Below are 57,671 nucleotides of genomic sequence, written 5' to 3'. Positions count from 1 at the left end.
GTCGTTCAGGTCGCCGTGCACCCGGATCAGCGCCTGACCGGCTTGTGGTGCTGGGTAAGGCTTCATTGCGCGCGTACCGTGTGTGTTCGTTTCCGCCAGAGTGCGATCAAGATCATAACCAGACCGACAACCTGCGCCACGCGCACGCCGCCGCCGACGACCAGCGAGTCGATGCGCAACGCTTCCAGCAGGAGCAGTGCGCTGCCCTGCAACACCAGGTACACGGTTGCAAGCGTGCCCGGTTGCGCGGAGAGACGGGCGATCCATGCCAGCGCTCCCCATGTCGCCAGGGCTGCCAGAAGATAGTAGAGCGCGACAGGATGCCGGAGCGCGCCGAAGAGTGGCACTGCCCACGGCAGGGCGGCCGGCGCGCCGAGGGCTTCGCCGCTGAGCAGCAGACCGAGCGATGCGATGGCCTGTGCCGGGGGCAGCGCCAGGGCTGCGGCGTCTGCCAGTGGCGTTGCAGTATCGTCCATGCGTCGCAGCCGCAGGTACGCATACCCGGCGAGGGCGCCGCCGATCAGCGCGCCGGGCCACGCCAGGTCTCCCAGGCGGATCGCCAGAAACAGCCCCGGCGACCGACCGTACATATCCCAGTTGAATAGACCATACCACAATCGTGCACCGACGGCTGCGCCTGCCAGCGCGAAGGGCGCACAACGACTGGCGCGATGCTCGAGCGCTTCGCCGCCGCGCCGACGCGCGACACGCTCGAATTGCGCATGCCCGACGAAGATGGCAATCACCAGCAGCAGCGCGCCACTGCCAAGGTTGAGCGGTCCCAGTTCAATAATTGGAAGCATATTTACGGATTTTCAGCAACCAGTTGCTCGACCGTGCCCTCAATCATACCACGCGACATCGGTCCGCGGTAAACGGCGCGAATGATCCCCCGGCGATCGACGAAGAAACTGGAGGGGAGCGCCCGCGCCTGATAGGCGACGCTGACGCGAGCATCACTGTCGAGCAATGCTGGAAACGTCAGGCGCTGGTCGTGCATGTACTGCACAACGGTTGCGCTATCTTCCTGTTGATTGACCGCCAGCACAGTGAAGCCTTGATCGCGGAAACGTTCGTAGGCTTGCTGTATCGCGGGCATTTCAGCGCGACATGGGGGGCACCACGTCGCCCAGAGATTGATCAGGACGACCTGACCGCGCAGGTCGCTGAGCGCAATCTGCGATCCGTCGACGGCGGTCAGTGCGAACTCAGGCGCCGGATGACCGACGAGCGGGGCGGGTTGCGCGGCTGTCAGTTCGGAGACGAGAGGCATTGCGACAGCGCCGGAGGTCGCACGTGTCATCCAGATGAATGCACTGCCGAGCAGCAGCGTTGCGACCAACGCCAGATCCCAGATATTGCGAGAGAATGTCACAGAAATGCTCCATCTTCCGCATTGCTTGCGTATCGCAGGCATCGCGTGCTACAATACCACACAGTATAGCGTCATGATACGCCTTTTTAGATGCCCGTTCCATCTGTTATCACGATCGATGGTCCTGCTGGCGCAGGGAAGAGTACGCTTGGCGAGTTGCTTGCTAGGCGATTGGGGTACCTCTTCTTTGATACAGGGGTTATGTATCGCGCGCTGGCGTGGGCGGTTCTGCGCAGCGCCATCGATCCGGAGGACGGCAAGGCAGTTGCAGCGCTGGCGCACAATCTCGATATTCAGGTGTTGCCCCCCGGCGACGCGACCGATGGGAGACCATACACCGTGCTGGTCGATGGCGTCGATGTCACCTGGGAATTGCGGCATCCCAATGTCGAGCGCATCGTATCGATCACGGCGCGTCACCCGGCTGCGCGTGACATTATGCGCGCACAGCAGCGCGCTATTGGTTGCCGCGGGCGGGTAGTAATGGTCGGGCGCGACATTGGGAGCGTCGTTATGCCGGATGCGCCGCTCAAAATCTACCTGGACGCATCGCTCGACGAGCGCGCCCGCCGCCGCACCCACGAGATTCAGCGTCGCAGCGGCAGCGCCGATCTCCAGCATGTCCTCAACGACATTATCCGTCGTGATAGCCTGGATCGCCACGTGAGCGCACCAGCCGCCGATGCCTGTGTCATTTTCAGTGATGGGTTGTCGCCCGAACAGGTGGTCGCTCTCGTTATTGACCGCATTGATGATGGCGTAGGCGACTCGCAGGATACAAGCGCGTATGAGCGAGCCAAAAATCCCGATTCCGCTCGAACTTGAGCCGGATGAGAAAGTTATCCTGGTCGGAAAGCGGCACTGGATCGAGTTGCTGCAATCCGGTTTCGTCTTCCTGGTCATCGGTGTCATTACTGCGGCGATCGCGCTGTTTCGCGCAGCCGGCGGCGCGTTGTTGATCATGCGCGAAGGGGTCGCCCGTCCGCTGACCGATCCCGTCAATATTGCGCTCTTCACGCTGCTGCTCATTCTCGTGGCGCTCTGGGCGCGCGGCGAGTCGAAGAAGCAACGGCGCAAGGATACTCCGTGGCGCAACCCGGATGCCTTGTACCTGTTAGCGATCTTCGTGCTCGGGCTGGCGATCTGGTTTCGTTCTGTCGGCGGCGAATTGATCGTCATCGATCCGACCTACTCGCGCGCCGGTGATGTGATCAATATTGTGCTGAGCGTGACAACGTTGCTGATGCTGGCTGCGGTGGCCTACCTCTACAATGACTGGCGCAATGATGTGCTGATCGTTACCAACAGGCGCGTGATTTATGATGAAGAAACCATGTTCATTCGCCACGTGCGGCAGCAAATCCTCATCGATGACATTCAGCAGGTCAATGTGCGCGCCGATACATATCAGGCGACGTTGTTCGGGTATGGCAAAATCATTATTCGTTCGTTCAGCCCGCGCACGCTCGAGTTCGACTTTGCCGCAAAGCCGCGGGATATTGAAAAAGCGATCATGGATCAGGTGCGCAACCTGCGCCGCCGCCAGGAGCCTGATCTGCTGCGCGCTCTGATCGAGGATCAGGTGTACGGCAATAAGCAGCCGCAGATCTCATCGCCCTCGGTTCAGGTGCGCACGCAGCGCTTTCCCATTCCGGCGCTTTACCCGCCGAACCCTGAGATCTTTCCTGATCGCATCGTCTGGCGCCCGTCCTGGGTGTATGTCCTGGTCCAGTTGTTTCGCCCGTTAAGCGGGTTTGCGCTGACGATGTTCGTGCTTGCCGTGCTGGTGCAGTTCAATCTGATCGATGACGTGGCAGTGACGTTGCTCGTTTTTGCGGCGCTCCTGTCGTTTGGCGCCTGGGGCTGGTGGATCCGTGAGGCGCTGATCCTCGACAGCTACATTCTGACCCGTACCGACATTATCGATATTGATCGTCGCCCGTTGGGACCAGAGAATTCGCGCCGCGCGCAACTCTCCGCCATTCAGAACATTTCGTTCGATGTCAGTTTTGTCGAACGACTCCTGGGGCTTGGCACCGTTGTCATCGAGACCGGCGGCGCAGCCGGAGGAAAGTTCACCTTCGATCACGTGCCGGATCCGCGTGGCGTTCAGGCGACAATCAATGATTACCTTACCGACTTTCGCAAACACGAGAAAGAGCGTCAGTTGCGGGACACGCTGACATTGCTGAAACAGTACGATCTCGTCCAGCGTGAGCATGGAGAGAAGATGGACCGCGCCAGTTTCGAGAAGGCGGTCGAAGAGTTGATTGGGCGCTCCCTCAGTAAGCAGTCGCCGGAGAATAACCGGTCAATGTCGCCCAATGGCGTCGCAGACGCCAGGACCGAAGTCGAGACTCATCTGCGGCGAATGGCGCGCCTGGCGCGTCGGCGTGCGGCGATCCGCGCGTTGCGTGAACGCATGCGTCGCCATAACCACGAACAACCTTCGTAATCGCTTCGAGAAGGATACACAATGGTGCGTCTGCCCGCTGTCTTGGTCGCTCTGATCTGCATCGCGCTGGCAGGACCGGTCGCTGCGCAGGAACAGGGCTTTGGCGTGACGCTGACGCTGCGCCCGGGATATGATGGGGCGTATCGTCTGGGTGAATGGTTCCCCGTAGTGGTCGAGATTGCCAACGATGGGCGCGATCTGATCGGTGTGCTCGAGTGGAGTTTTCCCGGTGCGCCAGGTCAACCGGTGTTCCGGCGCGCGATCGATCTGCCACGCGGATCGCGAAAGCGCATCTCGCTCGATGTGTTCAATCAAGGGTTTGCGCGCAACGGCACGGTCCGTCTGATCGAGAATGGCAATGTCGTGCTCGAGCAGAGCATCGGCATCGAGGCGATCGAAATAGATCGTTTCCTGGTGGTCGTGGTAGGGTCCGATCCGACTGTGCTGACCAGTCTGAGCGCTATGTCGATCGGTGGCGCCAGCGGGACTGTGGTGCGCCACATGTCGCCGGACGATCTTCCTTCGCATGCGCTTGTTCTGCGCGGCGTCAATGCGCTGTTCCTTCACGATGTGGACACTGCCGCTCTTTCACCGGAACAGCGCGCTGCGCTCCGCGATTGGGTCGCCTTTGGCGGGCAACTCGTCGTTGGCGGCGGGATCAATGGCGAGCGTTCGGCAGCCGGTCTGACTGACATACTGCCGGTCGAAACGACGCGCACCATCGAGCAGGGCGCTCTGTCACCGCTCGAGCAGTTTGTCGGTTCACCCCCAACGCCGCCAACCGGTCCGGTGCTGGTGGTGCGCCCGCGTCCTGGCGCGGAGGCATTGCCTCCCGATACGCCGCTGATCTACCGCAGCCGTATCGGTAATGGCATCGTGGCGTTCAGCGCCTTCGATCTGGCGCTGCTGCGCGGTTGGGCGGATGAACCGAATCTCTGGTCGCGGGTCATCCAACCCGTGCCGCTGTTCATTCCGGGGTTCGATGCGCGGGTGAACCGGATCAGCCTGATGCAGGATGCGCTCCAGCTTCCGGCGATCCGGCTGCCGTCGGCAACAGCGCTGGCAGCGTTCCTGATCGTGTATATTCTGGTGGTGGGACCGGTGAACTATCTGGCGCTGCGTCGGTTGCGCCGACTCGAGTGGGCCTGGGTGAGTATTCCGCTGACTGTGGTTGTGTTTACGGTCGGCGTCTTTCTGGTCGGTTTCGGATTGCGCGGCGGGCAGGAGCGACTGCTTCAGTTGTCCATCATGCAGGGCGTAGAGGGTGAGCCGCGTGGCATAGCAACGGCATACCTGGCGCTGTTCTCGCCGATCCGGGGCAGTTATACGTTGCGTTTCCCTGCCGATCATCTGGTGAGCGAAACGCGCGGCTTCGATGACTTCACCTCCCGTTCCATCGTGGCAATGAGCGATGATACGGGCGTTACCGTCCCCGATCTGTTGATCGATGTCGCCTCGGTGCGCACCTTGATTGTTGAAGCGCCGACGACTGCGCCTGTGCGGGTCCAGAGCGTCATTCAATTCGACGGTGATACCCCCGCAGGCGATGTGCGCAATGTTGGTTCAGTGGCGCTCGAACAGGCGATTGTCGTTCATCAGGGAAAATTCCAGGAACTTGGCAATCTCGCGCCTGGCGTCAGCGCCGCCTTCGATTTTAACCGCCCGCGGGGCAGTTTTCCGTTTGGCGTGCCTGTCAGTGATGATCGCATGTTCATTCGACGCCAGGTATTGTTTCGCCTGTTCAATTCCTCCTCTCGCATCGCGCCGGTATCGAACCAATTACCGCTCGACGATAGCGGCGTCTATGTGATTGGCTGGAGCGGATCATCCACTCTGCCGGTCGAGATGAATGGGCGGACGGCAACACAGGAGGGATTGACCCTCTTTGTCATCCGTCTGCGCACACCGTCGTGATTGCTGCATGGCTTCACTCGTAGACAGGGTACGCGCAACGATCCGTCGCCACTGCATGATTGCGCCGGATGCCCCGGTGGTCGTCGCCGTCTCCGGCGGACCGGACTCGCTCTGTCTGCTGGATGTGCTTGCGCGCCTGCGCGTCGATCTGAGGTGCGACCTGCACGTCGTTCATCTCGATCATCGGTTACGCGGCGCAGAAGCGATGGCAGAAGCGACATTCGTGGCGGAAACTGCGGCGCGTCTGCACCTGCCCTGTACCGTCGAAGCGGTCGATGTGCACGCGCTGGCACACGAGCGCCGACTCAATCTGCATGCAGCCGGGCGCCTGGCGCGCTACCGCTTGCTGGCGCGTGTGGCGCTGACGATTGGCGCACAGGCGGTTGCCACTGCACATCACGCCGATGACCAGGCGGAAACGGTGCTGCTGCACCTGGTGCGTGGCGCAGGCGTTGAAGGTCTGCGCGGCATACGTCCGGTCGTGGCCTGGGAAGAATGGAGCACTATCGCTGCCGATCCGTCCCTCTCTTCGCAGGCGGGCGATCTTCGTCCACGCCTCATTCGTCCGCTGCTCGACATAACGCGCGCCGAGATCGAGGCGTACTGCGCCGAATGCGGTCTCACGCCGCGTCGCGATCCCTCGAATGAGGACCGGCGCTACCTGCGGACACGGGTGCGCCAGGATGTTCTTCCGATGCTGACGGCGCTCAACCCGCAGATCGTGGCAGCGCTTGGTCGCACGGCGGCGGATTGCGCCGAGATCACGGATTTCGTCGATCAGGAACTGGATCGCGTGTGGCAGTCGCTGGCGGTTGTGCAGGCGAACTGTGTCGCGTTCAGTGGTCGTCGCTGGTGGGACTTGCACTCTGCATTGCAACACGCAGCGCTGCGTCGCGCGTACACGCTGGTCGGCGGGAGCGATACGCTCGGGCGCGACGATGTGGTGCGCGCCTGCGCGGCTGTTGGGCGCAGGGTGGGAAAACGCATCGAACTGCCCGGCGGCGTCACGCTGGTGACCGGCTACGACGGCGGATTTGCTATCATACGCGGCGAAGCGCTGCCGGAAGAGGGCGTTCGTCTTCCAGTTTCAGAAGCCATCCTGACGGTTCCCGGTCGCGTTGAACTGCACGATGGTCGCGTGCTCTGCGCCGATTATCGCCCGGCGGCGGCGCCGGTGAGCCGCTGGGAAGTCTTTCTCGACGCAGCAGCCTGCCCTCCGTCGCTGATTGTGCGCTGGCGCCGTCCCGGCGACCGCATGCGACCGGAGGGCGGGCGTGGTACTCGCCGCTTGCAGGACATCATGGTCGATGCGCGTGTGCCGCGTATGTTGCGCGACACATGGCCCATTGTGGCGTGCGGCGAACGGATCGTCTGGCTGCCCGGCATCGGCGCAGCAGAGGGGGTCAGCGTCAATGCCGGACAACCGGCGCTTCACCTGTGGATCGAAGGGAGGACCGGCGTGAACGGAGCGACAGGCATTGCCAGGGAGCATTCCATGCACGATGATATGGCAAAAATCTTGATTACGGCAGAGCAGATTCAGGAACGGGTGCGCGCACTCGGTGCGCAGATTACCGCAGACTATCGTCCGTTCGGTGATCTGTTACTGGTAGGGGTGCTGAAAGGGTGCGCTATGTTCATGGTCGATCTAGCGCGCGCCATCGATATGCCGCTGGCGATGGACTTCATCGCTACCTCAAGCTACGGAAAAACGACCGAGTCGAGCGGCGTGGTGCGCATGTTGAAAGATCTGGATACCGATATTGCCGGGCGACACGTGTTGATCGTCGAGGACATCATCGACAGCGGGCTGACGCTGGCATATCTCCGCAGTCATCTGCTGCGGCGCAACCCGGCGAGTCTGCGCATCTGCGCGTTGCTCAATAAGCCGGAACGCCGTCGCGCCGACATTCCGATCGACTACCTGGGATTTGACATTCCGAATGAGTTCGTGGTCGGCTACGGTCTCGATTTCGCTGAAAAGTACCGCAATCTGCCGTACATCGGCGTGCTGCACGAACGTATCTACCATACAACGGCGTAACTGTATCGCAAGGAGGCGACCCTCATGACACACCCGAACCCGCAAACGATGGGGCAGCAATTCGGCAGGCGTTCCTGGGCGGAACCATGGAAGATCAAGATGGTCGAGCCGCTGCGGGTCACCACCCGCGAGGAGCGCGAGCGCGCGCTGATGGAAGCCGGGTACAACACCTTTCTCCTCCGCTCCGAGGATGTGTACATCGATCTGCTGACCGACAGCGGCACCAACGCTATGAGCGACCGCCAGTGGGCGGCACTCATGCTCGGTGACGAGGCGTATGCCGGCAGTCGCAACTTCTACCGGCTCGAGGCGACCATTCAGCAGTATTACGGCTACCGTTACATTGTGCCGACCCATCAGGGGCGTGGCGCCGAACACCTGATCAGCCGCGCCGCCATTCGCGCCGGGCAGTACGTTCCCGGCAATATGTACTTCACCACCACGCGCCTGCACCAGGAATTGGCAGGCGGCATCTTCGTCGATGTCATTATCGACGAAGCGCACGACCCGCAATCGCTGCATCCGTTCAAGGGGAATGTCGATCTCGACAAACTGGAGGCGCTGATCCGGCGCGAGGGCGCACAGAAGATCGCGTATGTCAGCCTGGCAGGCACCGTGAACATGGCGGGCGGGCAGCCGGTGAGCATGGCGAATGTGCGCGCATTGCGCAACCTGTGCGACCGGTACGGCGTGCGTATCTTCCTCGACGCGACGCGCATGGTCGAAAATGCGTTTTTCATCCAGGAGCGCGAGGAAGGGTATGCCAACAAGTCAATTGCCGACATTCTGAAAGAGTTTTGCTCCTACACCGACGGCGCCTGGATGAGCGCCAAGAAGGACGCGCTGGTCAATATCGGCGGTTGGCTGGCAGTCAACGATGCTGACCTGTTCGACGAACTGCGCAACCTGGTGGTGGTGTACGAAGGATTGCACACCTACGGTGGGCTGGCGGGGCGCGATATGGAAGCGATGGCAGTCGGCATCGAGGAGTCGGTGCAGGACGACTACATCCGCGCGCGGATCGGGCAGGTGCGTTATCTGGGCGAACTGCTTACCGACTGGAGTATCCCGATTGTGCAACCGATTGGCGGGCACGCAATTTTCCTCGATGCGCGCCGTTTCTACCCGCATATTCCACAGCGCGAATTTCCGGCGCAGACCCTGGCGGCGGAGTTGTACCTCGACTCGGGAATTCGGGCGATGGAACGAGGCATTGCCAGCGCTGGACGCGACCCAAAAACCGGTGACCACTACTACCCGAAACTCGAACTGACGCGCCTGACCATCCCGCGGCGGGTCTACACTCAGGCGCATATGGACGTGGTTGCAGAAGCCGTCAAAGCCGTGTATGACGCACGCGCACAGACGCGAGGGCTGCGCATGGTGTACGAGCCAAAATATCTGCGCTTCTTCCAGGCGCGCTTCGAGCGGGTGATGTGAGGTCTCTGCAGTGCGTCGCCGGTCACGAGCATTCGCCATGCTGCGGCGCGGGCGGCGCACCGGTCGAGGTCACTGCACGCGGCAGGCGTTTGTCTTCATGGAAGACAGCGGCATCCAACCCACGTGGGCAATGCAGCGCCCCCGAACGATGCGCCAGAACACGGCACTGCCCGCCGACCAGGTTGCCAAACGTCTGATGTGGGTCGTGGATTCAGCGATCCCGGCGCAGGTCGATGCCTTACCGCCAGGTATAGCCGCGCTCGATAGAGTGAACAACCAGATGTTGCACACTACTTGCCCGTGTTGACCGTCTTGCGGCGGACGTTGGCTGAGCCTGTCGAAGCCAACGTCCGCCGCTCCACGTCCTTGATTGTCTAGGTTTTGGTTGATCGCTCTATGAGGTAATGTCAGACGGGGCGCCGCCGACTTCTCCTCTTTTGGGGAACATATCTCTATTTGCCTTTACAAACTCCTTGTCGGGAGTGAATCTGAACAGGATGAACAAGAACGTATTATCCGGATCGGCGTTACTCCAGGCCGCCAGTGATATAGTATGTTTCTCATGAATGAATGGGTCCTCCATAATGATGGATGTACCGTCTCCTGAGCCGAATTTCTCTTGCAACTCACGGATAGATATACCACGATACACTATCGTTCCATCGTCGAGTCTGTCTGGGGACCTTGCATCACCTTTCGTGAAGTGTTGTATTTCAATGCTTACTTCTCCCGGTATGGCACTATAGTCTCGATTTTGATAATACATCCGTGGCCTACATCGCTAAAATAGCCGTATCGAACGACGTTATCACGAACGTACATTGTTTCTGTTGAATTGATAGATGGCGGAATTAGTCTTTACATCTCATATTCTGCGCTCTACGATGCCTTTAAGGGACTACACCATAGGCACACAGGCTCCACCTATTCCTTGAATAGTTGAGCAATAGTCAAACTCATAATAGTCGAAACACTTGTATGTGTAGATCTATTGCCTTAGACAGAAACGAGAAGCGGCCAGGATCAGCATCCCAGCCGCTTCTAGATTTATTCTTTCTGTTAGTCACTATACATGTGCAGAAGAGCGCTTCTCGAAGTGGATGTAAGGCGCGGAGCGCACGGCAGCGTAGACCATTCCCAGGATCATCCCGTAAACCATATTCTGGATCAGGAAGGAAGGCGCGTAGATTTCGAGCAACAACGGATTGACGATCGGCAGGACGATGAAATAGGCGATCAGCCAGATTGCCAGACCATACACAAAGCCGAACACAACCGGGGCGCCGTAATCGAGCGGCATCTTCCAGATGCGGCAGGAGAGCGTTCCGTACAGTGCGCCGAAAAACGCTGAGAACGACAGATGGATCAGGCTGCCAACAATCACCGGCGCCGCAACAAACCCTTCACCAGCAGTTGCGCCCAAACCCAGCACAAATGTCGAGATCAGTTTTGCCGCTTTCCACATATCGGCGCCCATCGCAATCGCCAAGATCGCCCCAACGACCGCCATTGTTACGCCGCCAACCAGACCCGCGACTGCGCCGCCGACTTCGATCTTTGTCAACAGTGGCGTTGCCGATGCGCGAACCACGTGCGATGCTGCTGAACGACTGACCCGCGACTGCGTGCTCATTGCGCTCCTCCTTGATGAATGCCTGTGCCAGACTTGACCGGTTAATGGTGTTGACTTACGGAGAATTGTTGCAGGGAGATTGCGTAAAAGTATAGCAGGTTGGGCAAAACCTGTGCATGTCCAGAAGTCGAGATCACGCCTCACCAATAAGAGGAGCATTCCCCTCCGTTCGGCGGGTTTGTGGCGCGCTTCACGTGAGAATTATCACGAATAGGGGCTATGGATGTTGAGATGGGGACTCCATGAGAACTGAGAACCGAGAACCAATGGCTAAAGAGAGGGTTGAAAATAAGCAAACGGTCAGGCTTGCCAACTGCCGCCTTCGCGCCTGAAACTCTCAACCCTCTCGCCTCTCGCCTCTCGCCTCTCGCCTCTCGCCTCTCGCCTCTCGCCTCCGCCCTTATCGTCCGGCGCCCGACGAGGAGCGCAGGATGCCATACACCAGCCCGGTCGTAAGCCCATACGTCAGGTTCTGGATCAGGAACGCCGGGGCATAGATCTCGAGCACGAGCGGATTGACCAGCGGCAGCACGACAAAGTAGGCAATCAGCCAGATCGCCAGGCCATACACAAAACCCAGCACCATTGGCGCGCCGTAGCCGAGCGGCATGTTCCAGATGCGCGTGGTCAATACGCCAAAGCCGACCCCGAATAATGCGGAGAGCGCCAGGTGGATCAGGCTGCCGATGATGACCGGACCGGCAAGGAAGCCCGGCGCTGTCGCTGTGTCAGGGTTTACCACGAATGTGGAGATCAATTTCGGCGCTTTCCAGAGGTCATCGCCGATGGCAAGCGCAAGCGCCGCGCCGATGATTGCCATCATCACCCCGCCGATCAACCCCGCAAGCACCCCGCTCAGTTCGACCTGCGCGCCAGATCGGGTTCCAGCGTCCAATCCGTTGACACTCGTCTCGATGTTCATGGGATACCTCCTTGTGATCGGCGCATCAAGCGATGCGCAACCGTATCGTCTGAATGTTCGTGCGACGTTTCGGAGGCGGTGCGGAGAGAAGGATGTATGTTGAATTATAGTAAATGCCGACAAACTATGTCAAGTTTGTTCAAAAAGGTACAAGCGGGAGTGAGAACCAAGAACCAAGAACCAAGAACCGAGAACCAAGAACCGAGAACCAAGAACCAAGAACCGAGACCCAAGAACCGAGAACCAAGAACCAAGAACCGAGAACCAAGAACAAAGAACTGAGAGCCAAGAACTGAGAACTGATATTAATGCGCGGTCATTCGTGCAATACTGCCGGGGCGCTGCGGGCGAAAGCCCTCGCTGAGGACGCAGTTCGACCGTGCTCACTGCACGCAGTTCGACCTTGCTCACTGCACGCGGTTCGACTGCGCTCACCGCACGCAGTTCGACCGTGCTCACCACACGCGGTTCGACGGCGCGCAGCGCACGCGGTTCGACGGCGCGCAGCGCACGCGGTTCGACGGCGCGCAGCGCACGCGGTTCGACGGCGCTCACCGCACGCAGTTCGACCGTGCTCACCACACGCGGTTCGACGGCGCTCACCGCACGCGGTTCGACGGCGCTCACCGCACGTGAAAGCCCCCCTGGGGCTGCTGATGCCAAGGCGCAGTCATGCATCCACGACTGCCAACGCACGCTGTGGCTCGTTACGCCTTGCGAACCGGGCGCTCGAACATCTTGTCTGACTGACCGCAAGTTCGTATGAGAACTGAGAGAGCAATCAACCGAACGCAGCACACTATTGCCCGTGTTAGTCGTCAGGGGGCTGGCGTTGGCGGACACGATTGCGAACCGTCGCTGCAAGGCGTGCAAGCAACAGCGCCCGTGTTGGTCGTGAGGGGCGGGCGTTGGCTGAGCCTGTCGAAGCCAACGCCCGCCGCTCCGCGTCCGTGATAGTCCAGGTTGATCGCTCCATAAGCGAAGATCAAGAGTCAGGATGTTCAACCCTCCCCTCTCCCCGCCTGCAAACGTTCAACCGCAACCGTTGCGCCTTCGTGTGAATCTCAAGGCGCAGGAGTGTTCGCAAAAGCGCAATGCCTGAAGGTTGGAAGCGGGATATAATATTGGCTGAATCCGAAAACGTGCTGGCGACGGCGCAGCGCAGGGGAAGCCATTGGGCTGCTATGAGCAAAGAACGTTTCATCGAGCGCCAGAAGCAGGTTCGCGAGGCTGCCGTTCGTCTGACTGCGGAAGCCGATGTCTGGTTGCGGATGATCGAGGATCGCAATCTGACGAGCCACGCCTATGACGAAGGGCTGGCATGTCGCATCTATCGCGGCATTGTTCAGAAATACGCTCCCCGGCTCGGCGCAATGGCGGCGACCATCCAGAATCTTTCGTGGGAGTGATCGATGACCGCAGCGATGTTGCGCGCGAAGGACCTGGCTGCGCTTCGACAGGCTCAGCGCTCCGCTCTGCGCGATGTTTTGCGCCGATATGTGGCGGTGCGGCAGGCGCGCATCTTTGGTTCGCGCGCCACCGGCGTCGCCCGCCGGGCATCCGATATTGATCTGGCGATTTCTGCGCCAGCTATCAGCGTTGGTGTGTGGCACGATCTGTGCGAGGCGCTCGAGAACGCGCCGATCATCTATGACCTGGACATCGTTCGGGAAGAAGACGCGCTCGATGAGCAGTTGCGCGAGGCGATACAGCGGGATGGAGTTGTGATCTATCAATCGAACGATGCGTAGCTGGCGGGGGGAACGTGTTGCGTTTTGATGCTTCTTTTGAAAACGAAAGAAGGTGCGTCTATGTTTCAGATCATCGATGGCATTCCTGTGTGGGGCGAACATGAAGAAGGTACGATCGAGCAGATCCGCCGCTGCGCCAGCGATCCCGAAGCGGTCAAGGCGGCGCTGATGGCGGATGGGCATCTGGGGTACAGCATGCCAATCGGCGGCATTGTCGCCTACCGCGACGCCGTCAGCCCCAGCGGGGTCGGGTACGACATTTCGTGCGGTATCAAGGGGGTGCGCACCAATCTGCGCGCCGATGACATTCGCAAAGATATCAGCCGGATTATGGATCAGGTGGCGCGCGAGGTGGTCTTCGGCGTCGGCGGGACGAGCGGCAAAGCCGCCAATCACCCGCTGTTCGACGACCCGACCTGGCGCGATATTCCCGAGGTCGGCAAACTGCGCCAGATGGCGCGTGAGCAGCTCGGCACCGTCGGCTCGGGCAATCACTGGGTCGATATTCTCGAAGACGAAGAAGGATGGGTGTGGGTCGCGGCGCACTTCGGCAGCCGCGGTCTCGGGCATCGCATTGCAAGCGGGTTCCTCAACCTGGCGCACGGGCGACCGTTCGACGCCCCGGCGCCGGGTGAGTCGATGCAGCAGCCGGCAACCGTCATCTCGCTGCGGCGCGACCTGGGACAGGCGTACTGGCAGGCGATGACGCTCGCCGGGCGCTATGCGTATGCCGGGCGCGACTTCGTGGTGCAGCAGGTGCTCGACATCCTTGGCGCTCAGGCGACCGAAGAGGTGCATAACCACCACAACTACGCCTGGAGAGAAAAAGTCAACGGCGAGGAGCTGATCGTCGTGCGCAAAGGCGCAACCCCCGCCTGGCCCGGTCAGCGTGGTTTTGTCGGCGGTTCGATGGGCGACATCAGCGTGGTGGTCGAAGGGGTGGAGAGTGACGAGTCGCGGCTTGGGCTGCACAGCACCATCCACGGCGCCGGACGGGTGATGAGCCGGATACAGGCTGCTGGCAAGCGGCGTTGGGTGAAGCGCAATGGACGGCGGGTGCAGGAGGTGGTCAAGCCGGGCAAGATTACCCGCGAGATGATGCTCGAATGGCTGCGCCGCGAGGGGATTGAACTGCGCGGCGGCGGCACGGACGAGAGTCCGCACGTCTATCGCCGCCTGCCGGAGGTGCTGAAACACCACGCCAACACGATCAGGATCGTGCATACGCTCAAGCCGATGGGGGTGGCAATGGCGGGCGAAGATGTGTTCGATCCGTACAAGGATTAGCTCGACCTGCGCTCTCTGCTGCCCTCTCGTTGAGGGGAGCGTTCTTCAGATGCAAGGCGCAGCGAACAACCGAAACCTGGACAATCAAGGATGTGGAGCGGCGAACGTTGGCTTCGACAGGCTCAGCCAACGTCCGCCGCTATGGGGAGGCGAAGGCATTGCCTTCGCCTCCCCGGTCGCACTTCACGCGCCGCTTTTTCGGATAGGCGCTAACGAGACTATGGCCATCCTGCGAGGCGCGCCAGGGTGGCGGTGAGGAACGTGACGATGAACGCCGTTCCCAGCGTAATTACCACGCTCATTGCCGCCCATTTGTAGGAGCGGGTCTCCTTGAAGATCGTGATGATCGTCGTCCCACACGGATTGTGGAGCAGTGAAAAGAGCATCAAGTTAATCGCCGTCAGCAACGTCCAGCCCTGCTGATCGACGAGCAGAGAGCGGATTGCGCTGTCGCTTCCGGGAGATTCGACCATCATGCCGGCGTTTGTGTAGATCATCATCATCGTCGGGACAACGATTTCGTTGGCTGGAATAGCAATAATATAGGCAAGCAGAATGGCGCCGTCGAGTCCGAGCAATCGCCCGAAGCCGTCCAGCCAGCGTGCAATGGCGATTGCCAGACTGCCGTCGCCGAACGATATGTTTGCCAGCAGCCAGATCACGGCGCCGGCGGGGGCGGCTGTTAGCATGGCGCGCCAGAGGACGAAGATCGTCCGGTCGATCAGCGAGGTGTAGAGGATGCGCAGCACATTGGGGCGGCGATAGGGCGGCAGTTCGAGCGTGAATGCCGACGCCTCGCCTCTCAGCACCGTTTTCGAGAGCACCCACGACATCAGGAAGGTGAACGCCACACCGATCAGCACGACCGTAACCACAGCGCTGGCGGCGATCAACGAAGCTGCTGCACCGCCAAAGCCGGCAGCAACGAACACCGTCGCCAGCATGATCAGGGTCGGGAACCGCCCGTTGCACGGCACGAAATTGTTGGTCAGGATAGCGACCAGCCGTTCGCGCGGCGAGTCGATCACCCGTGTTGCAATCACCCCGGCAGCGTTGCAGCCGAACCCCATCATCATCGTCAGCGACTGCTTGCCGTGCGCGCCAGCCTTTTTGAACAGCCAGTCCAGATTGAACGCGACGCGCGGCAGGTACCCCAGGTCTTCCAGCAGCGTGAATGCCGGAAAGAAGATCGCCATCGGCGGAAGCATCACCGACACCACCCACGCCAGGGAGCGATAGACGCCATCCCACACGAAACCGGTGATCCACCACGGAACCCCCCACGCGACGAACAATGCGCGCGCCCAATCGCCGAATCCGAAGAGCAGGGTGAAGAGCAGGTCCGAGATGACATTGGCGCCAGACACCGTCAGCCAGATGACGACGGTTAACAGGAGCAGCATGATCAGCAACCCGGAGACCGGCGCCGTGACCAGGCGATCAATGCGCTGATCCAGGTCGTACTGTCGGTTCTCAGGGGTCTTGACTGCGCGGCGCGCAATCTGTTCCGCCTCCGCGTACAGCGATTGGACGATTTCGTCGCGGAAACTCCACGGCAGGCGGTTGCGCAGCGCTTCGGCTCTGGCAAGGACCTCATCCGGCGTGGTCATCACTGCCTCCCCATAACTGCCATCGTGCCGCTCAGCCGGTCTGCCGTGGTGCGTTGACGCGCGAGAATGTCAGCCAATTCGCCGCTGCGGATCGCCCGCTGCACCCGCGCATCGCCTTCGAGCAGGCGGATCGCCAGCCAGCGCGCATTCGGAATGCCCGGCGCCAGTTGTTCGATCAGCGGCGTCAGTTCCTGAATTGCCTGTTGAAAGGCGGGCGTGCCTTCGACACGACGCGGATGCGTGGCAATGCGCCCCTCGATCACGTCGGCAACCGTCGCAAGCAGGGTGATGATTCCTTCTCCGCTGCGCGCCACAATCGGCACGGCGGGAACCCCCAGATCGCGGCTGAGGGTGCGAGTATCAACATCGATGCCCTTCCGACGCGCTTCATCGATCAGGTTTACTGCCACCACAACTTTGTCGGTGATCTCGAGCACTTGCAACACCAGGTTCAGGTTGCGCTCAAGGGCAGTGGCGTCGGTGACCACAATCGTGCAGTCGGGTTGCCCGAACAGCAAAAAATCGCGCGCCACTTCTTCATCCTGTGAGGTGGAGAGCAGCGAGTAGGCGCCGGGCAGATCGACCAGTTTATACTTTACACCGTTGAACTGATACCCCCCCTCGGCACGGGTGACCGTCTTGCCGGGCCAGTTGCCGGTATGCTGTTTTAATCCGGTCAGAGCATTGAAGAGCGTCGATTTGCCGGTGTTTGGATTGCCGGCAAGCGCCACGACGCGGTCGTACCGGTCCATTTTGATGCCCATCTGCTCCAGGCGGGCATACGCCGGGCAGGTGGCGCATAGGTCAGTCGTTGGTCTGGTCATCGAAACGAACCTCCTCATCAGATCAGGTCAGAATGCCGCACATCAGTTCAGGGATTGCGGCCGGACCAGGATGCGCGCCGCCTGATCCTGACGCAGGGCGATCAGCGTTCCGCGCACACGGTAGGCGCGCGGGTCGGCAAAGGCGTTCTGCAATTCGGGATACACCACAGCGCCGAGGGTCAACCCCAGGTCGAGCAAGCGCCGCCGGGTAAACCCCTGCAGCGCGTCATCAATCGCCACAATCTCCGCCGTCTGGCGTAACGGCAGATCGCTGAGCGGTATCGTATGGTTCCGCGCCGCCTCCGCTTCGGTCAACGGCGCCAGATTGACATTTGCTGCAACAGCAGGCGCCAGGCGATACTCATTTTCGCCGTCGCTCAGCGTCAGACGCTGCGGCGTGCGCTCCAGCACGCGAATCGTCTGCCCCAGATGCAGACCAGCCGCCAGGATCTGTTCGTAGGCAATGGCGGGTTCATCTTCCAAATGCACAATTCGCCCCGGTATGTCGAGAGGCCATGCAGTCAATGGCGTGCCCTCGGCGTCAGGCAGGATTCCCGCGCGGCTGGGAATGGGATCGCCGTGCGGGTCGCGCCGGGGATACCCCATGGCGGCTTCCAGTTCGTCGAGTTGATCGGCGGTCAGCGCGTGCTCGCGCCGTTGCGCTTCGGCGTGAACCTGCGCCAGCGGCATGCGCGCTTCGTCCGCCAGGTAGCGTTCCCACAGGCGATGGGCGCGCACTACATGTAATGCCCAGCGTTCGCCCTCTGCCGTCAGATGCAGTTCCATGCCGCGGGTTTCGAGCAGTCCCTGCTCCTCCATCTGCTCGATCAGGCGCATGACCGCTGTACGCGAAAGATTCAGCGCGCCGCCAAGCGACTCTGGCGTCGCGTGACGCCCCAGATGTTCACGGTTGAGCAGATGCTTGAGCGCATCTTCCAACCGTTCGCGCTCGCGGGCGGCGCGCCAGGTGCGGTAGTGCGCCAGTACGCCGATGCGGGGCAGAACGATCCACAATATGCACCCTGCCAGTAGCACGATCCAGAAGATCATGGCTTGTTCCGCCTCCATCATGCGCCTGCCCCGAGTGCGACGGTTGCGCATCATCCGGGGCAGGGAATCATCAATTTATTTTTAGGTCATCCTAAATCATATCATACTCCTGCATTATCTGTCTGTCAAGGGGGGAGGAAGAGCCGCACATGTGGAGGATTTGTCCCTCATCCTCACCCCCTTCTCCGACAAGGGGCGAAGGGGGGCGTGAGGGCACGGCGCCACTCGTGAGGTCGCAGCCTTCGCGTCTGTGAAGGGTGGGGCTAACCTCCGATGCAGACACGCCGGGGGAGAGGATCGTGTGAGCGCTCCTGGCGCGATCAACCTGACGCTTCATCGTTGGGCTGATTGCGCCCGGATGAGCGGGTCTGAGTCTGATAGAGTGAACAACCGGATGTTGCACACGCAGTGCTGGTGTTGACGAGCTTGCGGCAGACGTTGGCTGAGCCTGTCGAAGCCGACGTCCGCTGCTCCACGTTCTTATCCTAACTTGCGGTCAGTCAGACAAGATGTTCAAGCGCCTGGTGCGCAAGGTGTAACGCTCTACAACGCGCATCGGCAGTCGTGGGCGCATGACTGCGCATTGACATCAGCAGCCCCGGCGGGGCTTTCACTTGCAGTGAGCGCCGTCGAACCGCGTGCGGTGAGCACGGTCGAACCGCGTCCTCAGCGCGGGCTTTCGCCCGCAGCGTCCTGGCGCCCTGCCGCGCGCCCCGGTAGTCTGGTACGAATAATCGCACATTAGTATTAGATTGTCCAGGTTTTGGTTGATCGCTCTACGAGTCGTCCGGCGGCTGTTGGACACGGCAGTGTGTCAGGGGCAGGTCTGATCCCTGCCCTTCCGTCGTCCGTGGGCGGCGGGCGCCATGCAGCGGCGTCTGTCGCCACGATCTCGTCGCCATCACGGTGACCTCCACCGCCTCCAATCGAGAACTGTGGGGGATGGAATAGTTGCGTGGTAGAATGTTGAAGTTGAGTGTGCATTGGTCGCTCTGCCGGAAAAGCGAACGTGATGCTACCGCTTCAGGACCGGTGAACGGCAAGAGCACAGATCGCGGGACAAAGGTGAAATCGACGTAACAGGCAACGACAATGATTTCGCTTCACGACATCGTTCAGCATTTTGCTAAGGCTCTCAAAGACGCGGACTCAAAAAGTCCGCAATGGCGTAATTATCAGCCCGGCACTGCTCCTTTCCCGGAAGATGAAGCTATTAAGCTTATTGCTGAACGTATGGCTTTTCAGCAAACGTGCCGGATCGAGACAAATGTCCCGTATCCTGGAGGCAGCAAAAAAAAGAAGTGTGATATGTGCGTTCGCCGTTCCTCAAATTCCAATCAGTGGGATTGGGCGATTGAAATCAAGCTGCTGCGTTTTCTGGGAGACAACGGAAAACCAAACGACAATATCCTTACGCACATTCTCTCACCTTATGAGCAACACAGAAGCGCACTTACCGACTGCGCCAAGCTGGCGGGTTCTGGATTCGGCGCGCAACAATCGATTCTGATTTATGGCTTCGAGCGTAATGACTGGCCGCTCGAACCTGCCATTCAGACATTTGAGACGCTGGCGCGCGCTCGTTTTGCGATAGGGCAGAGATATGAGGCTCCTTTTGATGAGCTGGTCCATCCTGTGCACCAGAAAGGGAAAGTTTTTGGATGGCGCGTATTCTGAGCACTGCCTATGATCTCCAGCGACCTTGTCAATCGCGTTGAATCGCTGCGCGAGCAGATCCGCTATCACAACTACCGTTATTATGTGCTCGACGAGCCGGTGATCAGCGATGCCGAGTACGATGCGCTCATGCGCGAGTTGCGCGATCTGGAAGCGGCGCATCCCGAACTTGTCACGCCCGACTCGCCGACGCAACGGGTTGGCGCGCCGCCGTCCGAGCAGTTCGCCAAAGTTCAGCACGCTGTGCCGATGCTGTCGCTCGCCAATGCGTTCGATGAGGCGGGCATGCGCGCCTGGTACGACCGAACGCTGCGCCTGCTCGGCAGCGATGCGCCAGTGGCGTTCGTCGTCGAGCCGAAGATCGATGGGCTGGCAGTGACCCTCATTTACCGCGATGGCGTTCTGGTGCGCGGTGCGACGCGCGGCGACGGCGAAACCGGCGAGGATGTGACGGCGAACCTGTGCACCATTCCCAGTATTCCGCTGCATTTGCGTCTGTTCGCCGACGGCGCCGATGCAACAACGAACCTGCCTGCCATCCCGCCGTTGCTCGAAGTGCGTGGCGAGGTCTATATGCGCATTGCTGATTTCGTGCGCCTGAATGAGCAACTGGCTGCATCCGGCGAAAAGGTCGCAGCCAACCCGCGCAACGCCGCCGCCGGTTCGCTGCGTCAGAAAGACCCCGCAGTCACTGCCCGCCGTCCGTTGCGCTTCTTCGCCTATGGCGTCGGGCAGATCGAGGGGGTGGAGGTGCAAACGCAATGGGAGACGCTCCAGTATCTCCGCGCGCTTGGTTTTCCGGTCAACCGCGATGCACGGCGCTTCGAGCGCTTTGAGGAGGCGCTGGCATACTGCCGTGAGTGGATGACCCGCCGCGACGAACTGGAGTACGAGGTTGACGGCGTGGTGGTTAAGATCGACAGTTTTGCGCAACAGGCGGAACTCGGCGTCGTCGGGCGCGATCCGCGCTGGGCGATTGCCTTCAAGTTCCCGGCGCGCGAGGCGGTCTCGCGGTTGCTCGACATTGTGGTGAATGTCGGGCGTACCGGGGTGATTACGCCCAACGCCGTGATCGAACCGGTCAACATCGGCGGCGTGACGGTGCGCAGCGCAAGCCTGCACAACGCCGATTACATCGCCGAGCGCGACATTCGTATCGGCGACTATGTGATCGTCAAGCGCGCCGGAGATGTCATCCCGTACATCGTCGGTCCGGTCGTGGCGCGGCGCGATGGTAGCGAGCGCGTCTGGCAGATGCCGGCGACCTGCCCGGCATGCGGCACGCCGCTGGAACGTGCCGAGGGCGAAGTGGCGTACCGCTGCCCAAACTTCGGCATCTGCCCGGCGCAGATTACCCGGCGGATTGAACACTTCGTTTCGCGCAGCGCAATGGACATCGCGGGGGTCGGCGAGAAACAGGTGCAACTGTTCGTCGAACGCGGCTGGGTGAAGGATGTCGCCGACCTGTATCTGTTGACGCCGGAGCATTTCAACGGGATCGAAGGGTATGGTCCGAAACGGATCACCAATCTGCTGAACGCCATCGCCGAGTCGAAGGATCGTCCGCTCCACCGCCTGATCGTCGGGCTTGGCATCCGCTACGTCGGCGAAGTCGTGGCTCAGATCCTCGCCGACCGTTTCGGTTCGCTCGATGCGCTGGCAGCCGCCTCCGCCGATGAGATCGACGATCTGGAAGGCGTCGGACCCGCGATTGCCGCCAGCGTCGCCGCATATTTCGCGCGCCCGGAGAGCAAGGCGCTGATCGCCAAACTGAAGCGCGTCGGCGTGCGCACCGAGGCGCACGGTCCTGCCGTCGCGCCAAAGGGTGACTCGCTGGCGGGCAAGACCTTCGTCATCACCGGCACGCTCCCGTCGATGTCGCGCGAAGACGCCAGCGCCCTGATTGTGGCGCACGGCGGCAAGGTGAGCGGCAGCGTTTCCAAAAAGACCGATTATCTGGTCATTGGCAATGATCCAGGCGGAACGAAGTTCACAAAAGCGAAAGAACTGGGCATACCGATGCTCGATGAGGCTGGTTTGCTGGCGCTGATCGGGGCAGGCGAACGCAGCGCGCCCGCTGCTCCTGATGCCGACCACGACGCAGCGCCTGCGACATCCCGTGGTACAATGGCAGAGGCACAGCAGTTAGGGTTGAATCTTGAGTGACATGGAAGCGTTGTATGTCTGGTCATGTTCCTGATCCGATTGAACGCTTCTTCGACCCGCTCTCCTATGCGATGGTGCCGCTGGTCGACGGGCTTGCGCGCCATGCATTGCCGCGTTTCGGCGCTTTCGAGCAAACCCGCCGCATCAACGGCGTTCCGATCCACTACTATCTGATCCCCTGCCGTCACGCTGCGCCGCTGCCGGTGCTCTTCATCCACGGCATGGGCGACAATGCAGTGACCTGGAGCCTGGTCGCGCCGCTGGTCGCGCGCCGCCACGATGCGTTCATGATCGACCTGCCAGGGTACGGTCTCTCCGGGTTGCCGCCGGGCAAAAAAGCCGCGACGATCAGCGATATGACCGAGATTGTCGGCGCGTTCCTGACCGATGTTATTGCCCGCCCTGCGCTGCTGGTCGGCAACTCGATGGGGGGCTGGATCGCGGTGCGGGTGGCGGAGACGCGCCCGGACATGGTGCGCGGCATTGTGCTGATGAACGCCGGCGGCGCAATGCTCGACGGTCATCGTTCGTGGGAGCCATTCATCGAGTTGCTTTCGCCCGCAGATGCACATCAGGCGCGCCAGGTGGCGCGCATGGTCTTCGGCGCGCTGCCTCCGCCGCTGCGAGCGCTCAGTTCGCGGGGCATGGTGAACCTTTTTGCACGCCCGGTGGTGCGTGAGTTCATCAATGCCACCGATGAACCTGATTTTCTCAGCCCCGACGAACTGCACCAACTGCCGACGCCGACGGCGGTTCTGTGGGGGGAGTGTGACCGCTTCCTGCCGCCGGGGTCGTTCGAGTTTTTCCGCACGCATCTTCCTTCGCCACAGGTGCACATTCTCAAACGCTGCGGTCACCTGCCACAGCGCGAGCGTCCGGTTGCAACGGCGCGCTTCATCAAGCGCTTCGCACAGCAGATTGCGCTGAGTACGCCGCACGCCGCGCCGGTTTCGGCGACAGCGACAGCTAGCTAGCGGTTGAAACCGCGCCTTGGGGGCGCATGCGCGCCGGGCGTCGGCCTGCGCCGACGCTTCCCCACCCGCGAAGACGGGTGGCAAGCTGGAGTCCCATCAGGGACGATTTATGAAGATTGACTATATACCAATCGGCATACCCTGGCTGGCGGTTGAAACCGCGTCTTGGGGGCGCATGCGCGCCGGGCGTTGGCCTGCGCCGACGCTTCCCCACCCGCGAAGACGGGTGGCATGCTGGAGTCCCATCAGGGACGATGTCATCGCTGGCAGCTGCAGACGTCGCGTCCGGTCGATCTTGACTGCACCCCACATCGGCAGGATATTGACTCCACGAACATTGGCGATATATACTGTTGTGCATATGGGGCGTTCCGTTCGCTCCAGTATTTCGCAATCTGTTCCTGCGATGGTATGAAACAGGACGAAGCCTCACTGAAGCAACGTTGTCAGGCAGAACCTTGCTTGTCGTTCCGAGTGGAAGCAGAGCGGAGTCTGGCTGATAATGGCTTGGCAGCGCCTACACCGCATCGCATACGTGAATCGACGAGAAACGACATGTCATATCAGGAAACCATTACCGCATTTGATCTCCTTATCACCTCTATAAGAGATACGGTGAGGAAGAAAAACAAAGAAGTCTCGATAGAATTAGATGCGGGATCCTATGAAACTGTGAAACGGATAATTTATTTGGCAGAGAGGGCTTCTGGGATTATGACTAATGTAGAGAAATTGAAGCAGGAATGATGCTCTTTGTTTGAAATAAATCTCCAGACTCCTGAATCGTTGGCAGTTGTTCCGAGAGAAAATGCATTTTTGAGCAAAATACACAACCGACCGTAGAAACATTAGAATTTTGAGATTAAGGAGATCGGTCAAAAAGCATGGTAAGTCTCCGGCTAGTAAGATTAGAGTGTATATTGGAAACAAGATTATCTATAATGAGTTTTCTGCAGCCTAGACATTCGTTGAAGATATAAAAGAGGTAGGGATTGCCAAAGTCAAGGAACTCAATCTCATAGTCAATAACTTCGAATTAATATCAAACCAAAGACATCCGGAATATAGGCAGATTTAGGCAAACGGATACTATGTAATGACGAACACATCAAATGATTATGAGGTGAGAATATTAAGCAAGATCGCAAAATTATTAAGAATAGACATGAGGGTTGAAATTGTATATTTCTCATAGTTCCAGGAGGAAATCCGTGCATTCTAGTTTATCCTGATGATAGCCCTCATTAAGCAGGTAAATATGGTCTGGTGACATCAGTCGTACGGGAGGAGTTTCGCCGATAGCATGACCGACGACTCATAGTGCGCCGAGCAGGCGTTGCGCCCAGTGTTCACCTGCGTTACATTGCAGAGCTGGCGCCTAAAGGTGCGCCAGTAAGATTATCAATCGCCTGAAAACGGCGTATCTCCCGTAAGACGTGATGCGACGCAATAAACTCGCTCTCTTTGTACACCTGGTGTGGGCGACTTGGGATCGCCTTCCAATGATTACGCCGGACATCGAACGTCGGCTCTACCGCGTTATAGAGAGCGAGGCGCAAAAATTGGGCTGTCAGGTCCTGGCCCTCAATGGTACAGAGGATCATGTGCACCTGCTGGTCATGGTCCCCTCAACGCTTGCCATTTCCGATTTGCTCAAACAGATCAAAGGCGTCTCATCACACTTTGTCAACGAGGTCCTCAAGCCGCCAGCGCAATTCAAGTGGCAAGGCAGTTACGGTGCGTTTACTGTAAGCCAATGGGATGTTGACAAGATTAAGGAGTACATCAAACGCCAGAAAGAACATCACCAGAGTTTAGAACTTGTAGCAGAGCTCGAAGAAACCTCTGAAGATATCGGGATTGGAGCAGAGGAGCATATTCCTCCGTCCACACAGACAGACGGTCGGTGATAAACCTATCGGAGGCGCTATCTATCGCGGCGCGCCGTCCCCGTCCGCCTGCGCGGACGGGCGGCCGCAGGCCCGCCAGAGGCGATTTCAATCGCTGGAGATTTCGCGGATCATCCCCGGATCATCTCCACCAGCGCCGCCGCCGCCGGCGAAAGCCACTGGCGCGCACGCTGCGCCCAGGCGTAGGTGCGCCGGTCGTCGGCGCCGCGCAACGCCAGTGCACGCAACCGCCCCAGCGTCACTTCCCGCTGCACCGCAATTGCCTGGATGAGCGCCACACCCAACCCCACCTCGACGCTCCGCTTGATCGCTTCGGTTTCGCCCAACATGATGACGTGATCACCGGCAAGCGTCGCCGCCCCGAGCAACCGCTCGACCGTCGCGTGCAGCGCCGATCCCGGTTCGCGCGTCAGCAATGGGCGCTCGCGCAATTCGTCGATGTCCACCGCAGTGCGGGATGCCCAGATGTCGTCGGGGGCGACGATGACGACCAGCCGATCCTGCATGAACGGTGTGATGACCAGTTCCGGGTGTGTGGCGGGGGATCCGACCAGTGCCAGTTCGATGGTTCCTTCGGCGACCTGTTCCAGCAACGCGGCGCTGTTGCCGGTGACAATCCGGGTGTGGTAGTGCGGCGCCCGTTCGCGGTAACGGCGCAGGATATCTGGCAGCAGGTAGGTCGCCAACGTCTGTCCGACTCCCAGCCGCAGGGTATGCGCTGCAACGCCGGCTGCGGTGCGTGCCGCCTCTAATGCTTCGTCCGCCAGCAGCGCCAGTCGGCTGGCATACGGTAAGAGCGCCTCGCCCGCCGGCGTCAACCGCAGGCGCCGGGGACCACGCTCGATCAGGGGCGCGCCAACCGCATCCTCCAGTACGCTGATCTGCTGTGAGACCGTCGGTTGCGCCATGTGTAACTGCTCGGCAGCGCGGGTGAAACTTCCCGCCCGTGCAACCGCCGCGAAAATCCGCAATCGGTGAAGATCGAAAGACATAGCGCTTCCTTCATCGAAATTCTCGATGAACATATTATAAATCATTGCTTCTATCAATGGTTCAATTCTGTTATACTTTCCAGGAAAGCGCCAGGCTCTTCACATGATTGATGCGGTACCGCGCTTTGTGGCGCCGCCAGAGCCTGCGCAGGAAGACGTTGTATCTGTAGAGATCGCGGCTCATTTGAATTAATCTGCGGCATCGTCCGATCTGTCCCGCGCAGGCAGGCTTTGCACACGTCGCCCGCGACTTCGGTCGTCGGGCTACTGTGTGCGAAGGTATTCGATAGTCAACGAATTGCAAAGGAGCACTTCCCTATGAACACCCTGCACGATCCGTTCAGTGCCCGCGCGCCGCTGGTCGTCGGCGGGCAGACGTTCATCATCTACCGGCTCGACGCGCTGGCGCAGCGTGTCGGCGCTGATCTCGCGCGGCTGCCGTTTTCGATCAAGGTGCTGCTGGAGGCGCTGCTGCGCAATACTGGCGATGGCTTCACCACTATCGACGATGTCGAAGCGCTGGCGCAGTGGACCCCGGCGAGCGCCGGGCAGCGCGAGGTGGCGTTCAAGCCAGCGCGGGTGTTGATGCAGGATTTCACCGGCGTTCCGGCAGTGGTCGATCTCGCGGCGATGCGCGATGCCATGGCGCACCTGGGAGGCGACCCGGCAAAGATCAATCCGCTCGCCCCGGCGGACCTGGTGATCGATCACTCGGTGCAGGTCGATGCTTTTGGTCACGGCATGGCGCTCGTGCTGAATGCGCAACTCGAGTTCGAGCGCAACCGTGAGCGTTACGAATTCCTGCGCTGGGGGCAGCAGGCGTTTGCGAACTTCCGCGTTGTGCCGCCAGCCACCGGCATCTGCCATCAGGTGAACCTGGAATACCTGGCGACCGTGGTGATGACGCGCGAGATCGACGGTGAACTGGTCGCAATGCCGGATACGCTGGTCGGCACCGACAGCCACACGACAATGATCAATGGTCTGGGGGTGTTGGGTTGGGGCGTCGGCGGCATCGAAGCCGAAGCCGTGCTTCTGGGGCAGCCGCTGGCAATGCTCACACCGGAGGTCGTCGGGGTGAAACTGACCGGCGCATTGCGCCCCGGCGCCACCGCCACCGACCTGGTGTTGCGTGTGACCGAGATGCTGCGCAAACATGGCGTGGTGGATAAGTTCGTCGAGTTCTGTGGTCCCGGTTTGAGCTCGCTCAGCCTGGCGGATCGCGCGACGATTGCGAATATGGCGCCGGAGTATGGCGCCACCTGCGGCTTCTTCCCGGTTGATGCCGAGACCCTGGTGTACCTGCGCGGCACCGGGCGTTCCGACGACCTGGTGGCGCTGGTTGAGGCGTATTGCCGTGAGCAGGGGTTGTTCCGCACCGATGACTCGCCGATCCCGGCGTTCAATACGCTGCTCGAACTCGACCTGAGCACCGTCGAACCGAGCGTCGCCGGTCCACGTCGTCCCCAGGACCGCGTACCGCTTACGGATCTCAAGGAATCGTTCAACCAGGCGATGCGCAAGGTCTTTGGGCGTGAGGCGCCGGTGTACGAGGGAGATGGCGAGCGCCGACGCGAACGCCGCGATCTGTACGCAACATCACGTGTGCCGGTGACGCTGAATGGGCGCGCGACCTCTCTCACCCACGGCTCGACGATTATCGCCGCGATCACATCCTGCACCAACACCTCGAACCCGTCAGTCATGATCGCTGCCGGGCTGTTGGCGAAGAAGGCGGTTGAGAAAGGCTTGAGCGTGCCGCCCTATGTGAAAACCAGTCTGGCGCCGGGATCGCGAGTGGTGAGCGAGTATCTGGCACAGTCCGGCTTGCAGGCGTACCTCGACCGGTTGGGGTTCAATGTCGTTGGATATGGCTGCACGACCTGCATCGGGAACAGCGGTCCGGTCGCCGACGAGATCGCGCAGGCGGTCAAAGATGGCAACCTGGTGGTCAGTGCTGTGTTGAGCGGCAACCGCAACTTCGAGGGACGCATCAACCCGGTGGTGCGCGCCAATTACCTGGCATCGCCGCCGTTGGTGGTCGCTTTTGCGATTGCTGGCACAGTAGACATTGACATGCAACGTGAGCCGCTCGGCGTCGGCGCCGATGGCGAACCGGTCTACCTGGCAGACATCTGGCCCTCTGCGGATGAAGTCGCCGAAGTGATGGCGGCATCGCTCAACGCCGACCTGTTTCGCCAGCAGTACGCCAATGTCTTCACCGGAAACGAGACCTGGAATGCCATTCCGGTGAGCGGCGGCGACCTGTATGCCTGGAACCCCGACTCGACCTATATCCAGAACCCGCCCTACTTCTATCGTATGACGCGCGAAGTTCCGCCATTGATGTCCATCCAGGGGGCGCGGGCGCTGGCGTTGCTGGGTGACAGCGTGACGACCGACCACATCTCGCCGGCGGGAAGCATCGCCAAGGACAGCGCGGCTGGCCAGTACCTGATTGCGCGCGGCGTGCAACCGGCGGATTTCAACTCCTACGGCGCGCGGCGCGGCAACCACGAGGTTATGATGCGCGGCACGTTCGCCAACATCCGCCTGCGCAACGCCATGGTTCCCGGCGTGGAAGGCGGCTACACCATCTACCTGCCGACCGGCGAGCAGATGAGCATCTACGACGCGGCGATGCGCTACCAGGCGGATGGCACGCCGCTGCTGGTGCTGGCGGGCAAGGAGTACGGAACCGGCTCGTCGCGCGACTGGGCGGCAAAGGGGACGTTCCTGCTTGGTGTGCGCGCGGTGATTGCCGAGAGTTTCGAGCGCATTCACCGCGCGAACCTGGTGGGCATGGGGGTGTTGCCGTTGACATTTGCGCCGGGCGAAAGCTGGCAGTCACTCGGTATCACCGGGCGCGAAATCTTCACGATCCAGGGCATCGAAACATTGCGTCCCGGACAGGAGTTGACCGTGCATGCACAGCGACCCGATGGTTCAGCGTTCACGTTTACGGTGAAGGCGCGGATCAACTCGGAAGGCGAACTTGCCTACTACCGGAACGGCGGCATTCTGCACTACGTGCTACGCCAGCTGGCGGAGCAGGAAGAACCGGCGGCGGTGTGAGTGCCGAGAACCGAGAACTGAGAACCGAGAACAGAGAACTGAGAACTGAGAACTGAGAACCGAGAACTGAGAACCGAGAACCGGGCGTGCGCCGTGGTGTGGTTGTGCGTCCGGTTCCTGTTCTGACATTTTCGGCTCAGACCGGCGACGTTGACATGGTGGGCGTCGAGTTGACCAATCAGTGTATCATACCATTATGCAAACGCCGCGTCGAGAATTGCTGACTACTGTGCCTGGACTGGATCATGCGGCACTGATTGCGTTCCTGGAGACGCAATCGGATGTTGCGGCAGTGTATCTGTTCGGTTCACTGGTGCAGGGACGCGCCACTTCTGGTTCCGACATCGACCTCGCTGTTTTGCTGCGTCCGCTGGAAGCGCCGGTGTCGCTCGAACGTCGGTTGCAGTTGATGGAGGGGGTCGAACGTTGTGCAGCGCGGCGTATTGATGTCGTGACGCTCAACGATGCACCGTTGCTGTTGCAGCGCGAAGTCTCGCAACATGGACGGCTGCTCTACGAACGTGATCGCGCGGTGCGTGTCGAGTTCGAGGTGCGCACCGGAAAACTGGATGCCGACCTTGCGCCAATGCGCGCCTACTTTGCTCAGGTGCTATTCCAGGAGATCCGCGATGGAAGATTCGGTCAAAGACGACGTCGTTCTTAAGCGCTTAATGGCACTGGAAATTGCCTGTTTGCGCGGCGAGGCGAGAGATGCGGCATCGGTGGAGGCATACCTCGGCAACCCGCGCATCAAACGCGCCGTTGAGCGCAGCTTACAGGTCGCTGTCGAGTTCCGTCTGGATATTGGGAGACGCATCATCGCGCTGGAAGGGTTGCGCTATCCTGCTGGCAAGCAGGACTCTTTCGCGTTCTTGTCGAGGCGCACATCATACCCGACCGCATGCTGCCGACGCTTTTGAACATGGCGCGCTTTCGCAATCTCCTCGTCCACGAGTACGCACGCATCGACGATGCGCAGGTTTATGCCATCCTTCAGCAGCGCCTGTCCGATTTCGATGCCTTCGCCGATAGTGTGCGGCAGTATATGCAGAGTTCGTAATCTGAGAGAACCTTCCAGCAATTTCCATAGCCCGTGCGCCCGATTAAGCGTCGGGCTAGAGGAGCGCAGGGCGCTGAAGCGCCCTCACACGCTGGCAGGTGCGGGTGGCGGGCGCCACGCCCGCCAGCGCGGGCTTCACCGGGCGATGCCGGATTCTTTTCTCAAAAACCATGATTGTGCAGCGGGGCTTGCACTTGCGGTGAGCGCAGTCGAACCGCGTCCTCGGCGAGGGCTTTCGCCCGCAGCGGCCCCGGCAGTATGGTACGAATGGCCGCGCATGAGTATCAGCAGCATTTCTACCCGACCGTCGGATACGAACAGACAATCAACTCCTCTACCTGCCCGCGTTTGCTGCCATCGCAGTTAATCTTGCGGCTGGCATACACCACCGACGAACTGACTGCGCGTGTAGCGTACAACTCACGGGTTAGCGGCGTTGACGAGTTGCTGAGCATCACATAAACGCCGCGTTCGCCGAGTTCCGCAAAGACCTCCGCCAGACGGCGCTGATCGTCGGGACCGAACGTCTGTCCGGTATAATGCGTAAACGACGCCGTCGCGCTGGTCGGCGCGTAGGGCGGATCGAAATAGACGAAATCCCCCGGTGCTGCGCTCTGCACCACCTCACTGAAATCGCCAACGCGCAATTCGACGTTGCGCAACGCAGCGCTGACCAGCCGCAGGTTCCGCGGGTCGTAGATCATAGGGTTCTTGTAGTAGCCGAACGGCGCATTGAACTGCCCCTTGCGATTGAGACGATACAGCCCATTGTAGCAGGTTCGGTTGAGGAAAATCGTGCGCGCTGCGCGCTCGATCTTGCTGCGCTGCGCAAAGTCCGGTCGGCGATCCCAGTTGCGCACCTCGAGGAAATACTGCGGGTCGAGGCGATGACGATGGTGCCAGCGCAGCGCCGTGATCAGCGACTCGACATCGTCGCGGATGACTTCGTAGCAGACCATCAACTCGGGGTTATAGTCGCTGAGCACCGCGCCGTCGCGCAACATGCTGTGGTTGTAGAGATGGAAGAAGAGCGCGCCGCCGCCGACGAACGGTTCGTGGTAGCGACGAAAGCGCGGCGGAAGGCGACGCACCAGTTCCAGGATCAATTGCCCTTTGCCGCCGGCCCATTTGATGAACGGGCGCACCTGCGGCGCGGCTTCACGCGCGAGAGATGTCTGCACGATACCACCGATGCAACAAGGCAAGGCTTCATTGTGTCTGGCGATTATAACACAGGCATGGCGAGGCGAGAGGTGAGAGGCGAGAGGTGAGAGGCGAGAGGTGAGAGGCGAGAGGTGAGAGGCGAGAGGTGAGAGGCGAGAGGTGAGGGGCGCGAAGGCAGCGACGTTGCATCGCAATATCGCCGCTGCCGAAAGAAGCGCACCGCTGGTCGCCCCAAACATATGGTTTTTGAGAAATTAATCCGGTATCGCCACGTCTAGACCGCCAGGCGGGCTTTGCAGCAGGAGCCCGCGACTTATGGGTTTTGAGAAAATAATCCGGTATCGCCCAATGGAGCCCGCGAAGGCGGGCTTCGCAACAGGAGCCCGCGGCTTCAACCGCCGGGCTGCAAGGCGGATAGCGGAATATTTAAATCAAACTCCATTAGTCGCCGGGCTGCAAGGCGGATAGCGGAATATTTAATCAAACTCCATGAGTTTGGGGAAGACTCCCCGAAAGAAAGTGTTGGCGGTGGAATGGCGCCAGCAAGCGCCAGCCCGTGTTGCTCCGTCGCCGTATAAGGATCGTGCAGGCGGGCGCGCAGCCTGCACACCCAGGAGCAGCGTGAACACCCCCTCGTCACCCGTCACTGATCACTCGTCACTGACATATGCTATACTTGTCCTCAACGCATCGAAGATCGACGGAAACAGGATTATGTCACTCCTTCCCACAGCCGCCATCAGCGACATCGCGCGCCATAACGGGCAGACGGTCACCCTCGCCGGATGGGTCGCCCACAAGACCGAAAAGGGCAAACTGGTCTTCATCCGGCTCCGCGACGGGAGCGGCGTCATTCAGTGTGTTGTGTTTCGCAAGAATGTCTCCGAGGAGACATTCGCCGCCGCGCAGCAGTTGACCCTCGAAAGTTCGTGCCGTATCACAGGCGCCGTTCGCGCCGACGAACGCGCTCCCGGCGGGTTCGAACTCGATGTCAGCAGCATCGAGATCATCCAGATTTCGCCAGAGTACCCGATTCAGCCCAAGGAACACGGCGTCGAGTTCCTGATGGAACACCGGCATCTCTGGGTGCGTTCCGCGAAGCAGCACGCACTACTGCGCATTCGCGCCGAGATCATTGCTGCCGCGCAGGAATGGCTCAACGCGCAGGGGTTTGTCCGCTTTGATACGCCCATCCTCACGCCATGCGCTGCGGAGGGCACCACGAACCTCTTTGCCACGCCCTACTTCGATCTTGGCACGGCATACCTCGGGCAGACCGGTCAACTCTACGTTGAAGCCGGCATGATGAGTTTCGGAAAAGTCTACTGTTTTGGTCCGACGTTTCGGGCTGAAAAGTCGAAGACGCGCCGGCACCTGACCGAATTCTGGATGATCGAGCCGGAAGTGGCATTCGCCCTGCACGACGACAATCTGGCGCTACAGGAACAATTTGTCAGCGCCATTGTGCAGCGTGTACTCGAACGCCGTGCCGACGACCTCGCCACCCTCGAACGCGACACAAAGCCGCTCGAGCGGTGCATACCGCCGTTCCCGCGCATTACCTATGACGAAGCGCTGCGCCTCATCGCCGAGCAGTATTCGGAAGTCGAAGGATGTACGCCGCTGGAATGGGGGGAAGACCTTGGCGCGCCAAACGAAACCCTGATCGCGTCCATGTTTGATCGTCCGGTGTTTGTCGAGCGCTTCCCGAGCGCCATCAAAGCCTTTTACATGGAACCCGATCCAGATCGTCCCGAAGTTGCCCTCTGCGCCGATCTGCTGGCGCCAGAGGGGTATGGCGAGATCATCGGCGGCTCGCAGCGCATTCACGATGCCGCGCTGCTCGAACGCCGCATTCGAGAGTACGGGTTGAACGTGGATGATTACCGCTGGTACATCGATCTGCGGCGCTATGGCAGCGTACCGCACAGTGGGTTTGGCATGGGCATCGAGCGCGCGACCGCCTGGATTGCCGGTACGCATCACATTCGTGAAACCATACCCTTTCCGCGCATGCTGTATCGTATGTATCCGTGACCTTCGTTATGCAGCACTCGCCATTGTATGATCAGCCAGACAGAATGGATCTGCTGTATGATGTCATCGACCATATTCCGGCTGGGATCCTGATCGTATCGCTGCCGGAATTTCGCATCCTCGCGATCAATGCGCGCGCCTGCGCGCGGCTGGGTATTCGGCTCGACGCACCCATTGCCGGGCGCCTCTGCTGTGAGGTCATTCCCCGCTTCACCGAGGATCGTCTCGATGAACTCTGGCTCTCGACAGCGGGAATACGCGCTGCCGATCCTGTGCCGCCGACCGAGGTAGGCTGCACGCTGACCCGCCGCTGGAATGCCTATCCGGTGCGCGATCAGGAGGGGCAGGCGGTCCGCCTGCTGCTCGTCTGGTTCGAAGGCGGGGAGACGCCTGAACATCAATTCGCCAGCAGTGTCCAGTACGTGACCCACGCGCTGCTGTCAACGCTCGACCGCGATCGGCTCCTGGACGTTATTCTCGAGCAACTGCACAGTGTTGTGTCCTACGATGCTGCCGCAGTGATTCTGCGCGACGATGCCGGGTATTATATCGCGGCAAGGTGGGGGTTCTCCGGGCATGACCCTTCGAACGATGGACGATTTCCCCGCAATGATCCATTGCTCAACCGGATCGAAGCGGCAGAAGAGCCGATTATTTTGCGCGATGCGACCGACACGGGAGCGACTCCGCAGCACGCGGGCGCGTACCATAGTCGGCTGGGCATGCCGCTCCGGGCACAGGGCGAGGCGGTTGGCATCCTGATGATTGAAAGCCGACTGCCGAACCGCTACACCCGCGCCGATGCCGCGCGCGCCCAGGCATTTGCCGCCTACGCAGCGCTGGCGGTGCGTAATGCCGAGCTCTACCGTCGCGCGCGTGAACAGAGCAACCGCCTGGCGTTCGTCGGCAAGATTGCACGGACGATCACAGCCACTCACGATCTGCGCCAGATTTTCAATTACCTGGTTGAATATCTGCGCAGCGTCGTTTCACTCGACGCCGCTGAACTTGCGTTGATCGATCGTACTGACCAGCGCCTGAAGTTGATAGCACGTTATCCAGAGATTGACGAGCCGGATGCAGAGAACGCGCTCTACAGCGATCAGGAGTCGCGTCTGCTCCATTCCATCATGGAACAGCGCCAACCGCGCGTCTTGCCGATGCACGGCGCATCCAACAACCCTCTGGTGTATCGTCTGACGTCGGCAGGCATGCGGTCGTGCCTTGTGGTTCCGATCACCGATAACAGGAACGTGCCTGGCATGCTTCTCCTGGCGAGTCGTCAACTCTATGCGTTTCCTGCCATCGAGATACGCACGCTTGCCGATCTCGCGCAGCATCTCGCGGTTGCTCTTCAAAATGCACAATTGCACCAGGCGCGTGAGAAAGCGCTCGCCGATCTGCGCGTCGCACAACAACGACTGATCCAGTCCGAGCGTCTCAAAGCCGTTGGTGAACTGGTCGCGGGGGTCGCGCACGAACTGAACAATCCGCTCACTGCTGTGCTGGGGTTTGCCAGTTTGTTGCAACAGACGGCGCCGGCGGAGATGCAGCACGATCTGGCGATGATCGTCGAAGGCGCGACACGTGCGCGGCGGATTGTCCAGAATCTCCTGGCGTTTGCGCGACAGCGCGCAGCGCATCTGGAAGAGGTCGATCTGAATATGGCGGTGCGTCAGGTCTTGGGATTGCTCGCTTATCAGATGCACAGCCATACCATTACGGTGGAAGAACGCCTTGCCCCTCAATTGCCCATGACGGTCGCCGATGCCACAGCGATCAAACAGATGCTGCTCAACCTGCTGAATAACGCGCAACAGGCGCTGGCAACCTGGAATGGCGAGCGGCGGATTATCATCACAACGCGCGCAGAAGAGGACGACGGTCAATCGCGCATCGTGATCGACGTTGCCGATACCGGTCCGGGCATTTTACCCGAACATCTGCCGCTGGTGTTCGAGCCGTTCTTTACCACCAAACCCATCGGTGAAGGGACCGGTCTGGGGCTTTCGATCTGCTATGGCATCGTCAAACAGTATCACGGAGATATTCGCGTCAGTAGCACGCCTGGCAGGGGCGCTTGTTTTACCGTCGAATTGCCGGTGCAACGGCAGTTTCCAGAACATGCCGTCAACACGCCAGCGAGCGTTGCGCAATCGTTGCAGACGCATCACGTGCTGGTCGTTGATGATGAAGCGCCGGTTGCCGAACTGATCGCCCGTCTGCTGCGCGATGAGGGATGGACAGTTGACGTGTGCCGTGATGGGGCGCTGGCGCTAGATTGGATCAACCGCAATGTCTACGATCTCATTATCTGTGATGTGCGGATGCCAGGGATGAGCGGCGACAAACTATTTGCGGAATTGAAACAGCGCGCGCCGCACCTGGCGCGCCGCATCCTGTTCGTTAGCGGCGACACAGCCAGCTCCAGCACGCGCACTTTTCTCGAACACAGCGGTGTGCGACATATCGAGAAGCCATTTGAGGCTGACGAGTTTCGCGCAACCGTGCGGCAGTTTCTTGCCGATCTGTCATAGTGCTGCTACGGCAGGCGCGTTCGCCCACCCACAGCGCGCTGCACATTGGCGGCCATCGAACGCGCGGCGTCGAGATAGACGGTGTAGACGTCTGCGCGACGCAGTCCCAGCGGCGCCGCAGCCACCAGCAGCAGCAGCGCAGGAATGTACCAGACCCAGCCAAAGGCGCTTCCCAGGAAGAAAAAGATCAGCGCAGCGCCGATCATAGTGTTCATCAGGGCAGCGCCGCTGTTGCTCCCGCTCAGCAGATCGCGCAGATTCGCCAGCACTAGCAGGATGCCCGCAGCAACGGCAAAATATGCCTGCACCCCTGCGCTCAACAACCCGCCAATGATCGATACGATGATGATCGCCGCAATACCGATGCCGATGTAGATGTAGAGCGGCGGAATGCCCCAAGAACCGCCTGAATTGTTCCGATAACCGTTCCCGTTCATCTCGTTCCTCGTTTTCTATCGCGCCACGCGCCTGTTTGACCGCTTTCCTGCCAATAGTACGCGCGCCTTACATCCTTTGTTGCGGTCTGGCGAGAGGCGAGAGGCGAGAGGCGAGAGGCGCGTCAGGTGGGAACGAATGCGACCTTTGAGGTCTGTGCCATGTACGGCGCTCTGCCAGCGATCAGCGCTGGCGGGAAGGCTTGCCTCCCCTGAATGCACGTCGCCATAATCTCAAAGGTCTGCTCTCCTGATTTCTACCCTCTGTTGCTCGAATCGCTCCATCTCATCATCATGAACGCAGGCAGAAGAAACAATAGGAACAAAAATACCGCAACAACCCACAATGATGGGCGCATGGCATCTGGATCAAGAATATGAAGATACAGAACAGATACCGTCAGAACGAATGCAATGATCACAGGAAGGATGGCGAATATTTTGCGCCAGAAGATTGCTGATATGATGATAGAAATACCAAAAAGGGCAGAAAGCACGAAATTGATATCAGGATAGAGATAACCTCTGGCGATTTCCAGGTCTCCATAAAGATAAAGGCTGATCAGCACGCTCCCGAAAATAAGTGTGTGTAGCGCGCCATAGACGATCAAAAATGCGCGAAGAAGAGAGAGCTTGTTCATTGTTCTCATGAGATCCTTCGTAGAGAATAGAAAGCAGTGTCATCTATGACCCACGAGATGCCTAAAACCCTACCAGGAGCCAAGTTACCGAAGCGGATCATCAGGCCACGAACCCTCAGCTGAGTTATTGTCGCAAGGATTGACCCATCTCGGGCAATTCCCTGCTGCACACGCAACAGCATTATAGCAAACCTCCCAAGAATCAGCAGTATGAAAAATTGCTGTCGCGCTATCAGGTATCTTGTATGCGACACAACTCCCCCAGCCGGCCCGATAGACTCCATCGATATCCTGCTCAGGAGGATTAGCCCAAATGAGTGAAGAACCATTTTCGGGCAACACTGAATATCTGGCGCCATTTTTACCAGGGTCAGTAAAGTTCCACATAACCTTTCCCGGGCCCCATATCGGTCGGACACATAACCCTAGGAGTTGTGCATCGCGCTTCGATGGTACTGGAGACTCGATAACTCTAACACCGATCATTCTAGACTTTTCGCTTCTGTCACTTGTAATCAACTCCATGACCTCCTCAGGAGAAAGTTGGCGCTGCCCTAAAAGCGCCTCGTATTTCAACATCAAACTAGCGAGTTCTGGATCATTCTGCAAAGAAAAATCAAAAGAATTTCCTGCATCTTTCGCAGAAACTGATGGTATTATAGAAGAGAAAATCAGCAAAACTAAAAACAACCATATTCTTTTCATAAATCCCTCCTTTAGAGACAAAGCTGGTATATTCTCTACATGCGCGCGGATGGCAGCATTGTAGAGTTTGGTTCATCAATGCAGATTAGCCCTTTGAACTCTAAGACCCCATTAGCCACGTATGAAGATATCATCTACGGCATAGCACCCTCAAACCCGTATGTCAATTAGGGTAAAACCCTTAATTTGGGTCCAATTTTTTGACCGTATTACAATCTACCTGAACAGAAGCAGCAGCAACCGCTTTCGTTCAATCGACAAAGGGTCACAATGAATCACAAACAACTGGGCGCAGATACGCTTCACACGACTCTTCTCAAGCCTCCTGTATTGCTTCCCTCGCCGCCAGCAGCGCCTGCGCCAGGTCGGCGCCGGTGGCGTAGCGATGCGCGAATGGGCCGGTGGCGTGCGCAATGACGCGCGCCAGCGCTGGCGGCGGCGCGGGCACGAGCGCCGCCAGGGTTTTCCCGATGGCGTACAGGTCGTTGCCCGGCAGCACCATGCCACGCAACTGCTCGGGGCTAGCGAATTCCGGCGTGCAGGTGATCGAACGCAGGTCGTAGGGCAAATCATAGCGACGCGCCGAACCCCAATCGATCACCACGAGCGTGCCGCTGTGATCCAGGATGAGATTGGCAGGCTTGATGTCCTGATGCACATACCCGGCGCGGTGGAGCGCATCGAGCGCCATGCACGTCTTCGCCAGCAGACGGACGAGAGTCGAGAGCGCAAGATGCCCCGCGCCTGCCAGTTCCTCAATCGTCTGCCCGTCAATGTACGACATCGTCAGCATGCTGTGGCCATCGCGCTCTTCATAGGCGATATACCGGGGCGCTGCAATCGGCATCCGCGCCCATTCGAGCCAGAAGAGCATACCCGCCTCACGGCGCAGATCGTGAACCGGCGCTCCGGGGAGCGTCCGTTTGATAATCACGCGCTGATCGGTGCAGGCATCGTGCGCCAGCAGCACCTCGTGCAGCGCCGTGCGACGGAGATGCACCAGCGCCCGCCGCCCGGACGTGAAGTGTGGCGCGGCATGATACTGCACCATTGCGCGCGCGTCAGAACGTGACAGCGCCACGGTTGCACTGTCGCACACCCGGCGGCGCACGCCGGTTTGGCGTCCTGGACACGATGCCATCGGCAGGCGCTGAACAGCCCTGATGCAGGCAACGAAGCCAACCCCAGACGACACCCGGCGACGGATGGCGACAAGGATGCGCTCGACCAGCACCAGTGCCAGACCGATGGAGCAGAGCGTGATGCTTTCCGCCAGACGCGACGCACTCTTGCCGAGCAGCAGTACGATCAGCGCCAGTGTGAGCAGTGTGAGCGCAAGTCGTTTCATTGCACCCTCCAGAGCGCCGGAATGCGCTGCAAACGAGCGATTTCCTCCTTCAACCGCCGGAATTCGCCGATGTTGCGCACGATCAGAACATCATCATCGCGGGTGATTGTGAGGCGCCCATAGTCGAACAGGCGTCCGGGCAGGCTCTGAGTGATCAGCACATCAACGCGATGCAGCGGGACCTGTTCCTCGCGCCAGAAGAACAATCCCCGCCGCAGCAGCAGCGTATCACCGCGCACGATGAGGATCGTCGTCAGTTCGCGGTACGCGCCGCGCACCGCCAGAACGAGGATTGCACACGCGACCGGCAAGACGATGATCGCAGCATGTGCGATGCCTGCCAGCAGCACGCCAGCGCCGAGCGCCAGGAGAACGACGATTTTGCAGCCAATGATGCTCGAATGAGGACGAAACACCCTGTCCTGGAGCGAGGGATACGCAGACGTCGCCATTGCAGCCTCCTCGACACTACCGGAACGACGCTGCCCATCTGAGCAGTGTCAGCGGAAGTGTCGGTCCCATGGTATCCAGACGATTGAGAAATAACTGAGATACGACTGAGAAATTCTATGAGATATTGAAAATATGAGGAATAAGTGATTTATATTGGAGATAATCTTGATAATACTCTGCCCTCATTCAAGATTATCTCCAATATCAGAGGCTGCACACTGTTGGAGGAGGCGGTGATTGCCGCAGCGCTGCGCAACGCGCCTGACGAGGTTCACGACATCAGAATCACCCTGGCTGCGTGTCAGCAATGCGTCTGCGAGGCGCGACATCCGTTGTCGTTCTGCATCAGTAAGATCAGGGATATCGAGATAGATCGAAAGCAGACGCTGCTCGATCATCGAGCGTTCGCACTCCCAGCGATGCACTTCATGATCGATGCGATACTCGGCAGCATCGAACTCTTGCAGGTAATCACCGTGGAACAGGCTAAGCGCCTCTTCGAGCAATGCGATCGCACTCCTCATCCGACCGGCGGTGATGTCCTGTTCTGCGCGCCGATACAATGCAACCACCTTATCGGTATCGGTTGTCCACGATGGATGACGTTTCAACGTTACGGTTGTGTCGGTAATATCCAGTGCATCCGCCATGCCCCAGCGCTCCAGCATCTGGCGCAGCCCGGAGATGTAGTGGGAGGAGTTTGGCAGATCGCTACGAACGCCAGGTTTGCGGCGGCGGCGATGATCGCCGGCAATTTCGATAAGCGTGTCGCGCGGGATGCGTTTTTCCACATTGGCGACCAGATACATGAGCATGCCATTGAGCATGTGGCGTCCAAGACGCCCCTTGTAGGAGACCTCCTCCCCGTTTACTTCAACCCTGAACGGTCCCAGGGTTGTGATAAAGACCGGCGGGCGGTGCAACCGATCCAGTGCATCGTGCATCTGCTGCACATCGCGCGCCTGTTGCTCGAGGCGATGAATATGCTGTGGAACGGTGATCGGTTCGGACTCCGTGCGCTCGATATAGTGAGCGAGCAGCAGCCCGATCACTTCCAACTGCGCCTGTTCGTCCGGCATCCGCTTCCGACGGCTCTGACCGCCGATCAGCAGAGCGCCATGCTGTTTGCGACCGACGTAGAGCGGCAGCAGCAGATCATAGCCGACAAGATGATGGAACGGTTGCAGCCGTGGTGCGCGGAGAACATCCGCCTGCACAGAAGCATCTGGCTTCTGACCATACGCGGCGAGCAGATGCGCTTCGTTCGTCGAGAACCAGAAGACGGCGACGCATTCTGCGCGCAGCCCCTGCGCCAGCGATTGCAGCACATCGCTGATCACCTCGTTGCGTGGCTTTTCAGACCCGATCTGTCGTGTGATGGCGCGCAACATGCTACGCACCCGGCGCTCTGCATCGCCAACACGCAGCCAGTCGAGCATGTCGCGCAGCTGATCGAAGCCGAAGTGGGTGGCAATGATCACCGGGATCAGGACAATCCCCAATACGAGCGCCTGATGCGCCGGCAAGACCTTCAGCGTTACGGAGCGAAACATTATCAGCACGCTCTCGTACACTGCCACAATGCCCAGGCTGGCAAACCCGCTTGCCAGGTAATCGCGTCCACTGTTGCGCCCCATATGACGTTGCACATAGGTCAATGCACCGTAGCCCATCACCACAATGCCACAACAGAGCAAAGCATATCCGACCTGCTCGATCCAGGCGGACGCCTCCGGCTGCGCTTGCTTCAGCGCTGATGCAGCCGCCACAGCGATGACACTCACACTAACCATGCTCGTTGCAATCAGCAGCCGGCGGGAGACAATCCGTTCGAGCGGCAATGCCTCGCGTCGGTACAGTCGCCAGGTCATTCCCCAGGCATGGAGCAGCACACCGCCGAGGTACACGCCGATCAGGAGCGGGGCAACCCACGGCTGAACAGTGGGGACGGCGAATGTCACGTCCCCAGGAATAAGACCAATCACAACCGCGAAGAGCGCATAATTGAGCGCGATACCGAGATGAACCTTGCGGACAATACCCTCTGTGCGCGTAAGTCCACGCACGCCGACGAGCCATCCGTGCCAGAAAGCCAGCGCAATCAGTCCTGAGATTGAACGGAGCAACGGGATAACGGCGGGTTCGAGAAGTCCGAGAGGCGACTCAAGCGTTGCGAAGAGAAAGTGGAGGCCGAGGGAGACAAATGACCAGCGCAACCAGCGTGTCGAGCGATGATACGCGGTGCGACTACCGAGGAAGAAACAGACCCAAAACCCGAGAATACCTCCGACAACCCGGATCAATAACGGGGCGTCCACAACAATGCTCCTTCCATACTGATGGGAGGATACGGACAACCTCGATATGCGCTCGATTCATACCTGTGTTACCTGGGAATTTCGAGAATTGCGCCGGAGAACAGTGCGCTCATACACGCTTCTATAGTAGATCGAAGGAATACGAGAGTCAAGTAGAGATTTCCTAAAAATCAATGACAGTAAGCGCCGTGTCAGATTACTGAGATTACATTTTCATATCGACCAGTGGGCGTCAGCGCGTCGAAGGGCATGACCCGCCAATCGAATGGCTGAACTGTCTCTGGCTGATCGCGCAAAGTATCCCAAAAACCGCCGCGTGAAGGACGGCGAGACAAGCGAAGGCGATGCCTTCGCCGACCCGACGAGATTTTCTGGATAGCGTCTCAGTCGTCAGCCGGCAGCAGGCGTTGGCTTCGACAGGCTCCGCCAACGCCTGCTGCCGGCTGACCACCGACGCGATGCTTGACGACGCGCCGACGTTTTACGTTGGCTGCGACAGGCTCAGCCAGCTGCGACAGGCTCAGCCAACGCCTGCTGCCGGCTGACCACCGACGCGATGCTTGACGACGCGCCGACGTTTTACGTTGGCTGCGACAGGCTCAGCCAACGTCAGCCGCACGACGGTCAACACGTGCATTTCTTGGGCAATATCTGCTTGTTCGCTCTATCAGTCGTCAGACGCGCGGCAGGCGTTGGCTGCGACAGGCTCAGCCAACGCCTGCTGCCGGGGTTAAAACGATGGCAGTTCTGGGGAAACCTTCACGCAATGGTCCACACGCCATTCTGGAAGATCTTCAGCGTGCGTTCACACCCGCGGGTTTGTTCATAAATGGCATCGATGATCGTCGTCAGACTCGACCGCAGCACATTACGGTCGTTGTGGGAGAGATCGTACAGTTCCTGATACGATAGCGACTTGAGCGCAGCGCTGATCGTAATTGTGGTGCGTTCGGTTCTGCCCTCAATAACGACCGGCACCATCTGCACCCGGCTGGCAATGCGCCGAATGAGGACGATTGCCTCTTCGAGCGTATATCCATCGAGCACCAGCAGGGTATGATCGTTCTTGAACCAGTACCCCCGAACGTCGGGTGAAATATGTGTCACTGCCTGATGAACATGGCGCTGCGCTGCCAGCAAAAACGGCTCATCGCTGCGGTGACGTTGGCGGCTGTGATCGATGTCGAGCACCGCAAGGGTCACATACTGACGTGACAGGCGTTCGACGACCGTCCGCACATTGGCGGCATCTTTGAACATCGCTGCAATTCGCTCCCAGATCTGCTCAATGTTCTGCAACCCCTCATCAAACTCAGGTCCGTGCATATCCATACCCTTAAACCAGCGCACATACTCTTCCACATACGTGTGGAGCAGATCATCATGTTTGCGGCGCAAGCGCGTCAGCCACCAGCGACCCAGCAGTTCGCTGAGAATATTGCCGAACACCAGGGCAACGAAGGCGGTTTCGCTCCAGATTGGCGAGACGGGCCGCTGCGATGCCAGATAGAGCACGCCGAACGGGTGCGTATCCCAATGAGACAGAAGCGGCGCTGCGAGCGCCACCTGGCAGCGCTCCTCCTGCGCGCCGAAGACGCGCATATCGTGTGCGGCATCACGGGTCAGAAACGGCTCACAGGTATTGAAGGCACGTCCGCTCAAGCCTTCCCCTTCGCCATGGAGGTTCAGCCGGACACGACGCGCAACCTCATCGGGATAGCCGGCGTGCGCCAGGATCGACAGATATGCTGGTTTGTAGAGATCATTGGGCAAGAGCAAACATGCCAGACTGACGTCGGCATCATCGCCAAAGATCAAATCGCGCACGCGAGCCATCAGACGGTTCAGCGCTTCGCGGGTATGCGACAGACGATACCCGTCGGAACGATAGCGATAGTTGTGAAGGCGCGTTGCCTGACGGAACTCAGGAAAGATCGCGCGGCACATGCGTACCATCCAGTCGAGGAGATGATCGCGCGCGGATGTGGCAATGAAGAGATCCGCCGGAAGAACGTCGCGCGCGGCGGATTGCACCATAAAAACCACCGTTGCATCCGGCGCCGACGGCGGATGGTAGCAGCAGAATTGCGCATCGTCCGGCACGGGAACACTCCACGGTTCACGGCTATAGAAAAGCACAATACTGCTCTCGTCATCACTCCACACGCTCTCACCGCTATCGGACGCCTCCCCGATAACGGCGGCGCGATCAACAGCGACCAGCATATCCTGCGGATGCGCTGCAATCTCTTTCCCGGTCGTTTCGAGTTCTGCGGCTGAGGAAGCGTCGATACGCCGCTCGACGAGAAACATGGCGATGATCCGGGCATCCGGCAGGCGACCGCGAAGTTCGCGCTGCGCCGCAAAAATCACCTGGCTCGCCAGCCGTGAAAGGAGAAAGCCGTCGGTGATTGCGTCACCTTCCTGGCGCAATACATCGGTAATGGTGTACGCTGCGCCCTGCTCAATCATGCCCTTAAATGAACGCACAATCTCCGTTGCCTGCGCCGGTCGATACCCTTCCCTGAGCAGTTCGGCAAACACCGCCAGCCGGCGGAGATCGGTCAGCGAATACGAGCGGGTGCTGCCAGGATGCGCATCAGCATTGTCATCCTGCCGGTAGAGTTCTTCAAAATAGCGGATTTGCGTATCCTTGAGACCGGTGAGTTCCGTCGCCCGCCCAATGCTGACGGTCAGATGCTCACGCCATTCGCCGACCTTCGAGAGCACCCGGTCAATAAGCGCCTGAACCTTCACATTGTCTCGAACTGCGGCTGAAGGCCGCGATGAAACACCATTGCTCAGCACCCTCAACCCGTTCAATGCCCCATTCACAGGTCGATCAAGACTCGTTTTTGTGGTCATCGGTTCCTCTCCCTCTAAGCAAAGAACCCGTCCAGGCACGATCAATGACCACGCCGGGACGGGTTGACCACAACCCGCGGTACCACCCCGCTTAGCACACTGCAACAGTCGCTGTGCTCACTCAAAGCGCTTAACGCGCGCAACGGCCGGGTTCGCCCTGTGAACAGGTTTTCCCCGACATACGTCACAGCCGAATACAGGCGCGCTTTGCCTTCGGCTTTCACCCTTCCGAAGTCGCTGTGGCACGCTCACGCCCTTTTCTCTGTGACGATGCGCCTCGACTCGTAGAAGAAGCGACTGTCCCACAAGTTGCCGGGAAGTCGCCAGATACGAGCATACGCATGACACTCTTTACTTTGTTCCTCAGTATACACCTCTGACAGACATGTGTCAACATCTTTCCGAGAAATTTTTCGTGGTGGATCGCAAATCTTCGACACATGATAATAAAAAGTGCACAATATACGCCCATAATTGAGAATATCAAGAAAGTTCCGAGTTGACAATTGCGAATGTTCCGTCATCCAGAGCCGGGCGAAGAACGTATCTAATTCTGGAAATCCTCTACCTCTGGACATGCCGGGCGACCTGAACTATCATTCAGGCACATCGTTATTGAAATCCACAACAGGAATACTATGACACACACACCTGTCTGTCTTGTTACCGGCGCAACGTCGGGTATTGGTGAAGTCACCGCGCGCGAGCTGGCGCGCCGCGGGATGCACGTGGTGATCGTCGGGCGCGATGCGGAGCGCACAGCAGCGACCGTGGCGCGCATCAAACAGGCGACCGGCGTCGATGTCGAACCGCTGATCGCCGATCTGTCATCGCAAGCCGGCGTTCGCTCGGTGGCAGAAGCGTTTGTGCAACGCCATACACGGCTCGACGTGCTGGTCAACAACGCTGGCGGCTTCTTTGCGGCGCGCCAGGTCAGCGCCGATGGCATCGAAATGACCTGGGCGCTGAACCATATGAATTACTTCCTGCTGACCAATCTGCTGCTCGACACCCTGCGCGCCAGCGCTCCGGCGCGGGTCGTTAATGTCTCATCGGACGCGCACCGCAGCGGGAGGATGCGCTGGGACGATCTCCAGTTCACGCGCGGCTACAACGGCTGGGCTGCGTATGCCCAATCGAAGCTGGCGAACATTCTCTTCTCGAACGAACTGGCACGCCGACTGGCAGGCTCAGGCGTGACATCGAACGCGCTGCACCCGGGATTCGTCGCCACGCGGTTCGCGCACAACAACGGCGCTTTCTGGGGTGGAGCGATGGCGCTGATGCAGCGTTTGTGGGCGATCAGCCCGGAAGAAGGAGCGCAGACTTCGATTTATCTGGCGACTGCGCCAGAAGCAGCGACCATCAGCGGCGGATATTTCGCTAAGTCGCGTGAGACAGCGCCGGCGCCACAGGCGCAGGATATGGATGCTGCCGCACGTTTGTGGGAAATCAGCGAGCGGATGCTGGTCAGCTCTGCGCCAGTTCCTCGAGACGGCGCACATTCACCAGCGTGATACTCGAACGGTCAATTTCGAGCAGGCGCGCATCGCGGAATTGATTGATCACTTTCGTCACCGTTTCGCGGTAGGTATTGATCATCTCCGCGAGTTGACGATGGCTGTGACGCGGCACGCTGGCGGCGTGCGGCCCGCCATGGCGCCGGGCAAGGTCGAGCAGGAGCGACGCCAGGCGCGCCGGCACCGACTTGAACGCCACCTCGTCGAGACGCCGGCTGATCACCGCGCGATGCAGCGCCATATCTTCAACGAGCGCAATGCCCAGTTCCGGCGTGCGCGCCAGCAGATCAGCAAGTTCATGGCGCGCAATGCGCACATATTGCACCGGCGAGGTCGCCTCTGCAAACGTGTCGTAGTACGTTTCGTCCCCCGCGCCGACATGCCCAAACACCTGCCCGGCCTCGATCAGGCGCAGCGTCATCGTCCGTCCTTCTCCCGATCGAAGGTGCAGGCTCACCGTTCCCGATTGCAGGACAAAAAGCGCATCGGCGGCGTGACCTGGGGTGTAGATCAATGTCCCGCGTTCTGCACGCTCGCCGGTGCGCCCGGCGACCAGGGGCGACCACGCGGTATCGGGGTAGTGGTGCGGTGCAGTACTCATAGTCACTCCATTGAAAAGGAATGCGCCCTGCCATCAGGTGCCGGCAATAAACGGTGAGTATGTGGACACAGGCGGACAGTAGACTTGCCAGAACGACACGTGCAATGTGTCACAAGCGTATTGTACCATATCTGGTTTCGCCGAATACGCAGGGATATGCGCGAACAATGCCGCAGTATGGTATAGTCAGCATCGATCACGAATCCCGATATCGTTGCCGCACGTGTTTTCCAGAGGTTACGCATGATGTCAGCCAGTCGCCAGGTCACCGTCGTCACCACCTATCTCGAACTGCCGGATCGGATGGCATTCCGCCCCTGGTTTGCTGCCGACCCCGACGTGACGGTGATCGAGTCGCACATTCCATTTCCGGCATTCTACCGCTTTTTGTACCGGGCTGTTGGCGAGACGTACCACTGGACGATGCGCCTCGACTGGAGCGATGAGCGGTTGCTGGAGTATCTGTCGCGTCCGTCCGTCACACTGCTCGTGCTCTATGTTCAGGGCACGCCAGCCGGATATATTGAACTCAACGCAGAGTCGGAAGAGCCGGATGTCGAGGTTGCCTACTTCGGGCTGGCGCCGATGTTCCACGGGCGCGGGTTGGGGAAGCATCTGCTGTCGACCGGCGTGCAGCGCGCGTTCGACGATGGCGCCGGTCGCGTCTGGGTGCATACCTGCACGCTCGACGGACCTCACGCGCTGGCAAATTACCAGGCGCGCGGGTTCCGTCCGTACAAAACCACGACGGAGACGGTTCTGCTATCTGGTTGAAGGCGAGAAGGTTGAAGGTGTCACTCCTGCCCCGATTCGTTGGTCTCACGAGAGGAGAAGGTATGCCACTCCCTATTCGCTGGATTTCGATGATTATGACAAGCCTGCTCATCGCCGGGTGCGGCGCTGCGCCGGCTCAGATGTCGTCCGCATCCGATGTGCGCAGCGCACCGCTTGCGGCAACGCTGCCCGCCACATCAGCGCCGCCAACGGCGACGCCCCTGCCGACTCTGGCGCCAACCGCAACCGTTGCGCCAACTCCTCCCCCAACCGCCACACCAGAACCGGCTCCTCCGCCAACAGCATTGCCTTCCCCTATCCCGACGGCGCAACCAGAGGCGGCGCCGCCGGTTCGACTGGTCATCGACGCCATCGACGTTGACCGCTCCCTGATACCGGTCGGTCTCGACGCCAACCGGATACCGGTTGTGCTGGATCACGATGTGGGATGGTACCGGCTTGGCGCGATGCCGGGGCAGGGAGACAACATCGTGCTTTGGGGGCATGTGTTGCGCTTCCGCAAAGCGCCGCACATTCCCGCCCCATTCGCGCGCCTGAAGGAATTGAGTCCAGGCGCAATCGTGACGCTCATCGATGCCAATGGCAACGAGCATCGCTACATCGTCACCCGGCAGGTCTGGGCGGAACCGGATGAAGTCCACTACATCCTGCCGCAGGGACGCGAGATGGTGACCATGGTCTCGTGCATTGGCGATAAAGTCATCACCGACGGCACGGTCGAGATGACCCACCGGCTGATCACGATTGCCGAGCCGGAAAAAAACGTTGAACGTTGAATGTTGAACGTTGAACGTTTCAGGTGGGAAGGGTGTGGACACCTCCGTTCCCGTTCGCGCAGGCGGACCGTCAGCAGAGCGGCGCTCCCGATTAAGGTGGTATAGGGCGGCAGCGCAGCCGCCCTGCGCCACAAAAGACGACAAGCCCGCGCGGGCGTGATTAGTCAGTAAACGAAGTTTTCCTACTTTTTTAGCTCTGAGCGCAGCGAAGGGTATCCTGCATCAGGACACGGCGGATTCTTCGCCGCACGCAACCGATGAATCACCGGAAGGGTGCAGGCGCGATGGGTCAGGAAACGACGCTCCGGCTGCCAGCGATTGACATCACCCCTGACGGGCCTGCGGCCTCCCGTCCGCCTGCGCGGACGGGAACGGCGGCGTCCACGCGCGGTGAGCGTGTCGAACCGCCCAGGTGGACGCCCGGCGGAACGCCTGCCCGGCGCGACTTCAGTCGCCAGCCCAGGCGCAGCGCCGCAGAGACGCGCGTGATTGCCGCCTGACCATGCATGCCTGGACCCTCACCGGAAAACGTACTTTACAGACCAGTGATGGTTTTTGAGAACATAATCCGGTATCGCCAGGTCTAGCCCGCGAAGGCGGGCTTCGCTTTCCGTAGCCCGAAGCTTCAGCCACCGGGCGGGTAGGCGGATAGCGGGATATTTAATCAAACTCCATAACGCCCGCGCTGAACGCACGAAGCCCCGCGTTATCGGGACTGGTTCCAGGCATGCACCCACACCAGGGGGAGGGCGCTGCCGCGCCCTTCGTGCGATCAGCCCGACGGTTCAGCCCTTCGACCCTTCGATAAGCTCAGGGCTCAGAGCGCCGCGTCGGGCGGCGCGGCGGACTGCCGCCTGACAATGCATGCCTGCCCCCCCTGGGCGCACCCATGATTCCCAAATGGCTGGTATCATGGTACGTCACAGGTTCCGCAAACAGATAAGGATGGATGTGTGGATGCACAAGTTTTCGACACCCTCGACCGTCTTGAAGTGATGGGGCGGGTGCGCCTAGCGCTCGATGGGTTGATGACCATCGAGCGGTATGCGTGGGACAGTCGCGGTGTGCTGACGATGGTCGGCAAACTTCACGCCCCCGCCGACGCGATTTACCCGCAGATCCGGGCGGGCATGGAGGCGCTGGGATTCACGCCGTTCCTGCGCAAATATGGCGACGATGTGGAGATCATGGCGCTGCCGTTCGTTGTTTCGGCGGCTAAACCCAGGGTTGTGCTGCCGATTGTGCTGTTTCTCATCACGATTCTCTCGACGCTTGCAGTCGGGGCGCTGTACGACGGGATCGACGTGTTCAGCAATCCGGCGGGGATTGTGGCGGGTATTCCCTTTTCGGCGACGATCATGGGCATTCTGTTCGTCCACGAAATGGGGCACTATGTCGTCGGGCGCTGGCGGCGCGCGCCGGTCAGTCTGCCGTACTTTATTCCTGTGCCGCCGATCCCGATCCCTGATCTCGGCATTATCACCTTTACCGGTACGCTCGGCGCGGTGATCGTTCAGCGCGAGCCAATGCTCGACCGCAAGACCATCCTGGAGATCGGCATCGCCGGTCCGCTCGCCGGTCTGGCCGTCGCCATTCCGCTGCTGTTCTACGGGCTGGCAACGTCGCCAGTCGGTCCACCCCCAGAAGGGGGCTACATTCAGGAGGGGAACTCGATCCTGTACGCAGCGGCGAAATATCTGGTGTTCGGGCAGTTCTTGCCGGGCAATGGCTTAGATGTGCAGTTGAACGCCGTCGCCTGGGGAGCATGGATTGGGCTGCTGGTGACGATGATCAACCTGCTGCCCATCGGTCAGCTCGATGGCGGGCATGTGGCGTATGCGCTGCTCGGCGAGTATGCCCATTATCTGGCGTATGCGTTCATCGGCGGGTGTGTTCTGCTCGGAATGCTGGCAGCGCCGAACTGGCTTCTATGGGGGGTGCTGGGGCTGCTGATCGGTCCGCGTCATCCGCCGCCACTGAACGATGTCTCGCGGATTGGCCCGGCGCACGCCGCCCTTGCCGTTCTCGGATTGATGACCTTTGTGCTGCTGTTCATGCCCAATCCGTTGCAATTCGTCGGGGTGTGAGCACGCCAGACGCTGAAGCGTCTGGCTATTCATTCCGCTCATCGTTGTCGTCGTCGGGGGTGCGTTCGAGGGCGGAAAGCGTCGTTCCGGCGCAATGGTGGCGCTTCTGGTTGCGCACGTAGGCGACCACAATTGGTTTGTCGCGGTCGCCGAAGGTGAATGCGCCGTATCCGGTCTGCCAGGCGAAGTTGATCCCGGCGTGTTCCCGGTTGACGATGTATGAGCTTGCGCCTTTGAGGTGGCGGACGCACTCGGCGACGGCGATCGTGGGCGGGATGGAGATAGCCAGGTGGATGTGGTCCTCGACGTTGCCGATTGCGTACACGAAAACCTTCAGTTCGCGGGCTTTGTCGCGCAGGGCGCGGTGGATGGAACGCTCAACGTCCCTGGTGATCGTGGGGCGCCGTCGATATGTCGCCCACACGAGGTGGTAGTAGAGGCGCCGGTAACTCATGGCTGATTCCTTTTGCCATCGCTGGTTCGATGACCAGCCACGAATTTGACTCGTATACCGCACGAGGGGGGAGTTGGAAACGCCTCGCACGCCAGGGGCGACCCTCGCACGCCAGCACGCCAGGGGCTGAAGCCCCTGGCTATGTGTGGCGATTGTGAAATTTCGAGGATATGACGTCGATGATTCGGACCGCTATCCTGCTCGCTGCCGGCGCCGGCAGGCGCTTCTGGCCCTACAATGTGGTTCGCAACAAATGCGCCTTTCCGGTTGCGAATGTTCCCGCCATTCGCCGCCTGTCCGACGATCTCGCCGCACTCGGCGTCGCCCGGCAGGTCGTGGTCGTCGGCGCGGGGGAAGCCAGCGTGCGCGCGGCGCTGCGCGGCGCCGCCGCCGAGATCGTCTTCGTGCGCCAGGCGCACCCCGACGGCACGGCAGCCGCCGCGCTCCTCGGCGCAGCCGACGTTGACGATGAGTTCTTCGTCGTTGCTGGCGATCTCGTGACCGACCGGGCAAACCTGGCGGCGCTGCGCGACCGCTTCGCGCGCGACCGTCCGCTGGCAGCGGCGCTCGTGCAACCGCTCGGCGCAGAATCCTCCCTCGACTGGTTCATCCCGTTCGTTGAAAATGGCGTGTTGCGCGGCGTCGAGGGGCATAGCCGCGACGGCGACCGGCGCTTCTGCGGCGTGTACGCCTTCCGTCCCGCAGCCATCCCCTTCCTGCGCGACAACCCCGCGCTCGTGCGCGTCGGCGTCGGCGGGATGCCGCCGGTTGACGCCGAGATTGTGCAGTCGCTCCAGATGATGGTGGACGACGGAGAAACTGTAGCGACGGTCGATGCGCCCGGTTTCCACGTGGACCTCGACAAGCCGTGGCACATTCTCGAAGCGAACGAGCGCGTGATCGGCGCCATGGCTGCGGCGCTCGACGGCGACCGGATCGACCCGACGGCGCGCGTCCACGACGGCGCCGACATCCATGGGCGGCTGATCCTCGGTCCTGGCGCCGAAATCGGCAATCGCGCAGTGGTGGGCGGCGACCTGTGGCTTGGCGCGGGCGCAAAAGCGTTGAATGGAGCGATCATTCAGGGGCGCGCAGTGGTGGGGCGCGAAACCGTGCTGCGCGACTACTGTCAAATCGGCGGCAACTCATCGCTCGGCGCGCGCGGCGTCTACGGGCATGGCGCCGAGTTCAGCGGCGTGGCGCTCGACACCGTGTACTGCTACCACTACTGCGAAATCTGGGGTGTGGTCGGCATGGCCGTCGACTTTGGCGCGGCGACGGTCTGCGGCAACCTGCGCTTCGACGACCGCGAGACCGTCTGGCGCATCCACGGGCGCGCCGAAATCCCGACGACCGCTGCCAACGCTGCATACTTCGGCGACTTCTGTCGCACCGGCGTCAACGCGATCATCATGCCGGGGCGACGTCTGGGCGCCTACAGCATCTGCGGTCCTGGCGTCATCCTGCGCGACGACCTGCCCGACCGCACGATGGTCATGGTCGAACAACAGGTAACCACCCGCCCCTGGGGACCGGAACGGTACGGGTGGTAGGGATACACCACAACAACCCTGCCATCGCACCCCGCCCGACCGCAAGGGGCTTGGGAGCGCCCCACGCCCTACACGGAGGGAGAGATGGTGAGCAACAATCATACCCCCCTCTCCCCGTGTGGGAGAGGGGGGCGGGGGGAGAGGGGCAAACAACACAACCCTGTGGCACGCCGTTACTGCTCACCTGCTCACGCTGCCGTCTCACCCCTCGCCCACGCAATCCACTGATCCGTCAATGCCACAAGCTCAGCCAAGCCAAGCTCGGCAAAAATCGCCCGGGCCCGTTCAAGGTACGGCAACGCCTCTGCGCCGCGCCCGTACTGCACCAACGCAACGCCATAATTATGGAGATCTCTGCCCTCGCCGTATCTATCATTGATTGAGCGGCGCAACTCCAGCGCCTGTGCAAGCAAACGTTGCGACTCGGTCGGATCACGGTCAATATGGAGCCGACTGAGCGCCGCTAGCACATTGGCTTCGCCCAGCCGGTCGCCAATCTCCCGGTAGAGGGTGAGCGCCTGCTGATCGCTCGCCAGCGCCGCCTCACGATCATCCCGGAACTGCTGCACGTCCCCCAGCGCTTGCAGCAAAGGCGCAGCGAACAGCGCCAGCATCCGCACCGGCGTCACGGCTGCGGCGGCGTTTGCAACAACCATCGCAACACCTCGTCATCGGTCGCAGTGGCAAGATCGAGCGGCGGTTGACCGGGGCGGCGCAGCGTGCCGCGCGGCGTCTTCCCGTTGCGGCGCTGCGTAGCGCGCCATGCGTTCAGTTTTTCAGCGACCTTTTCAGCCAGCACGATGGCTGCCGTCGCGCCGCTGGCCACTTTGCCGATATTGTCGAACAGCACGACAATGGTCTGCCAATCAACATCTCTGACCGGCTGCTGCTGCACATCGGCGCCGGCGCTGCGGAGCGCAGACACAAGGGTCTCACGTTCGTCGGGCGGGAAGTCGAGGGTGAAACTGAGATCGTCGGTCATAGCGGGTCTCCTGCGCTCAAACGTGAGACAAGCGTAGCACATGACGCAGGAATCGGCAAGAGGGCGAGGGATGGCAGAAGTGTAACGCGCGCCGCCTCCCGCGTCAGTGACGGTCACGCGCGTCGGCGCGCCCGCAGCGTTGACGTTGCCTGCGGTTCGTGGGCGGGCGCGGCGATCCGGGGCGTCTCACGTGACCGTCACCGCTAGCACGCCACTGGCGCCCGGTAGCGCGTGGTGATGGGGCGATCCCGTGTCAGTGACGGTCACGCGCACTGGCGCGCCCGCAGCGTTGACGTTGCCTGCGGTTCGTGGGCGGGCGCGGCGATCCGGGGCGTCTCACGTGACCGTCACATCTGGCGCTGGCTCGTGGGCGGGTGTGGCGATCCTGCCCGTCCCTGGCGACCGTCACTGTGAACGAGTCTGGTAGCGCCGGGGTGCTGCGGGCTGATGGAGTATGCGCAATTAATCCAGCATCGCCCGGTCTAGCCCGCGCAGGCGGGCTTCGCTTCCCGTAGCCCGCGACTTCAGTCGCCGGGCGGATAGGGGAATAGCGATCGCGCTCACCTGCCCTGCGCGAGGATCTGGCGCACCTGGTCGAGCACGTCGCGCTCCCGCGCGAAACTGGCGATCTCCGCCGCCTCTTCGAGCGCAAACCAGCGCACATCGTCAACTTCCGCCGCCTGCGGCATCAGTGATCCGCCGGTATACCGCACCAGAAACAGATCGACATATTTGTGGATGCGCGTCGAACCGGCGCGAAACCAGTACTCAATCGTGGCAAGGTGCCGCTCGACCTCGCCGTACAACCCGGTTTCCTCGGCAATTTCGCGCACCGCCGCGGCTTCCGCCGTCTCGCCGCGGCGCACGTGCCCCTTGGGCAACCCCCAGCGTCGCCCTTCGTTTGTGGCAATCAGCGCCACTTCATACCGATGACTATCGATACGGTAAATGACGCCTCCCGCGGAGTAGGCAACACGTTGTTCGGGCATCGATGGATGATCAGGCAGCGTCATGCGTCAGCGTCACTCTACACTCGTTTAGGGAGGCGCCCGGCGCGCATGTCCCAGTAGTGATTCACCGCGTAGCAGACCCGTTCCTTGGCGACCATCGCATTCTCCCAGCCGATCGGCTCCACGCGCGCGCCCTCCAGGTCTTTGTAGACGGTAAAGAAGTGCTCCACTTCCTTGAGGTAGTGCGCCGGCAACTGCGTGTAATCGTTGAAATCGGCGAAGAATGGATCGTAGTGCAGCACAGCCAGGATCTTATCATCAGACTCACCGCGGTCGGTCATGCGAAACATGCCGATCGGTCGGGCTTCGACGATACAACCGGTGAACGTCGGCAGGTTCGTCATTACCAAAACGTCCAACGGATCGCCATCGTCATAGTACGTCTGCGGAATAAAACCATAGTCGCCGGGATAATGAACCGCCGAATAGAGCACCCGATCTAGCTTGAACGCGCCGGTCTGCTTGTGATACTCATATTTATTGCGTGATCCTTTGGGGATTTCAACAACGACATGAATAACATCAGGCGTACTCGGACCGGCTTCGAGTTCGTGCCAGAGGTTCATAGTCATCAGTACTCCACTACGCTGCAAAGAAGTCGCTTTCTTCCGCATTATAGCACGCCAGCGTCATCGCTGTGGAGCGCATCGAATGTCCTGGCATCGCCCTCTCGCGCTTTACAGCAAGAAAGGCGGGTTCATCACCCGCCCTTCACAGCAAACCCGGGCGCCCGATCACCGGTCGAGCAACCCGCCGATCAATCGCCCAGCACATAGTCGCTGCTGCTGCTCCCGCCCGTCGGCAGGTACCCGGCAACCGCCTTCGCCAGGTTGGTCGTCGGCATCGTCTGCAGCCAGACGCGCCCCGGACCGCGCAGCGTCGTCAGGAACAGTCCTTCGCCGCCGAGCAGAATGTTCTTGAACCCCTTCACCATCTCGATGTCGAACTCCACCGTCGGCTCATACATCGCCACATGCCCGGTGCTCACCTTCAACACCTGCCCCACATCCAGCGTGTACTCGACGATCTCGCCGTCCAGACAGACGAACGCCACTCCCGGACCGGTCAACTTCTGCATGATGAACCCTTCACCGCCGAAGAACCCCGCGCCCAGACGCTTGCGGAAGTGAATGTCGAGACTGACGGTCTTCTCGGCGCAGAGAAACGCCTGCTTCTGGACGATCATCGTCTGCCCTTCGAGGAGCGGCACCGGCACGATCTTGCCCGGGAAGTCGGACGCGAAGGCGATGATCCCCTTGCCGCCGACGGCGGTGAACTCATTGAGAAACAGACTTTCGCCGGAGATGGCGCGCTTGAACATGCCGCCAAGCCCGCCGCCGCGGGTGTTGGTCGCCATCTGGATATTGCCAGACATCCACGACATCGCGCCTGATTCTGAGTAGACCGTTTCACCCGGATCGAGTTCGAGGATCACCGCCTGAAGGGTCGTACCGACAATCTGATACTCCATCCCGGTCACACCGCGTCCGCGCGTCGTCACCGTTGGATCGGGCAGGTCCAGGCGCTGCCCCATCTGATTGCCGAAGGCATACGTTTCACCCGTCGCCTCCCACGATGGCGGCGGCGCAGAAGACTGCGCCGGGGGCGCGGCGGGCGGCGGCGGTGCGGCGGGTTGCTGGGCGGCAATGCGCGTACCGCAGCGGGAACAGAACTTCGCAGTCGGCGATAACACTGCACCGCATGTTGGGCATTGCATGAGATCGCTCCTTGTCTGCTTCAAGGTTGAATACGGAAACGCCAAGGGGGCTTGAACACCCCCGCCATCATGAACGACACCTTCCCGCAATCTCGACCATCGACACTAACCCCTTAACCCCTAATTCGCCTTACTCAATGTCGCCAGGAACTCGGCATTATTGCGCGTCTTCGCCATGCGCGTCAGCACCAGTTCGGTGCCTTCGCCCTCACCCAGCATGCCGACCATGCGGCGCAACGTCCACACCTGGCGCAGCACATCGGGCGACAGCAGCAATTCCTCGCGGCGCGTACCGCTGCGGGTGATATCGATCGCCGGAAAGACGCGCTTCTCCGCCAGTTTGCGATCGAGGTGCAATTCCATATTGCCGGTGCCCTTGAACTCCTCGTAGATCACATCGTCCATGCGACTGCCGGTATCGACCAGACAGGTGGCAATAATCGTGAGCGACCCGCCATTTTCGATGTTGCGCGCGGCGCCGAAGAAGCGTTTGGGCGGATAGAGCGCAACCGGATCGATGCCGCCGGAGAGCGTGCGCCCGCTTGTCGGCATATCCAGGTTATAGGCGCGCGCCAGGCGGGTGATCGAGTCCATCAGGATCACGACGTCCTGCCCGCCTTCGACCAGGCGCTTGGCGCGTTCCAGCGTCATCTCGGCGACCTTCGTATGATCCTCAACCGGCTCGTCGAACGTCGACGAGATCACATCGCCCTTGACCGACCGCCGCATATCGGTGACTTCCTCCGGTCGCTCGCCAATGAGCAGGACCATCAGGTGAATATCCTGATAGTTGGTCGTGATGCCATTGGCAATCGCCTTGAGCAGCAGCGTCTTACCGGCTTTAGGCGGCGACACGATCAGGCCGCGCTGCCCGCGACCGATCGGCGCCACCAGGTCGACCAGGCGGGTGGCAAGCAGGTGCGACTCGGTTTCGAGTTTGATCTGCTCATTGGGGAAAATCGGCGTCAACTGATCGAACGAGGGGCGTTTCCGCGCCGTCTCTGGATCCATCCCGTTGACCATCTCGACGCGCAGGAGCGAGTAGTAGCGCTCACTCTCCTTTGGCGGACGGATCTGACCCCAGACGCGGTCGCCGGTGCGCAGCCCAAATCGTCGGATTTGCGATTGCGACACGTAGACATCATCCGGTCCCGGCAGCATCCGCTCACCGCGCAGGAACCCGTACCCATCGGCGACAATGTCGAGCACGCCGTCGGAAAGCGTATGACCGGCTTCTTCGGTCTGCATCTGGAGCAGTTTGAAAATCAGATCCTGCTTCTTGAGGTTGCTCACGCCGGTCACACCGATCGCTTTCGCCATTTCGCGCAGCTCATTGAGCGTTTTACTCTCAAGTTCGGCAACATTAATCATTGGTTTGTCGCGAACGGGTTCTGTGTACTCGGCGACCGGATCGCCGCCATTGTTGGGGGTAGCATTTTTCATTCTCATTCTTGGCACAGAAAACTCCTTGCTGACGTGGGTACACGCCAGCGATCAAAGAGCGAACAAGGGATC

The 57,671-nt window shown here is 60.2% G+C and carries 51 protein-coding genes and 1 pseudogene (1 of these 52 only partly in view); 26 read left to right on the top strand and 26 right to left on the bottom strand.

Annotated elements, in window-relative coordinates:
* The 3 genes in view from AC3EA7_RS19485 to AC3EA7_RS19475 are tightly spaced (at most 2 nt apart) and all read right to left on the bottom strand, a layout consistent with a single transcriptional unit that may run on beyond the window.
* Positions 1 to 66 carry the 5' end (the start) of a Mut7-C RNAse domain-containing protein gene (locus tag AC3EA7_RS19485; RefSeq protein ID WP_488615738.1) on the bottom strand. The gene continues 735 nt to the left of window position 1, outside the view, so only the first 66 of its 801 coding nucleotides appear in the window; it begins with the start codon at positions 64 to 66; its stop codon lies off the left edge, out of view.
* On the bottom strand, positions 63 to 803 hold the full coding sequence (locus AC3EA7_RS19480) for a prolipoprotein diacylglyceryl transferase (RefSeq protein ID WP_488615737.1): 741 nt from the start codon (positions 801 to 803) through the stop codon (positions 63 to 65). The genes AC3EA7_RS19485 and AC3EA7_RS19480 overlap by 4 nt, the downstream gene beginning before the upstream one ends.
* A 2-nt stretch (positions 804 to 805) precedes the next feature.
* A complete protein-coding gene (locus AC3EA7_RS19475; protein ID WP_488615736.1) occupies positions 806 to 1,375 on the bottom strand; it encodes a TlpA family protein disulfide reductase in 570 nt (189 codons plus the stop codon).
* 90 nt (positions 1,376 to 1,465) lie between these two features.
* Here AC3EA7_RS19475 and cmk point away from each other — a divergent pair, with 90 nt between their 5' ends.
* The 5 genes from cmk to AC3EA7_RS19450 are packed head-to-tail and all read left to right on the top strand — an operon-like array spanning position 1,466 to position 9,228.
* Entirely contained in the window at positions 1,466 to 2,200 is a 735-nt protein-coding gene (cmk, locus tag AC3EA7_RS19470) for a (d)CMP kinase (RefSeq protein ID WP_488615735.1), read from the top strand.
* Entirely contained in the window at positions 2,163 to 3,830 is a 1,668-nt protein-coding gene (locus AC3EA7_RS19465) for a PH domain-containing protein (protein ID WP_488615734.1), read from the top strand. Before cmk ends, AC3EA7_RS19465 begins: the two co-directional genes overlap by 38 nt.
* Before the next feature lie 21 nt (positions 3,831 to 3,851).
* The gene (locus AC3EA7_RS19460; protein WP_488615733.1) at positions 3,852 to 5,744 is read left to right on the top strand and encodes a hypothetical protein; all 1,893 of its coding nucleotides are present in this window, start codon (positions 3,852 to 3,854) and stop codon (positions 5,742 to 5,744) included.
* Positions 5,745 to 5,751: 7 nt separating this feature from the next.
* Positions 5,752 to 7,788 carry a hypoxanthine phosphoribosyltransferase gene (gene hpt / locus AC3EA7_RS19455; RefSeq protein ID WP_488615732.1) on the top strand — a complete coding sequence of 679 codons (2,037 nt, stop codon included), beginning with the start codon at positions 5,752 to 5,754 and terminating at the stop codon, positions 7,786 to 7,788.
* Positions 7,789 to 7,812: 24 nt separating this feature from the next.
* A complete protein-coding gene (locus tag AC3EA7_RS19450; protein ID WP_488615731.1) occupies positions 7,813 to 9,228 on the top strand; it encodes a tyrosine phenol-lyase in 1,416 nt (471 codons plus the stop codon).
* Between the two features lie 1,066 nt (positions 9,229 to 10,294).
* Here the strand turns inward: AC3EA7_RS19450 and AC3EA7_RS19445 are convergent.
* Both AC3EA7_RS19445 and AC3EA7_RS19440 read right to left on the bottom strand, forming a co-directional pair.
* The gene (locus AC3EA7_RS19445) at positions 10,295 to 10,861 is read right to left on the bottom strand and encodes a hypothetical protein (protein WP_488615730.1); all 567 of its coding nucleotides are present in this window, start codon (positions 10,859 to 10,861) and stop codon (positions 10,295 to 10,297) included.
* Between the two features lie 400 nt (positions 10,862 to 11,261).
* Positions 11,262 to 11,783, bottom strand: coding sequence for a hypothetical protein (locus tag AC3EA7_RS19440; RefSeq protein ID WP_488615729.1), 522 nt, complete (start codon positions 11,781 to 11,783; stop codon positions 11,262 to 11,264).
* A 379-nt stretch (positions 11,784 to 12,162) separates the two neighbouring features.
* Here AC3EA7_RS19440 and AC3EA7_RS19435 point away from each other — a divergent pair, with 379 nt between their 5' ends.
* The 4 genes from AC3EA7_RS19435 (at position 12,163) to AC3EA7_RS19420 (ending at position 14,821) form a co-directional block, all read left to right on the top strand.
* On the top strand, positions 12,163 to 12,549 hold the full coding sequence (locus tag AC3EA7_RS19435; RefSeq protein ID WP_488615728.1) for a hypothetical protein: 387 nt from the start codon (positions 12,163 to 12,165) through the stop codon (positions 12,547 to 12,549).
* A 358-nt stretch (positions 12,550 to 12,907) separates the two neighbouring features.
* Positions 12,908 to 13,192 carry a nucleotidyltransferase substrate binding protein gene (locus AC3EA7_RS19430; protein ID WP_488615727.1) on the top strand — a complete coding sequence of 95 codons (285 nt, stop codon included), beginning with the start codon at positions 12,908 to 12,910 and terminating at the stop codon, positions 13,190 to 13,192.
* A gap of 3 nt (positions 13,193 to 13,195) precedes the next feature.
* Complete coding sequence (locus AC3EA7_RS19425; protein WP_488615726.1) at positions 13,196 to 13,534, top strand: nucleotidyltransferase domain-containing protein; 339 nt, start codon at positions 13,196 to 13,198, stop codon at positions 13,532 to 13,534.
* A gap of 60 nt (positions 13,535 to 13,594) precedes the next feature.
* Complete coding sequence (locus AC3EA7_RS19420) at positions 13,595 to 14,821, top strand: RtcB family protein (RefSeq protein WP_488615725.1); 1,227 nt, start codon at positions 13,595 to 13,597, stop codon at positions 14,819 to 14,821.
* A 218-nt stretch (positions 14,822 to 15,039) separates the two neighbouring features.
* On the opposite strand, the gene AC3EA7_RS19415 is transcribed toward AC3EA7_RS19420, so the two are convergent.
* The 4 genes from AC3EA7_RS19415 to AC3EA7_RS19400 form a co-directional block, all read right to left on the bottom strand.
* Positions 15,040 to 16,431, bottom strand: a complete 1,392-nt coding sequence (locus tag AC3EA7_RS19415) for a nucleoside recognition domain-containing protein (protein ID WP_488615724.1) — start codon at positions 16,429 to 16,431, stop codon at positions 15,040 to 15,042.
* Positions 16,431 to 17,255, bottom strand: a complete 825-nt coding sequence (locus AC3EA7_RS19410; protein ID WP_488615723.1) for a FeoB small GTPase domain-containing protein — start codon at positions 17,253 to 17,255, stop codon at positions 16,431 to 16,433. Before AC3EA7_RS19410 ends, AC3EA7_RS19415 begins: the two co-directional genes overlap by 1 nt.
* 42 nt (positions 17,256 to 17,297) lie before the next feature.
* The gene (locus AC3EA7_RS19405) at positions 17,298 to 18,305 is read right to left on the bottom strand and encodes a metal-dependent transcriptional regulator (RefSeq protein WP_488615722.1); all 1,008 of its coding nucleotides are present in this window, start codon (positions 18,303 to 18,305) and stop codon (positions 17,298 to 17,300) included.
* A gap of 776 nt (positions 18,306 to 19,081) precedes the next feature.
* The gene (locus AC3EA7_RS19400; RefSeq protein WP_488615721.1) at positions 19,082 to 19,207 is read right to left on the bottom strand and encodes a hypothetical protein; all 126 of its coding nucleotides are present in this window, start codon (positions 19,205 to 19,207) and stop codon (positions 19,082 to 19,084) included.
* A 190-nt stretch (positions 19,208 to 19,397) separates the two neighbouring features.
* Here AC3EA7_RS19400 and AC3EA7_RS19395 point away from each other — a divergent pair, with 190 nt between their 5' ends.
* From AC3EA7_RS19395 to tnpA (AC3EA7_RS19375), 5 genes are all read left to right on the top strand, one after another.
* Positions 19,398 to 19,982 carry a hypothetical protein gene (locus tag AC3EA7_RS19395; RefSeq protein WP_488615720.1) on the top strand — a complete coding sequence of 195 codons (585 nt, stop codon included), beginning with the start codon at positions 19,398 to 19,400 and terminating at the stop codon, positions 19,980 to 19,982.
* Between the two features lie 9 nt (positions 19,983 to 19,991).
* Positions 19,992 to 22,148 (top strand): NAD-dependent DNA ligase LigA, encoded by a 2,157-nt coding sequence (gene ligA / locus AC3EA7_RS19390; RefSeq protein WP_488615719.1) that lies wholly within the window; start codon positions 19,992 to 19,994, stop codon positions 22,146 to 22,148.
* A gap of 14 nt (positions 22,149 to 22,162) precedes the next feature.
* Positions 22,163 to 23,122 carry an alpha/beta fold hydrolase gene (locus tag AC3EA7_RS19385; RefSeq protein ID WP_488615718.1) on the top strand — a complete coding sequence of 320 codons (960 nt, stop codon included), beginning with the start codon at positions 22,163 to 22,165 and terminating at the stop codon, positions 23,120 to 23,122.
* Between the two features lie 411 nt (positions 23,123 to 23,533).
* A complete protein-coding gene (locus AC3EA7_RS19380) occupies positions 23,534 to 23,869 on the top strand; it encodes a hypothetical protein (RefSeq protein WP_488615717.1) in 336 nt (111 codons plus the stop codon).
* A 692-nt stretch (positions 23,870 to 24,561) separates the two neighbouring features.
* Positions 24,562 to 25,032 carry an IS200/IS605 family transposase gene (gene tnpA / locus AC3EA7_RS19375; RefSeq protein WP_488615716.1) on the top strand — a complete coding sequence of 157 codons (471 nt, stop codon included), beginning with the start codon at positions 24,562 to 24,564 and terminating at the stop codon, positions 25,030 to 25,032.
* A gap of 110 nt (positions 25,033 to 25,142) precedes the next feature.
* Here tnpA (AC3EA7_RS19375) and AC3EA7_RS19370 read toward each other — a convergent pair whose 3' ends face one another.
* On the bottom strand, positions 25,143 to 26,024 hold the full coding sequence (locus AC3EA7_RS19370; protein WP_488615715.1) for a LysR family transcriptional regulator: 882 nt from the start codon (positions 26,022 to 26,024) through the stop codon (positions 25,143 to 25,145).
* A gap of 318 nt (positions 26,025 to 26,342) precedes the next feature.
* Here AC3EA7_RS19370 and acnA point away from each other — a divergent pair, with 318 nt between their 5' ends.
* The 3 genes and pseudogenes from acnA to hepT all read left to right on the top strand — a co-directional run bounded on the left by acnA (position 26,343) and on the right by hepT (position 30,159).
* Entirely contained in the window at positions 26,343 to 29,099 is a 2,757-nt protein-coding gene (acnA, locus tag AC3EA7_RS19365) for an aconitate hydratase AcnA (RefSeq protein ID WP_488615714.1), read from the top strand.
* Between the two features lie 181 nt (positions 29,100 to 29,280).
* Positions 29,281 to 29,763 (top strand): type VII toxin-antitoxin system MntA family adenylyltransferase antitoxin, encoded by a 483-nt coding sequence (gene mntA, locus AC3EA7_RS19360; RefSeq protein WP_488615713.1) that lies wholly within the window; start codon positions 29,281 to 29,283, stop codon positions 29,761 to 29,763.
* A pseudogene (hepT, locus tag AC3EA7_RS19355) lies at positions 29,669 to 30,159 on the top strand (type VII toxin-antitoxin system HepT family RNase toxin). The gene mntA and the pseudogene hepT overlap by 95 nt, the downstream one beginning before the upstream one ends.
* A 296-nt stretch (positions 30,160 to 30,455) precedes the next feature.
* Here hepT and AC3EA7_RS19350 read toward each other — a convergent pair.
* Entirely contained in the window at positions 30,456 to 31,340 is an 885-nt protein-coding gene (locus tag AC3EA7_RS19350) for a DNA adenine methylase (protein WP_488615712.1), read from the bottom strand.
* Between the two features lie 697 nt (positions 31,341 to 32,037).
* Between AC3EA7_RS19350 and asnS the strand changes: the two genes are divergently transcribed.
* The gene (gene asnS / locus AC3EA7_RS19345; RefSeq protein ID WP_488615711.1) at positions 32,038 to 33,360 is read left to right on the top strand and encodes an asparagine--tRNA ligase; all 1,323 of its coding nucleotides are present in this window, start codon (positions 32,038 to 32,040) and stop codon (positions 33,358 to 33,360) included.
* 44 nt (positions 33,361 to 33,404) lie between these two features.
* Positions 33,405 to 35,897, top strand: a complete 2,493-nt coding sequence (locus AC3EA7_RS19340; protein WP_488615710.1) for an ATP-binding protein — start codon at positions 33,405 to 33,407, stop codon at positions 35,895 to 35,897.
* A gap of 5 nt (positions 35,898 to 35,902) precedes the next feature.
* On the opposite strand, the gene AC3EA7_RS19335 is transcribed toward AC3EA7_RS19340, so the two are convergent.
* The 7 genes from AC3EA7_RS19335 to AC3EA7_RS19305 all read right to left on the bottom strand — a co-directional run bounded on the left by AC3EA7_RS19335 (position 35,903) and on the right by AC3EA7_RS19305 (position 44,661).
* Positions 35,903 to 36,334 (bottom strand): hypothetical protein, encoded by a 432-nt coding sequence (locus AC3EA7_RS19335; RefSeq protein ID WP_488615709.1) that lies wholly within the window; start codon positions 36,332 to 36,334, stop codon positions 35,903 to 35,905.
* A 254-nt stretch (positions 36,335 to 36,588) separates the two neighbouring features.
* A complete protein-coding gene (locus tag AC3EA7_RS19330; protein WP_488615708.1) occupies positions 36,589 to 36,972 on the bottom strand; it encodes a hypothetical protein in 384 nt (127 codons plus the stop codon).
* Positions 36,973 to 37,056: 84 nt separating this feature from the next.
* Positions 37,057 to 37,677, bottom strand: coding sequence for a hypothetical protein (locus AC3EA7_RS19325; RefSeq protein ID WP_488615707.1), 621 nt, complete (start codon positions 37,675 to 37,677; stop codon positions 37,057 to 37,059).
* A 316-nt stretch (positions 37,678 to 37,993) separates the two neighbouring features.
* The gene (locus AC3EA7_RS19320; protein WP_488615706.1) at positions 37,994 to 39,025 is read right to left on the bottom strand and encodes a serine/threonine protein kinase; all 1,032 of its coding nucleotides are present in this window, start codon (positions 39,023 to 39,025) and stop codon (positions 37,994 to 37,996) included.
* Positions 39,022 to 39,477: a PH domain-containing protein gene (locus AC3EA7_RS19315; RefSeq protein ID WP_488615705.1), complete on the bottom strand. Its 456-nt coding sequence runs from the start codon at positions 39,475 to 39,477 to the stop codon at positions 39,022 to 39,024. The genes AC3EA7_RS19320 and AC3EA7_RS19315 overlap by 4 nt, the downstream gene beginning before the upstream one ends.
* Positions 39,478 to 39,660: 183 nt before the next feature.
* On the bottom strand, positions 39,661 to 41,796 hold the full coding sequence (locus AC3EA7_RS19310; protein WP_488615704.1) for an AfsR/SARP family transcriptional regulator: 2,136 nt from the start codon (positions 41,794 to 41,796) through the stop codon (positions 39,661 to 39,663).
* A gap of 759 nt (positions 41,797 to 42,555) precedes the next feature.
* The gene (locus tag AC3EA7_RS19305; protein ID WP_488615703.1) at positions 42,556 to 44,661 is read right to left on the bottom strand and encodes a GAF domain-containing protein; all 2,106 of its coding nucleotides are present in this window, start codon (positions 44,659 to 44,661) and stop codon (positions 42,556 to 42,558) included.
* A 638-nt stretch (positions 44,662 to 45,299) separates the two neighbouring features.
* Between AC3EA7_RS19305 and AC3EA7_RS19300 the strand changes: the two genes are divergently transcribed.
* Positions 45,300 to 46,178 (top strand): SDR family oxidoreductase, encoded by an 879-nt coding sequence (locus AC3EA7_RS19300; RefSeq protein ID WP_488615702.1) that lies wholly within the window; start codon positions 45,300 to 45,302, stop codon positions 46,176 to 46,178.
* Here the strand turns inward: AC3EA7_RS19300 and AC3EA7_RS19295 are convergent.
* Positions 46,132 to 46,782, bottom strand: coding sequence for a Crp/Fnr family transcriptional regulator (locus AC3EA7_RS19295; protein ID WP_488615701.1), 651 nt, complete (start codon positions 46,780 to 46,782; stop codon positions 46,132 to 46,134). The genes AC3EA7_RS19300 and AC3EA7_RS19295 overlap by 47 nt on opposite strands.
* Before the next feature lie 243 nt (positions 46,783 to 47,025).
* On the opposite strand from AC3EA7_RS19295, the gene AC3EA7_RS19290 reads away from it, so the two are divergent.
* From AC3EA7_RS19290 to AC3EA7_RS19275, 4 genes are all read left to right on the top strand, one after another.
* A complete protein-coding gene (locus tag AC3EA7_RS19290; protein ID WP_488615700.1) occupies positions 47,026 to 47,556 on the top strand; it encodes a GNAT family N-acetyltransferase in 531 nt (176 codons plus the stop codon).
* Between the two features lie 62 nt (positions 47,557 to 47,618).
* A complete protein-coding gene (locus AC3EA7_RS19285; protein WP_488615699.1) occupies positions 47,619 to 48,353 on the top strand; it encodes a class F sortase in 735 nt (244 codons plus the stop codon).
* Between the two features lie 284 nt (positions 48,354 to 48,637).
* Positions 48,638 to 48,853, top strand: coding sequence for a hypothetical protein (locus AC3EA7_RS19280; protein WP_488615698.1), 216 nt, complete (start codon positions 48,638 to 48,640; stop codon positions 48,851 to 48,853).
* 453 nt (positions 48,854 to 49,306) lie between these two features.
* The gene (locus AC3EA7_RS19275) at positions 49,307 to 50,440 is read left to right on the top strand and encodes a site-2 protease family protein (RefSeq protein ID WP_488615697.1); all 1,134 of its coding nucleotides are present in this window, start codon (positions 49,307 to 49,309) and stop codon (positions 50,438 to 50,440) included.
* 25 nt (positions 50,441 to 50,465) lie between these two features.
* Here the strand turns inward: AC3EA7_RS19275 and tnpA (AC3EA7_RS19270) are convergent, their stop codons facing one another.
* A complete protein-coding gene (gene tnpA, locus AC3EA7_RS19270) occupies positions 50,466 to 50,894 on the bottom strand; it encodes an IS200/IS605 family transposase (protein WP_488615696.1) in 429 nt (142 codons plus the stop codon).
* A 179-nt stretch (positions 50,895 to 51,073) separates the two neighbouring features.
* On the opposite strand from tnpA (AC3EA7_RS19270), the gene AC3EA7_RS19265 reads away from it, so the two are divergent.
* The gene (locus AC3EA7_RS19265; RefSeq protein WP_488615695.1) at positions 51,074 to 52,447 is read left to right on the top strand and encodes an NTP transferase domain-containing protein; all 1,374 of its coding nucleotides are present in this window, start codon (positions 51,074 to 51,076) and stop codon (positions 52,445 to 52,447) included.
* A gap of 188 nt (positions 52,448 to 52,635) precedes the next feature.
* Here AC3EA7_RS19265 and AC3EA7_RS19260 read toward each other — a convergent pair whose 3' ends face one another.
* Both AC3EA7_RS19260 and AC3EA7_RS19255 read right to left on the bottom strand, forming a co-directional pair.
* Entirely contained in the window at positions 52,636 to 53,103 is a 468-nt protein-coding gene (locus AC3EA7_RS19260) for a tetratricopeptide repeat protein (protein WP_488615694.1), read from the bottom strand.
* Complete coding sequence (locus AC3EA7_RS19255; RefSeq protein WP_488615693.1) at positions 53,073 to 53,429, bottom strand: hypothetical protein; 357 nt, start codon at positions 53,427 to 53,429, stop codon at positions 53,073 to 53,075. The genes AC3EA7_RS19260 and AC3EA7_RS19255 overlap by 31 nt, the downstream gene beginning before the upstream one ends.
* A gap of 250 nt (positions 53,430 to 53,679) precedes the next feature.
* On the opposite strand from AC3EA7_RS19255, the gene AC3EA7_RS19250 reads away from it, so the two are divergent.
* Positions 53,680 to 53,856: a hypothetical protein gene (locus AC3EA7_RS19250; RefSeq protein ID WP_488615692.1), complete on the top strand. Its 177-nt coding sequence runs from the start codon at positions 53,680 to 53,682 to the stop codon at positions 53,854 to 53,856.
* Positions 53,857 to 53,989: 133 nt separating this feature from the next.
* Here AC3EA7_RS19250 and AC3EA7_RS19245 read toward each other — a convergent pair whose 3' ends face one another.
* The 4 genes from AC3EA7_RS19245 to rho all read right to left on the bottom strand — a co-directional run bounded on the left by AC3EA7_RS19245 (position 53,990) and on the right by rho (position 57,524).
* Positions 53,990 to 54,442, bottom strand: a complete 453-nt coding sequence (locus AC3EA7_RS19245) for an NUDIX hydrolase (RefSeq protein WP_488615691.1) — start codon at positions 54,440 to 54,442, stop codon at positions 53,990 to 53,992.
* Positions 54,443 to 54,456: 14 nt separating this feature from the next.
* Positions 54,457 to 55,011, bottom strand: a complete 555-nt coding sequence (locus tag AC3EA7_RS19240; RefSeq protein ID WP_488615690.1) for an inorganic diphosphatase — start codon at positions 55,009 to 55,011, stop codon at positions 54,457 to 54,459.
* A 185-nt stretch (positions 55,012 to 55,196) separates the two neighbouring features.
* The gene (locus AC3EA7_RS19235; protein ID WP_488615689.1) at positions 55,197 to 56,156 is read right to left on the bottom strand and encodes a TIGR00266 family protein; all 960 of its coding nucleotides are present in this window, start codon (positions 56,154 to 56,156) and stop codon (positions 55,197 to 55,199) included.
* A gap of 120 nt (positions 56,157 to 56,276) precedes the next feature.
* Positions 56,277 to 57,524 carry a transcription termination factor Rho gene (rho, locus tag AC3EA7_RS19230; RefSeq protein ID WP_488615819.1) on the bottom strand — a complete coding sequence of 416 codons (1,248 nt, stop codon included), beginning with the start codon at positions 57,522 to 57,524 and terminating at the stop codon, positions 56,277 to 56,279.
* Positions 57,525 to 57,671: the final 147 nt, after the last annotated feature.

It is taken from the genome of Roseiflexus sp. (genome assembly GCF_057785375.1).
Note: the sequence above shows the minus strand (reverse complement) of the source record. Positions and strands in the feature narration are given on the sequence as shown.

Coding starts and splice junctions, on each gene's coding strand:
- AC3EA7_RS19300 (WP_488615702.1), top strand. CDS start 45,300: ATGACACACACACCTGTCTGTCTTGTTACCGGCGCAACGTCGGGTATT.
- AC3EA7_RS19445 (WP_488615730.1), bottom strand. CDS start 10,861: ATGAGCACGCAGTCGCGGGTCAGTCGTTCAGCAGCATCGCACGTGGTT.
- AC3EA7_RS19380 (WP_488615717.1), top strand. CDS start 23,534: ATGAAACAGGACGAAGCCTCACTGAAGCAACGTTGTCAGGCAGAACCT.
- AC3EA7_RS19260 (WP_488615694.1), bottom strand. CDS start 53,103: ATGGTTGTTGCAAACGCCGCCGCAGCCGTGACGCCGGTGCGGATGCTG.
- acnA (WP_488615714.1), top strand. CDS start 26,343: ATGAACACCCTGCACGATCCGTTCAGTGCCCGCGCGCCGCTGGTCGTC.
- AC3EA7_RS19340 (WP_488615710.1), top strand. CDS start 33,405: ATGGATCTGCTGTATGATGTCATCGACCATATTCCGGCTGGGATCCTG.
- cmk (WP_488615735.1), top strand. CDS start 1,466: ATGCCCGTTCCATCTGTTATCACGATCGATGGTCCTGCTGGCGCAGGG.
- AC3EA7_RS19305 (WP_488615703.1), bottom strand. CDS start 44,661: ATGACCACAAAAACGAGTCTTGATCGACCTGTGAATGGGGCATTGAAC.
- AC3EA7_RS19440 (WP_488615729.1), bottom strand. CDS start 11,783: ATGAACATCGAGACGAGTGTCAACGGATTGGACGCTGGAACCCGATCT.
- AC3EA7_RS19235 (WP_488615689.1), bottom strand. CDS start 56,156: ATGCAATGCCCAACATGCGGTGCAGTGTTATCGCCGACTGCGAAGTTC.
- AC3EA7_RS19420 (WP_488615725.1), top strand. CDS start 13,595: ATGTTTCAGATCATCGATGGCATTCCTGTGTGGGGCGAACATGAAGAA.
- AC3EA7_RS19315 (WP_488615705.1), bottom strand. CDS start 39,477: ATGGCGACGTCTGCGTATCCCTCGCTCCAGGACAGGGTGTTTCGTCCT.
- AC3EA7_RS19370 (WP_488615715.1), bottom strand. CDS start 26,024: ATGTCTTTCGATCTTCACCGATTGCGGATTTTCGCGGCGGTTGCACGG.
- hpt (WP_488615732.1), top strand. CDS start 5,752: ATGGCTTCACTCGTAGACAGGGTACGCGCAACGATCCGTCGCCACTGC.
- tnpA (WP_488615716.1), top strand. CDS start 24,562: ATGCGACGCAATAAACTCGCTCTCTTTGTACACCTGGTGTGGGCGACT.
- AC3EA7_RS19330 (WP_488615708.1), bottom strand. CDS start 36,972: ATGAACAAGCTCTCTCTTCTTCGCGCATTTTTGATCGTCTATGGCGCG.
- AC3EA7_RS19285 (WP_488615699.1), top strand. CDS start 47,619: ATGCCACTCCCTATTCGCTGGATTTCGATGATTATGACAAGCCTGCTC.
- AC3EA7_RS19400 (WP_488615721.1), bottom strand. CDS start 19,207: ATGGCGACGAGATCGTGGCGACAGACGCCGCTGCATGGCGCCCGCCGC.
- AC3EA7_RS19480 (WP_488615737.1), bottom strand. CDS start 803: ATGCTTCCAATTATTGAACTGGGACCGCTCAACCTTGGCAGTGGCGCG.
- AC3EA7_RS19265 (WP_488615695.1), top strand. CDS start 51,074: ATGATTCGGACCGCTATCCTGCTCGCTGCCGGCGCCGGCAGGCGCTTC.
- AC3EA7_RS19295 (WP_488615701.1), bottom strand. CDS start 46,782: ATGAGTACTGCACCGCACCACTACCCCGATACCGCGTGGTCGCCCCTG.
- AC3EA7_RS19415 (WP_488615724.1), bottom strand. CDS start 16,431: ATGACCACGCCGGATGAGGTCCTTGCCAGAGCCGAAGCGCTGCGCAAC.
- AC3EA7_RS19405 (WP_488615722.1), bottom strand. CDS start 18,305: ATGATCTTCTGGATCGTGCTACTGGCAGGGTGCATATTGTGGATCGTT.
- AC3EA7_RS19280 (WP_488615698.1), top strand. CDS start 48,638: ATGGGTCAGGAAACGACGCTCCGGCTGCCAGCGATTGACATCACCCCT.
- ligA (WP_488615719.1), top strand. CDS start 19,992: ATGATCTCCAGCGACCTTGTCAATCGCGTTGAATCGCTGCGCGAGCAG.
- AC3EA7_RS19245 (WP_488615691.1), bottom strand. CDS start 54,442: ATGACGCTGCCTGATCATCCATCGATGCCCGAACAACGTGTTGCCTAC.
- AC3EA7_RS19325 (WP_488615707.1), bottom strand. CDS start 37,677: ATGAAAAGAATATGGTTGTTTTTAGTTTTGCTGATTTTCTCTTCTATA.
- AC3EA7_RS19240 (WP_488615690.1), bottom strand. CDS start 55,011: ATGACTATGAACCTCTGGCACGAACTCGAAGCCGGTCCGAGTACGCCT.
- AC3EA7_RS19320 (WP_488615706.1), bottom strand. CDS start 39,025: ATGAAACGACTTGCGCTCACACTGCTCACACTGGCGCTGATCGTACTG.
- asnS (WP_488615711.1), top strand. CDS start 32,038: ATGTCACTCCTTCCCACAGCCGCCATCAGCGACATCGCGCGCCATAAC.
- AC3EA7_RS19425 (WP_488615726.1), top strand. CDS start 13,196: ATGACCGCAGCGATGTTGCGCGCGAAGGACCTGGCTGCGCTTCGACAG.
- AC3EA7_RS19395 (WP_488615720.1), top strand. CDS start 19,398: ATGATTTCGCTTCACGACATCGTTCAGCATTTTGCTAAGGCTCTCAAA.
- AC3EA7_RS19385 (WP_488615718.1), top strand. CDS start 22,163: ATGTCTGGTCATGTTCCTGATCCGATTGAACGCTTCTTCGACCCGCTC.
- AC3EA7_RS19255 (WP_488615693.1), bottom strand. CDS start 53,429: ATGACCGACGATCTCAGTTTCACCCTCGACTTCCCGCCCGACGAACGT.
- AC3EA7_RS19410 (WP_488615723.1), bottom strand. CDS start 17,255: ATGACCAGACCAACGACTGACCTATGCGCCACCTGCCCGGCGTATGCC.
- AC3EA7_RS19335 (WP_488615709.1), bottom strand. CDS start 36,334: ATGAACGGGAACGGTTATCGGAACAATTCAGGCGGTTCTTGGGGCATT.
- AC3EA7_RS19290 (WP_488615700.1), top strand. CDS start 47,026: ATGATGTCAGCCAGTCGCCAGGTCACCGTCGTCACCACCTATCTCGAA.
- AC3EA7_RS19450 (WP_488615731.1), top strand. CDS start 7,813: ATGACACACCCGAACCCGCAAACGATGGGGCAGCAATTCGGCAGGCGT.
- tnpA (WP_488615696.1), bottom strand. CDS start 50,894: ATGAGTTACCGGCGCCTCTACTACCACCTCGTGTGGGCGACATATCGA.
- AC3EA7_RS19465 (WP_488615734.1), top strand. CDS start 2,163: ATGAGCGAGCCAAAAATCCCGATTCCGCTCGAACTTGAGCCGGATGAG.
- AC3EA7_RS19460 (WP_488615733.1), top strand. CDS start 3,852: ATGGTGCGTCTGCCCGCTGTCTTGGTCGCTCTGATCTGCATCGCGCTG.